The sequence below is a fragment of the Bradyrhizobium sp. SZCCHNRI1029 genome (assembly GCF_032487555.1).
Taxonomy (GTDB): Bacteria; Pseudomonadota; Alphaproteobacteria; order Rhizobiales; family Xanthobacteraceae; genus Bradyrhizobium.
In genome coordinates this window covers 1-56,322 of the sequence record NZ_JAUEUK010000017.1, presented here as the reverse complement: position 1 = coordinate 56,322, position 56,322 = coordinate 1, and the positions used below count along the sequence as shown (strand labels likewise).

52 protein-coding genes, 1 tRNA gene and 1 pseudogene (1 of these 54 only partly in view) are annotated in these 56,322 nt (G+C 63.9%); 23 read left to right on the top strand and 31 right to left on the bottom strand.

Annotation, left to right across the window (positions count from 1 at the left end):
• The 5 genes from QW861_RS32220 to QW861_RS32200 all read left to right on the top strand — a co-directional run.
• On the top strand, nucleotides 1-1,185 hold the 3' portion of the coding sequence (locus tag QW861_RS32220) for an FAD-dependent oxidoreductase (protein WP_316173079.1). It extends 213 nt beyond the left edge of the window; only the last 1,185 of its 1,398 coding nucleotides appear in the window; its start codon lies beyond the left edge, outside the window; it ends in the stop codon at nucleotides 1,183-1,185.
• 76 nt (nucleotides 1,186-1,261) lie between these two features.
• Entirely contained in the window at nucleotides 1,262-2,200 is a 939-nt protein-coding gene (locus QW861_RS32215; RefSeq protein ID WP_315754288.1) for an ABC transporter permease, read from the top strand.
• A complete protein-coding gene (locus QW861_RS32210) occupies nucleotides 2,197-3,066 on the top strand; it encodes an ABC transporter permease (protein ID WP_316173080.1) in 870 nt (289 codons plus the stop codon). Before QW861_RS32215 ends, QW861_RS32210 begins: the two co-directional genes overlap by 4 nt.
• Nucleotides 3,067-3,071: 5 nt before the next feature.
• Nucleotides 3,072-4,067: an ABC transporter ATP-binding protein gene (locus QW861_RS32205; protein ID WP_315716419.1), complete on the top strand. Its 996-nt coding sequence runs from the start codon at nucleotides 3,072-3,074 to the stop codon at nucleotides 4,065-4,067.
• Nucleotides 4,067-5,080, top strand: a complete 1,014-nt coding sequence (locus tag QW861_RS32200) for an oligopeptide/dipeptide ABC transporter ATP-binding protein (protein ID WP_315828478.1) — start codon at nucleotides 4,067-4,069, stop codon at nucleotides 5,078-5,080. The genes QW861_RS32205 and QW861_RS32200 overlap by 1 nt, the downstream gene beginning before the upstream one ends.
• 127 nt (nucleotides 5,081-5,207) lie before the next feature.
• Here QW861_RS32200 and QW861_RS32195 read toward each other — a convergent pair whose 3' ends face one another.
• On the bottom strand, nucleotides 5,208-6,203 hold the full coding sequence (locus tag QW861_RS32195) for a response regulator transcription factor (protein ID WP_316193969.1): 996 nt from the start codon (nucleotides 6,201-6,203) through the stop codon (nucleotides 5,208-5,210).
• 313 nt (nucleotides 6,204-6,516) lie between these two features.
• Between QW861_RS32195 and QW861_RS32190 the strand changes: the two genes are divergently transcribed.
• The 6 genes from QW861_RS32190 (at nucleotide 6,517) to QW861_RS32165 (ending at nucleotide 13,509) form a co-directional block, all read left to right on the top strand.
• Entirely contained in the window at nucleotides 6,517-7,440 is a 924-nt protein-coding gene (locus QW861_RS32190; RefSeq protein WP_316193968.1) for a sugar phosphate isomerase/epimerase, read from the top strand.
• 364 nt (nucleotides 7,441-7,804) lie between these two features.
• Nucleotides 7,805-8,908: an NAD/NADP-dependent octopine/nopaline dehydrogenase family protein gene (locus QW861_RS32185; RefSeq protein WP_316193967.1), complete on the top strand. Its 1,104-nt coding sequence runs from the start codon at nucleotides 7,805-7,807 to the stop codon at nucleotides 8,906-8,908.
• 31 nt (nucleotides 8,909-8,939) lie between these two features.
• Nucleotides 8,940-9,902: a DMT family transporter gene (locus QW861_RS32180; protein WP_315754299.1), complete on the top strand. Its 963-nt coding sequence runs from the start codon at nucleotides 8,940-8,942 to the stop codon at nucleotides 9,900-9,902.
• Between the two features lie 215 nt (nucleotides 9,903-10,117).
• A complete protein-coding gene (locus QW861_RS32175) occupies nucleotides 10,118-11,497 on the top strand; it encodes an MmgE/PrpD family protein (RefSeq protein ID WP_316159740.1) in 1,380 nt (459 codons plus the stop codon).
• A 1,237-nt stretch (nucleotides 11,498-12,734) separates the two neighbouring features.
• Entirely contained in the window at nucleotides 12,735-12,929 is a 195-nt protein-coding gene (locus QW861_RS32170) for a transcriptional regulator domain-containing protein (protein WP_315754303.1), read from the top strand.
• Nucleotides 12,930-12,933: 4 nt separating this feature from the next.
• On the top strand, nucleotides 12,934-13,509 hold the full coding sequence (locus tag QW861_RS32165) for a DUF2285 domain-containing protein (protein WP_315754305.1): 576 nt from the start codon (nucleotides 12,934-12,936) through the stop codon (nucleotides 13,507-13,509).
• A 230-nt stretch (nucleotides 13,510-13,739) separates the two neighbouring features.
• Here QW861_RS32165 and QW861_RS32160 read toward each other — a convergent pair whose 3' ends face one another.
• Complete coding sequence (locus QW861_RS32160) at nucleotides 13,740-13,922, bottom strand: helix-turn-helix transcriptional regulator (RefSeq protein WP_315754307.1); 183 nt, start codon at nucleotides 13,920-13,922, stop codon at nucleotides 13,740-13,742.
• 1,318 nt (nucleotides 13,923-15,240) lie between these two features.
• On the opposite strand from QW861_RS32160, the gene QW861_RS32155 reads away from it, so the two are divergent.
• Complete coding sequence (locus tag QW861_RS32155; RefSeq protein WP_315826501.1) at nucleotides 15,241-15,690, top strand: hypothetical protein; 450 nt, start codon at nucleotides 15,241-15,243, stop codon at nucleotides 15,688-15,690.
• A gap of 124 nt (nucleotides 15,691-15,814) precedes the next feature.
• On the opposite strand, the gene QW861_RS32150 is transcribed toward QW861_RS32155, so the two are convergent.
• From QW861_RS32150 to QW861_RS32130, 5 genes are all read right to left on the bottom strand, one after another.
• Entirely contained in the window at nucleotides 15,815-16,600 is a 786-nt protein-coding gene (locus tag QW861_RS32150) for a class I SAM-dependent methyltransferase (RefSeq protein WP_316171848.1), read from the bottom strand.
• A 170-nt stretch (nucleotides 16,601-16,770) separates the two neighbouring features.
• Nucleotides 16,771-17,616 carry a GntR family transcriptional regulator gene (locus QW861_RS32145; protein ID WP_315754314.1) on the bottom strand — a complete coding sequence of 282 codons (846 nt, stop codon included), beginning with the start codon at nucleotides 17,614-17,616 and terminating at the stop codon, nucleotides 16,771-16,773.
• A gap of 57 nt (nucleotides 17,617-17,673) precedes the next feature.
• Nucleotides 17,674-18,606, bottom strand: coding sequence for an ABC transporter substrate-binding protein (locus QW861_RS32140; protein WP_316193966.1), 933 nt, complete (start codon nucleotides 18,604-18,606; stop codon nucleotides 17,674-17,676).
• Between the two features lie 676 nt (nucleotides 18,607-19,282).
• Nucleotides 19,283-20,020 (bottom strand): class I SAM-dependent methyltransferase, encoded by a 738-nt coding sequence (locus QW861_RS32135; protein WP_315754318.1) that lies wholly within the window; start codon nucleotides 20,018-20,020, stop codon nucleotides 19,283-19,285.
• Nucleotides 20,021-20,446: 426 nt separating this feature from the next.
• A complete protein-coding gene (locus QW861_RS32130; protein ID WP_315754320.1) occupies nucleotides 20,447-21,820 on the bottom strand; it encodes an MFS transporter in 1,374 nt (457 codons plus the stop codon).
• Between QW861_RS32130 and QW861_RS32125 the strand changes: the two genes are divergently transcribed.
• Nucleotides 21,717-23,186, top strand: coding sequence for a LysR substrate-binding domain-containing protein (locus QW861_RS32125; RefSeq protein ID WP_316193965.1), 1,470 nt, complete (start codon nucleotides 21,717-21,719; stop codon nucleotides 23,184-23,186). The genes QW861_RS32130 and QW861_RS32125 overlap by 104 nt on opposite strands.
• Here QW861_RS32125 and QW861_RS32120 read toward each other — a convergent pair.
• The 4 genes and pseudogenes from QW861_RS32120 to QW861_RS32105 all read right to left on the bottom strand — a co-directional run.
• Nucleotides 23,174-23,374 (bottom strand): annotated as a pseudogene (locus QW861_RS32120) (IS3 family transposase); the annotation flags it as partial. The gene QW861_RS32125 and the pseudogene QW861_RS32120 sit on opposite strands and share 13 nt — an antisense overlap.
• A gap of 382 nt (nucleotides 23,375-23,756) precedes the next feature.
• On the bottom strand, nucleotides 23,757-24,224 hold the full coding sequence (locus QW861_RS32115) for a hypothetical protein (RefSeq protein ID WP_315754322.1): 468 nt from the start codon (nucleotides 24,222-24,224) through the stop codon (nucleotides 23,757-23,759).
• A gap of 143 nt (nucleotides 24,225-24,367) precedes the next feature.
• Nucleotides 24,368-25,738 carry a tyrosine-type recombinase/integrase gene (locus QW861_RS32110; protein ID WP_315754324.1) on the bottom strand — a complete coding sequence of 457 codons (1,371 nt, stop codon included), beginning with the start codon at nucleotides 25,736-25,738 and terminating at the stop codon, nucleotides 24,368-24,370.
• Between the two features lie 222 nt (nucleotides 25,739-25,960).
• Nucleotides 25,961-26,045 (bottom strand) — tRNA-Leu (locus tag QW861_RS32105).
• A gap of 173 nt (nucleotides 26,046-26,218) precedes the next feature.
• Here QW861_RS32105 and QW861_RS32100 point away from each other — a divergent pair.
• Nucleotides 26,219-26,752 carry a disulfide bond formation protein B gene (locus tag QW861_RS32100; RefSeq protein ID WP_315754326.1) on the top strand — a complete coding sequence of 178 codons (534 nt, stop codon included), beginning with the start codon at nucleotides 26,219-26,221 and terminating at the stop codon, nucleotides 26,750-26,752.
• On the opposite strand, the gene QW861_RS32095 is transcribed toward QW861_RS32100, so the two are convergent.
• On the bottom strand, nucleotides 26,749-27,834 hold the full coding sequence (locus tag QW861_RS32095; protein WP_315716226.1) for an AbrB family transcriptional regulator: 1,086 nt from the start codon (nucleotides 27,832-27,834) through the stop codon (nucleotides 26,749-26,751). The genes QW861_RS32100 and QW861_RS32095 overlap by 4 nt on opposite strands.
• Before the next feature lie 83 nt (nucleotides 27,835-27,917).
• The gene (locus QW861_RS32090) at nucleotides 27,918-28,226 is read right to left on the bottom strand and encodes a PsiF family protein (protein WP_315716225.1); all 309 of its coding nucleotides are present in this window, start codon (nucleotides 28,224-28,226) and stop codon (nucleotides 27,918-27,920) included.
• Nucleotides 28,227-28,417: 191 nt separating this feature from the next.
• Here QW861_RS32090 and QW861_RS32085 point away from each other — a divergent pair, with 191 nt between their 5' ends.
• Genes QW861_RS32085 through QW861_RS32070 form a run of 4 tightly spaced genes read left to right on the top strand, consistent with a single transcriptional unit; the run spans nucleotide 28,418 to nucleotide 30,567 of the window.
• Complete coding sequence (locus tag QW861_RS32085; protein WP_315716224.1) at nucleotides 28,418-28,912, top strand: hypothetical protein; 495 nt, start codon at nucleotides 28,418-28,420, stop codon at nucleotides 28,910-28,912.
• A 38-nt stretch (nucleotides 28,913-28,950) separates the two neighbouring features.
• Entirely contained in the window at nucleotides 28,951-29,100 is a 150-nt protein-coding gene (locus QW861_RS32080) for a hypothetical protein (RefSeq protein ID WP_315754328.1), read from the top strand.
• A gap of 13 nt (nucleotides 29,101-29,113) precedes the next feature.
• Nucleotides 29,114-29,899, top strand: a complete 786-nt coding sequence (locus tag QW861_RS32075) for a sulfite exporter TauE/SafE family protein (protein ID WP_315716223.1) — start codon at nucleotides 29,114-29,116, stop codon at nucleotides 29,897-29,899.
• Between the two features lie 5 nt (nucleotides 29,900-29,904).
• Complete coding sequence (locus QW861_RS32070; protein ID WP_315716222.1) at nucleotides 29,905-30,567, top strand: DsbA family protein; 663 nt, start codon at nucleotides 29,905-29,907, stop codon at nucleotides 30,565-30,567.
• A 64-nt stretch (nucleotides 30,568-30,631) separates the two neighbouring features.
• On the opposite strand, the gene QW861_RS32065 is transcribed toward QW861_RS32070, so the two are convergent.
• The 4 genes from QW861_RS32065 to QW861_RS32050 form a co-directional block, all read right to left on the bottom strand.
• Nucleotides 30,632-30,838 (bottom strand): hypothetical protein, encoded by a 207-nt coding sequence (locus QW861_RS32065; RefSeq protein ID WP_172111383.1) that lies wholly within the window; start codon nucleotides 30,836-30,838, stop codon nucleotides 30,632-30,634.
• 91 nt (nucleotides 30,839-30,929) lie between these two features.
• Nucleotides 30,930-31,751 (bottom strand): hypothetical protein, encoded by an 822-nt coding sequence (locus QW861_RS32060; RefSeq protein ID WP_315754330.1) that lies wholly within the window; start codon nucleotides 31,749-31,751, stop codon nucleotides 30,930-30,932.
• 4 nt (nucleotides 31,752-31,755) lie between these two features.
• Entirely contained in the window at nucleotides 31,756-33,120 is a 1,365-nt protein-coding gene (locus tag QW861_RS32055) for a hypothetical protein (protein ID WP_409998693.1), read from the bottom strand.
• A 140-nt stretch (nucleotides 33,121-33,260) separates the two neighbouring features.
• A complete protein-coding gene (locus QW861_RS32050; protein ID WP_316193964.1) occupies nucleotides 33,261-34,328 on the bottom strand; it encodes a phospholipase in 1,068 nt (355 codons plus the stop codon).
• Nucleotides 34,329-34,671: 343 nt separating this feature from the next.
• On the opposite strand from QW861_RS32050, the gene QW861_RS32045 reads away from it, so the two are divergent.
• Nucleotides 34,672-36,603, top strand: coding sequence for a calcium-binding protein (locus QW861_RS32045; RefSeq protein WP_315754334.1), 1,932 nt, complete (start codon nucleotides 34,672-34,674; stop codon nucleotides 36,601-36,603).
• A gap of 19 nt (nucleotides 36,604-36,622) precedes the next feature.
• Here the strand turns inward: QW861_RS32045 and QW861_RS32040 are convergent, their stop codons facing one another.
• The 6 genes from QW861_RS32040 to QW861_RS32015 all read right to left on the bottom strand — a co-directional run bounded on the left by QW861_RS32040 (nucleotide 36,623) and on the right by QW861_RS32015 (nucleotide 42,613).
• Nucleotides 36,623-37,594 (bottom strand): S1C family serine protease, encoded by a 972-nt coding sequence (locus QW861_RS32040; protein ID WP_315716217.1) that lies wholly within the window; start codon nucleotides 37,592-37,594, stop codon nucleotides 36,623-36,625.
• Between the two features lie 157 nt (nucleotides 37,595-37,751).
• Complete coding sequence (locus tag QW861_RS32035) at nucleotides 37,752-38,057, bottom strand: hypothetical protein (RefSeq protein ID WP_315754336.1); 306 nt, start codon at nucleotides 38,055-38,057, stop codon at nucleotides 37,752-37,754.
• Entirely contained in the window at nucleotides 38,041-39,144 is a 1,104-nt protein-coding gene (locus QW861_RS32030) for a hypothetical protein (protein WP_315754338.1), read from the bottom strand. The genes QW861_RS32035 and QW861_RS32030 overlap by 17 nt, the downstream gene beginning before the upstream one ends.
• Nucleotides 39,141-39,584 (bottom strand): DUF4383 domain-containing protein, encoded by a 444-nt coding sequence (locus tag QW861_RS32025; protein ID WP_315716214.1) that lies wholly within the window; start codon nucleotides 39,582-39,584, stop codon nucleotides 39,141-39,143. The genes QW861_RS32030 and QW861_RS32025 overlap by 4 nt, the downstream gene beginning before the upstream one ends.
• Nucleotides 39,581-41,026, bottom strand: a complete 1,446-nt coding sequence (locus QW861_RS32020) for an FAD-binding oxidoreductase (RefSeq protein ID WP_315754340.1) — start codon at nucleotides 41,024-41,026, stop codon at nucleotides 39,581-39,583. Before QW861_RS32020 ends, QW861_RS32025 begins: the two co-directional genes overlap by 4 nt.
• A 69-nt stretch (nucleotides 41,027-41,095) precedes the next feature.
• Entirely contained in the window at nucleotides 41,096-42,613 is a 1,518-nt protein-coding gene (locus tag QW861_RS32015) for an AMP-binding protein (RefSeq protein ID WP_315754342.1), read from the bottom strand.
• Nucleotides 42,614-42,963: 350 nt separating this feature from the next.
• Between QW861_RS32015 and QW861_RS32010 the strand changes: the two genes are divergently transcribed.
• Nucleotides 42,964-43,368: a four-helix bundle copper-binding protein gene (locus QW861_RS32010; RefSeq protein ID WP_315754344.1), complete on the top strand. Its 405-nt coding sequence runs from the start codon at nucleotides 42,964-42,966 to the stop codon at nucleotides 43,366-43,368.
• Nucleotides 43,369-43,504: 136 nt separating this feature from the next.
• Here QW861_RS32010 and QW861_RS32005 read toward each other — a convergent pair whose 3' ends face one another.
• Both QW861_RS32005 and QW861_RS32000 read right to left on the bottom strand, forming a co-directional pair.
• Nucleotides 43,505-43,675 carry a Flp family type IVb pilin gene (locus tag QW861_RS32005; protein ID WP_284418181.1) on the bottom strand — a complete coding sequence of 57 codons (171 nt, stop codon included), beginning with the start codon at nucleotides 43,673-43,675 and terminating at the stop codon, nucleotides 43,505-43,507.
• Nucleotides 43,676-43,835: 160 nt separating this feature from the next.
• Complete coding sequence (locus QW861_RS32000) at nucleotides 43,836-45,383, bottom strand: winged helix-turn-helix domain-containing protein (RefSeq protein ID WP_315754373.1); 1,548 nt, start codon at nucleotides 45,381-45,383, stop codon at nucleotides 43,836-43,838.
• 146 nt (nucleotides 45,384-45,529) lie between these two features.
• Here QW861_RS32000 and QW861_RS31995 point away from each other — a divergent pair, with 146 nt between their 5' ends.
• Entirely contained in the window at nucleotides 45,530-46,579 is a 1,050-nt protein-coding gene (locus tag QW861_RS31995; RefSeq protein ID WP_315754347.1) for an alpha/beta hydrolase, read from the top strand.
• An 11-nt stretch (nucleotides 46,580-46,590) separates the two neighbouring features.
• On the opposite strand, the gene QW861_RS31990 is transcribed toward QW861_RS31995, so the two are convergent.
• The gene (locus tag QW861_RS31990) at nucleotides 46,591-47,163 is read right to left on the bottom strand and encodes a GNAT family N-acetyltransferase (RefSeq protein WP_315754349.1); all 573 of its coding nucleotides are present in this window, start codon (nucleotides 47,161-47,163) and stop codon (nucleotides 46,591-46,593) included.
• A gap of 324 nt (nucleotides 47,164-47,487) precedes the next feature.
• Between QW861_RS31990 and QW861_RS31985 the strand changes: the two genes are divergently transcribed.
• The gene (locus tag QW861_RS31985) at nucleotides 47,488-48,999 is read left to right on the top strand and encodes a hypothetical protein (protein WP_315754352.1); all 1,512 of its coding nucleotides are present in this window, start codon (nucleotides 47,488-47,490) and stop codon (nucleotides 48,997-48,999) included.
• Complete coding sequence (locus QW861_RS31980; RefSeq protein WP_315754354.1) at nucleotides 48,996-50,492, top strand: hypothetical protein; 1,497 nt, start codon at nucleotides 48,996-48,998, stop codon at nucleotides 50,490-50,492. Before QW861_RS31985 ends, QW861_RS31980 begins: the two co-directional genes overlap by 4 nt.
• Nucleotides 50,493-50,498: 6 nt before the next feature.
• On the opposite strand, the gene QW861_RS31975 is transcribed toward QW861_RS31980, so the two are convergent.
• From QW861_RS31975 to QW861_RS31955, 5 genes are all read right to left on the bottom strand, one after another.
• Nucleotides 50,499-51,758 (bottom strand): Hsp70 family protein, encoded by a 1,260-nt coding sequence (locus QW861_RS31975; RefSeq protein WP_315754355.1) that lies wholly within the window; start codon nucleotides 51,756-51,758, stop codon nucleotides 50,499-50,501.
• Between the two features lie 170 nt (nucleotides 51,759-51,928).
• On the bottom strand, nucleotides 51,929-52,552 hold the full coding sequence (gene prfH / locus QW861_RS31970; RefSeq protein WP_315754357.1) for a peptide chain release factor H: 624 nt from the start codon (nucleotides 52,550-52,552) through the stop codon (nucleotides 51,929-51,931).
• A complete protein-coding gene (locus QW861_RS31965; protein ID WP_315754358.1) occupies nucleotides 52,549-53,688 on the bottom strand; it encodes an RNA ligase RtcB family protein in 1,140 nt (379 codons plus the stop codon). Before QW861_RS31965 ends, prfH begins: the two co-directional genes overlap by 4 nt.
• A gap of 448 nt (nucleotides 53,689-54,136) precedes the next feature.
• Complete coding sequence (locus tag QW861_RS31960; protein ID WP_315754360.1) at nucleotides 54,137-54,538, bottom strand: hypothetical protein; 402 nt, start codon at nucleotides 54,536-54,538, stop codon at nucleotides 54,137-54,139.
• Between the two features lie 220 nt (nucleotides 54,539-54,758).
• A complete protein-coding gene (locus tag QW861_RS31955; protein WP_315754362.1) occupies nucleotides 54,759-55,742 on the bottom strand; it encodes a phosphotransferase enzyme family protein in 984 nt (327 codons plus the stop codon).
• Nucleotides 55,743-56,322: the final 580 nt, after the last annotated feature.

Sequence of the window (56,322 nt, the reverse complement as noted above, 5' to 3'; positions counted from 1 at the left end):
TTCCGCGCCAGTGGCGCGCGGTACGAGCCTCGTACACAGCTTTGGCAGGTCGAACCTGGTTTTCGTGCCTTCGTGACCCATGATGGCAAGGCCAGGACGATCGAGGCGCGCGCCATCATCCTCGCAACCGGCGCCCAGGAGCGGCCTGCTCCCTTCCCAGGCTGGACACTGCCGGGAGTCCTCACGGTGGGTGCCGCTCAGGTCCTGTTGAAGACCGCCGGGCAGATCCCCTCCAAGCCGGTCTGGGTCGCTGGTTGTGGCCCGTTGCCGCTTCTCTACCTCGTTCAGTTGCTCAACGCCGGAGGTCAGATCGCCGGCTATCTGGACACGACACCGGCCGGGAGTCATTGGGCGGCGCTCCGGCATCTGCCGAAGGCCCTGCGTGCCAGTGGGGCGCTCCTCAAAGGGCTCGCGTGGACGGCCGTCCTTCGACACCGGCGTGTGCCCGTCGTCCGTCATGTCATCGACCTCGTGGCGCACGGATCGGACCGGATCGAATCCATCAGCTATCGAACGGCCGATGCACAAGAGAAGACCGTTTCCGCGGATAATCTGTTTGTGCATGAAGGTGTCGTGCCGAACGTCCATGCACCGCTGGGGCTGGGCTGCGCGGTTGAATGGTGTGACGAGCAGGATTGCTACGTTCCGGTTCTCGATCAATGGGGTGAAACGACCAAAGCCGGTATCTTCATTGCCGGGGACGGCGCGGGCATTGCTGGTGCGAAGGCCGCGCAATTTCGTGGGGCGCTCGCAGCACACAGGCTGGCAGTCAAGCTCGGCTATGCGGACGAGCAGATCGTGCTCAAGCAAGCGCTGCGCGTTCAAAAGAGTTTGGCTCGCGAACTTGCCTTGCGGCCTTTTCTTGACACCATGTTCAGACCCCACGGCAGGATTTTTAGTCCGTCCGATGAGACCGTCGTATGCCGCTGCGAGGAGGTCACGGCAGGAGAGATCCGGGCGATGGCGCAGATCGGCGGCTCCGGCCCGAACCAGATCAAGGCCTTCACGCGTGCAGGGATGGGCCCCTGCCAGGGGCGGCAATGCGGTTATAGCGTCACCCGCATCCTCGCGGAAATCCAAGATTGTCCCGCAAGGGAGGTCGGCTTCTATCGCGTCAGGCCCCCGCTCAAGCCCGTGACGCTTGGAGAGCTGGCCACACTCGATCAAAAGGAGGAGGTGTTGTGAGGCACTTTCCTTGTCTGGAGAGAAGAGTTCAGTCCGAACATTCTGGTTTCTGTTCGCGAATGTGCTGGGTGATCCAATGATCAGCTTTGCCTTCAAGCGGCTGCTGCTGGCCATCCCCACCTTGCTGGTGATGCTGACAGCAATCTTCGTGCTGGTGCGTCTCGTTCCGGGTGATGCGGCATCCGTCATCCTTGGCGATCAGGCAACCGAAGCCTCGCTTCGCGCGATGCGCGCCCGGCTCGGGCTCGATCAGCCGATCCAGGTCCAATATCTTCACTTTCTCGGTGAGGTGCTCACCGGAAATCTCGGGCAATCGCTGAGCAGCGGCCGGACTGTCGTGCAGGAGGTCCTGCTGGTGTTGCCCTCCACGATCCAACTCACCTTGGCGGCCATCGTGATCGGAATCGTCCTGGGTCTGCCGCTCGGAATCCTCGCCGCGCTCGGCCGCAACAGCTGGATCGACTACGTCTCGCGGCTGGTCTCGTTGGTCGGGCTATCGTTCCCAGCGTTTGTGTCAGGCATTCTTTTGCTCATCGTATTCGCGATCCAGCTGGGATGGTTCCCCGTTCTCGCGTCCGATAGCACTGATCCGATCGAACGGTTACGAAGCCTTGCCTTGCCTGCGCTGAATCTCGGCTTGATCCTGATGGCCTATGTGGTGCGTGTCACGCGGTCATCCATGCTGGGAGTCCTTGGCGAGGATTACATCCGCACAGCGCGCGCGAAGGGAGTGACTCCCACGCGCCTCGTCATGCGACACGCTCTGCGCAATGGCCTCATTCCGGTGGTTACCGTTGTTGGCCTCTACTTCGGTACGTTGATCGGAAATTCGGTGCTCACGGAGATCATCTTCAACCGGCCCGGCCTCGGCAAGCTGATCTTCGGGGCACTCAACGCTCGCGACTATACGCTGCTCGAGGGGCTGATGATCATCTTTGCCATCTGCGTCATCGTCGTGAATACGCTGACGGACATTACCTATGGGCTTATCGATCCGCGGGTGAAATACAAATGACGGTCGGGGTTGCATCGGTTGCAGTATCGCAGCCCAGTCGATTGTGGCTGGCCTTCTCCAGAAATCCTCTCTTCTGGCTGGGTGCGCTGCTCATCGCGCTCATCATCGTCGTGGCGGTGCTCGCGCCGGTGATCGCGCCTCATGACCCGCTGGAGCAGAATATCGTGGCCAGGCTCGAGCCGCCGTCAGCGGAGTTTCTGTTCGGAACGGACAATTACGGCCGAGATGTCCTGTCCCGTCTGATCTATGGAGCCCGCATCTCACTGATGGTCGGTTTCGTCGCCATCCTGATTGCGATGACAATCGGCTGCACGATCGGAATCGTTGCGGGTTATGTCGGAGGAGCGCTGGATCAGCTCGTGATGGGAGTGCTCGATGTCATGCTCTCGTTTCCAGCTCTCCTGCTCGGCCTCATGATTGCGGCGATGCTCGGCGCCAGCCTTCAGAACCTGATCATTGCAATCGCAATCACGGAGATCGCGCCGTTTGCGCGAGTTGCCCGGGCGCCAACGATTGCCTTGAAGCAGCAGGACTTCGTGATCGCCGGCCGAGCGCTTGGGTTCGGACCCGTCCGGATCATGGGGGTTCATATTCTCCCCAATCTCATCTCGGATGTCGTGGTGATGAGTTCACTATGGATGGCCTCCGCGATTCGCACGGAAGCATCGCTGAGCTTCATCGGGCTAGGCGTTCCGCCACCGACACCGACCTGGGGCAGCATGATCCGCGAAGGGTTCGACAACATCCTCGACGCCTGGTGGCTCGCGGTCTTCCCGAGCCTTGCGATCCTGTTGACCGTGCTCGCCCTCAATCTCCTGGGAGACGCTCTGCGAGACGCCATCGATCCAAAGCTGCGGGGGGAATAGCAGGCATGACATCGTTTCCTAGGCCAGCTCTCGACCTGCGCAATCTGCGGACCGAATTCCGAATCGGCGGCCATTGGTACCCGGCAGTACGAAACGTCTCGGTATCACTGATGCCAAACGAGACGCTCGCGGTCGTGGGCGAGTCGGGCAGTGGCAAGAGCGTCACGGCCCTGTCCATCCTACGGCTGCTTCCGCATGCCGGTGCTCGCATCCAAGGCGGAGAGGTGTTGTTCGAGGGTCAAGATCTGGTGACCTTGTCCGAGCGGGACATGAGCACGATCCGGGGCAATTCGATTGCGATGATCTTCCAGGAGCCGATGACCAGTCTCAATCCGACCATGACCGTGGGAGACCAGATCGCGGAGGCGATCCTCATTCATCGCGGAGGGTCGCGCATGGAGGCCAAGGCTGAGGCGCTTCGGCTCTTGGCGGAGGTCAAGATTCCATCGCCGAAGAGCCGACTAGATGAGTATCCGCATCAATTTTCGGGGGGGATGCGCCAACGCGTCATGATTGCCATGGCACTTGCCTGCCATCCGAGGGTTCTTCTGGCCGACGAGCCGACGACGGCACTCGATGTGACGATCCAGGCGCAGGTGCTGACTCAACTCGAAGAGCTCAAACAGGCCTACGGAATGTCGATGCTGTTCATCACGCACAATCTTGGCGTGGTTGCGCAGATCGCCGACCGCGTTGCCGTGATGTATGCGGGCGAGATTGTCGAGCTTGCGACTGTCGACGCGCTGTTCGCAAAGCCCATGCACCCCTATACGGCGGCGTTGCTGCGCGCCATGCCGCGAGCTGACCGGGCCAGCGAGAGTCTGGAGCCGATCCCCGGCAGCGTTCCCGCCCTGTCTGCTGTTCCAGCAGGCTGCGCCTATGCGCCCCGCTGCCCGTTCAAGGACCGCAGCTGTACCGAACTGCACCCAGAACTCGTATCATCAGGTGATCCCGGACATTTGGTGCGCTGTCCCGTCAGACCGGTCGGAGGAGTGCATTGATGACGACATCCGTGGGAAGCGGCGACTTTGTTGTACGTCATCTTTCGAAGACCTTCGTGAGACACGGAGGTTCAGGCGCCAGATGCGTCCGGGCGGTCGATGATGTGTCCTTCCGCATTCCAAAGGGGGCTTCCCTTGGCCTCGTGGGCGAGTCCGGTTGTGGCAAGTCAACGGTCGCGCGTACCATCCTTCGGCTCATTGAGCCCGATAGCGGATCAATCTTATTCGACGGCATCGATGTCCGCGCCGCCAAGGGGGCCACCTTGCGCGCGTTGCGGCGCCGGATGCAGATCGTGTTTCAGGATCCGTATTCTTCGCTGAACCCGCGCCGAACAATCCGGCAGACTCTGGAAGAACCCCTTCGTGTTCATCTGCGACTCTCGTCCAAGGACATCCGCGAGAAGGCGGAAGCCGCCATGCTCGAGGTCGGGTTGCCGCGAGAAGCACTGGAACGCTACCCGCACGAGTTCTCAGGCGGGCAGCGGCAACGGATTGGCATTGCACGGGCGCTGGTCTTGGATCCCGAACTCGTCGTCGCAGACGAGGCCGTTTCTGCTCTCGATGTGTCGGTCCAGGCGCAAATTCTTCGACTGCTGGAGGGGCTGCGCGAACGCCGCGGCCTGTCGTTCTTGTTCGTTTCGCATGATCTCGGCGTGGTCCGCCATTTCTGCGACCGAGTCTCCGTCATGTATCTTGGGCGCATCATCGAAGAGGGGCCGACGGCAGATGTTCTTGACCGTCCGTTGCATCCTTACACCAGGCTTCTGCGCGACAGTTATCCAGTGCCGGATCCGAGGGCCCGCCGGCCTCTGATCCAGATCGTGGGAGAGGTTCCTTCTGCAGCCAATCCGCCTCCGGGCTGTGGCTTTCATCCGCGTTGCGCGCGAGCGGAAGGTCTATGTTCCGTCGAAAAGCCGCAGTTGGAGACGTCGGGAGACGGCCGATTCCGGGCATGCTACTTCCCGGAAACTAGCGAGATCGCGTGGGGGAGCCTGCGCATCGGAGCGCGATGACTTGAAGCCCCGCCAAAGAAGTTCATTGGCGAGTGTGCCGTGATCGTAATCCAGTCGCTCAATTCCTTGGATTGAAGTCGACCGAGCGGAAGCTTCGCTGGAGGCTAGCGCGAGAGCCGCTCTCTGATCAGCGGCGAGCGGTGTTTACCCGATCCGATCGGTGCAGCATTCGCGCGTTGCTGACCGGCTCAGGTCGGGGAAGGTAGGTGGCAGGTCCGTCCGGGGCGAAGTCGAGCGAATAGCCCAATCCTCGCACCGTACGGATATAGTTCGGCTCGCCACGTTCACAAAGAGCCTTGCGAATGCGGCTGATATGAACATCGATCGAGCGAACGGCGTTCTCCTGAGTATGTGCTCGAATGCTGGATAGGATCTGCTCCCGAGAAAAGACCTTTCGGGGGCATTCGAGGAGCTGTTGCAAGATCCGATATTCGACGGGGCAGAGGCGAATGCAGCGCGCTCCTCGGGAGACGCGATGCGCGTCGGACTCCATGACAATGTCGGCAAATCGAAGCACTTTGGGACTGGAACAAGTCGATTCGCGCAGAAGACCACGCAGCCGGTCGATGAAGATGTCCGGAAGAAACGGCTTCAATATATAGCTTGTCCGATCCGCATGGACGCACGCCTCCTCGAGGTGAGGCGATACGCTTGCCATGATCAGCGTCGGGACATTCTGCGTTGCAGGGTCCCGGTGCAACTGTTCGAGCGCGAAGGCTACGCGATCCCCGCACGATACATCGTCCAGGGCGATCAAGCCGGGGCGCGCGGCGGTGGCGGAGGCGATCGCATCTGTCAGGGTATCAGTCAGCATGCAGTCGAAGCCGTTGCTCTCGAGAATGTATTTGAGCAGGCTCGTGAATCCCTTGTCGCCGACCAGCAGGACGCGTGGTCTCGAAGGCACGGAGATGGAGCGGCCTTCGTCGCGGGCTGTAGAAGCCGGCGCAGACATCTGGTCGCATCCCGCCGCGGATTGGTCGACCCTCGAATCCGGTTTCCAGCCGGTCGCGAATGCAAGGCCCTTGTCCTGATTTTTAGCTGAGTTTGCGACACTGCAGAACTCCTCGGCAGGCTCGTCACTGCCAGCTAGGACTGCCTTGTGCACCATTCCCATCTCCATCATGTGTCTGCATCATCAGATGCAGTAGAGCAGCTTCCGGCGCGCGCGGAAGCTACCAAGCCGGATAGGGGGCTGGACGTGTACGGCTGCCGTCGGCAACCTTGGGACGGGTACGGATCCGTGAATGGTGATGCAATTCCGCAGATGGCGGTCGTCGCTGCGGAACGAGAAGTTTGCGCTCCGGACCGCGGACCTCTACCAGGGTTGGTAGTGGCAGTGTGTGGTCGGTCGCCCTATCTTTGCGGTGCAGGCTCTCCGTGCCGCAGCCGGTCGCAAGTCATCAAGCTTTGGCGCGTCCAGTCGAAGGATCCATGATATGATTTTCGGAGAGGCGCAGATGGTCAGCCGCATCGGATTTGTGCAGGGTGACCTCATGGAGCCGGCTGACAAGAGAGGACGAGGCTTTCTCACGGATTGCTGGCGCGAGGAATTCTCGGTTGCCCAAAAAGTCGGCTTCGAATTGATCGAGTGGAGGATCGGTGACGAGCCGATCCTGATGAATCCTGTGATGTCGACCACCGGACGAGATCAGATGCGGCGGCTTAGTCGCGAGTGCGACATCTGCATTCCATCGCTGTCCGCCGACTTCATGATGCAATCCCCCTTCTACAAGGTCACCGGCCGTGAGCATTGGGCGAGGCTCGATCTGCTCGGTGCCGTGATCGAGGCGTGTGCTGAGATCGGCATCAAGCTCCTTGTGGTGCCACTCGCGAACGGCGGGCAACAGCTTTCCCCCCGCGAGGCGGCGGCACTTCGATCCGGACTGGATCGGCTTGCGCCGCTCCTCGAGGCTTGCGGCGTCGTCCTCTCCCTTGAGTCTGATCTCGATCCGCCGCTCTTGGCATCGCTGATCGAACCATACCCGGCAGACCGGTTCGGCATCACATACACGGTTGGATGTCGAGCTTCGACGAGCGCTGATGCGCATGAGGCCCTTGCCGCTTGCGGCAGCCGGATCGTGAACGTCCACCTGAAGGACTGGAATTTGCACGTCGACCGCGCTTCGCCGTCTCGTCAGCGAACCAACCTCGCCGGCGCGCTCAATCAGCTGAGACTCGCAGGTTATCGGGGCGATCTTATTCTTCAATCGACCCCTGGTAACTGTCGAGCAGCATTGCTCGCCCAGTATGGTGCCATGGCTGCGACCTGGTGGAGCTTCGGGGGGCCAGATCATCTCAGTCTTGCTCCAGGGATGGTCGAGGCGAACGAGAACCTGCAACAGCTGTCGCATACGCGGTGAGCCTGGAGCTCGACGCCACGCCGAGACGAATTCCCTGCAGGCTGTGACTTCGCACCTCTCTGCATGAATTGGTGCGTCCCAGAGCTCGCTTTGGACGAAGCATGATCCTGGCGGTTGCCCTTGACCGAGCGAGGACGGCGCCTTCGCGCGCGTGAGCCAGTCGTGCAAAGATAATGGCGATCTATTGACCGCAAAGGCAAGTCAATGCGCGCATCTTTGCGTTTCCTCGCCAGCCCATTATTAGTGTCCGAGGCGCGTACGTTAGCGAGATGCTTCCGTATGTTTACAGGATTATTATGTTGACCGGATCGCGCTGCTCCAAGAATACTTAAATCTACGTTAGGTTGCGTCATGGAGCAGCAACATGCAGACGTCGGTTTCGATCATTGGTGCCGGGAATTGCGGATGTGCGTTCGCGGCCGATCTTGCCAGTCGAGGAGCGAACGTACTGTTGTACGCGCATCCCGAGCATCGCCGGCACGCGGAGACAATCGACCGCAACGGCTATCTGGAAGCAGGCCTCAAGATCGAAGGCCGCTTCCATCCGGATGTCAGCTCGGACATGGCCGACGTCGTCCGGTTCTCCAAGTTCATCATCATCACGGTCCCGTCATATGGCCATGAGGCCGTCCTGAGCGAACTCGCAAAGTTCGACCTCAGCAAGCATGTCGTCATTTCGATCACGGGCAACTTCTTCGCTCTCATGGCGCGCAGACAAATCAATGCGCGGTACATCCTCGAAACCGCCACGGCGCCCTACGCCTCGAGAATGCAGGATGGCAAGGTGACGGTGATGGGCATCAAGAGCATCATGCCGATCGCAGCGATGCCGGTCGATGTCAGTGAAGCGTTGCGCGATGAGATTGGCGCGATCTTCCCGATGCCGCTGCAGTGGCGCAGCAATGTTCTCGAGATCGGCATGTCCTGCATTACCGGAGTGATTCATCCGACGCCGGCGCTGATGAACGCCGGATGGATCGAGACGCGAAAGGGCGACTTCTATTTCTATCGTGAAGGCATGTCGACGTCGGTCGCCCGCGTCATCGACGAAGTCGACAAGGAGAGAATGGCGATCGCCAGGGAATTTGGCTTCAAGCCGCAGCCTGTCGTGGCGATCATGAACAGCTACTACGACAGGGCCTTCGCCAGTTTCGGCGAGTTCGCCAGAGAGACGGTCGAACACAACACGACCAAGATGGCGCCGACGCACATGCGTGACAGGTTTATTGTGCAGGACGTTCCATACGTTCTGGTTCCCTGGTTCGAGCTCGGCGTCAAGGTCGGCCTCCATTCCACCGCGATCAAGTCGATCATCGATCTGGCCTCCATCGTCAACGAGACGGACTATCTGGAGACCGGCCGAAACCTGCGCAGGCTGGGACTGGATGCGGCTTCCAAGGGACAGGTGATCGAGACATTCAGCGCACCGCTCGCGCCCTGGGACGATGAGCTTCGCCGTATCGCGTAGATCTTGGCCGCTTCTCGACCATGAGGCTTGTATGACGATCATCAGCAGCCGGCAGGGCGTGCCAGACAGCTCGGTGTCATCTCACCTGCCGGCAATCGGCTATAAGGTGCTCTCGGCAGCGGTGCTCGCCGTCATGTTCGCCTTGATCAAGAAGCTGGGCGGCGAGTACCCCGTGGGACAGATCGTCTTCGTTCGGAGTTTCTTCGCTCTACTGCCGATTCTCTGGCTTGTCCGGCGTCTCGGAGGTTATCGCCTGCTTCGCACCGAGCGGCCGGGCGCTCATCTGCGCCGCTCCGTTGCCGGTCTTTGCTCCCTCTTCTTCAGCTTCACGGCGGTCGGGATGCTGCCGCTCGCGACCGCGACGGCGCTGGGCTACGCAGCACCGTTGTTCATTACGCTGTTTGCCATTCCCTTGCTCGGGGAGAGCATTCGCCTCCATCGTCTCGTTGCCGTCGTTTTCGGATTTGGCGGCGTGCTGCTGATGGCCCATCCCGATGGCCGGGGGCTCTCCTCGGGAGTCCTGTTCGCGCTGGCCGGTGCGGTGGCTACGGCCCTTGCATTGATCTCCATCCGCAAGATGCGGGACACCGAGACGAGCATGGCCATTGTTTTCTACTTTTCGCTCTCGGGCACATTGGTGAGCGCAGCGACACTGCCGTTCTCTGCAGTCTGGCCGAGCGTGACTGACTTGCCGATCCTCGTCGCGATTGGTGTTCTGGGCGGCGCTGCCCAGATTCTGCTCACCAAGGCCTACCAGATGGCGCCGGCGAGCGTCGTTGCACCCTTCGAATACGCCACCTTCGTCTTTGCCTTTCTGCTCGGTCTCCTCGTCTGGCGTGAGATGCCGGTCCCCATCGAGCTGGCCGGAATTGCCGTCGTGATCGCCTCAAATCTCTTCATTGCGATGTACGAGCAGCTGGCCGGAGTTTCGTCAAAGCTTCGCCTGCCCGGCAAGTGGCACCACACCGCGACGGTCCGCGCCAAAACCGACTGAAAGGATCGGCGCGGATCCGGCTCAATCCCATAACTCCGACGAATAGGTGCTCGCAAAATTCGACTTTGACTTCCTGCTGCCATTCGCGCGGAAGATGCTCAAAGGCCAGCTTCGTGCCATTTCGATAGAGTTCGGTTTGCCAATCATGAGTCGGACGGCTGCGCTACCTCACCTCGTCCGATCAGCACACATGTTGAAGATCCCTGGAGGCCCGCATGACATACACCGCTGCCGAGCTGTTGGCCGAATGGGTCAGCGCGAGCAAAGTTCCAGAAGAAGCCCGGATCAGCGCGGCGAAATGCGTGCTCGATTTGATGACCGCCGCGATAGCCGGCCATGAGACGCCAAATGCGGTGGCCGTGCGCCGAATAGCGAGCGCGACCTGGGGCCATGGACCGGCGGCGATGTGGTTTTCAGGAGAGCGGTCGACCGCTGCGGGGGCAACCTTCGTCAATGCGGCCTGCGCGTGCTCGCTCGACCTGGATGATGGCCACCGCGCCGCTTCGGGGCACCCCGGCGCAGCGATCATTCCGGGGGTATTGTCACTACTCGGCGGTCCGTCCTTGGATGGGCAACGGGCGCTTGCCGCCATTGCCATCGGATATGAGATAGGCATTCGTATTTCTGCTGCCCGGGATCTGCGAAGCGTCCCGACGGTGAACAGCGGCCTCTGGAGCGGTCAAGCCGTTGCGGCAGCGGTGGGTTGGCTGAGAGGGCTGTCGCGGAGCCAGATCGCACACGCGATCTCAATCGCTGGGACAACGGCACCGAGCCAGTCGGCCACTCCATACACCCGGTTCAGAGGCAACAGCGTCAAGGAGGGCATCCCATGGGGAGCTGCCAATGGCATCCTGGCGGCCGATCTGGCCAAGCAGGGCTTCACCGGACCGATCGACATTCTGGACAGTTCAGAACGGTACGATCGCGCGCGGCTTCTCGACGGGCTCGGAACGAGTTGGCTCATCAACAGCACCTATTTCAAGCCCTATAGTTGCTGCCGTTGGATTCACGCGCCGATTGACGCGCTGATCACATTGCTGAGCGATCATGACATTCATCCGGAAGCCATCATCAGCATCGATGTGGAGACCTTTGGGAGGTCGTTGACCCTGAGCAACGAGGTGGAGCCGCGTACGCTGGAAGGAGCGCAATACAGCCTTCCGTTCTGCCTCGGTGTCGCCGCGACCAGCGGCGCACCAGCGTTGCTCCCCTTGAGCAACGAGTCGCTGACAGACCAAAGGGCCATCGAGATCGCTGGACGCGTCCACATGACCGTCAATCCCGAATTTGAGCTGATGTTCCCGGCTGCGGTTCCCGGGCGAGTTCGCATCACCACGGCTTCGGGCACCTTTGAGCGGACCGTGTTGGCGCCGAAGGGAGAACCTACGAACCCCATGAGCTGGGACGACATCGGGTTCAAGTTCCAGGCCATTGCAGCTGGTCGCGCCGATGCTCGTGTCGCGGCTGGGATTCCAAATGCGATCGGCGCGTTGCGAAGGGGAGATGTTGCGCCGTTGCAATCGATGCTGGAAGCAAGGCTGTTCGCCAGCTCGAATGACGCGTCGTCCGTCGAGCGGCTTGAGGTCGCCCAGTAGGCCCAGCGAGCGATGAGACGGCGGCAAAAAGTCTTCCTGGCAACAGGTCTATGCAGATCGCTTTGTCCCATCCCCTGGACAGGAGCGTGCGTGCGAAGCCGGCGAGGAGGGACCGGCCACTCAGTTTCTGCAGCGGTTTGACATCTCCCCTAACCATGCTGTCTCATTTGGCTTCCTGATATGAAAATGACGAGAAAGCAGCACTGCCTTTAGGGGTAGTGGTACTGAATGCAGTTGTATGCCTGTCACAATATCGGGAAATCCCTCAGTGCGGTGAAGACGACGCCACGGTCGCCGTCGACGTGAAAGCGCCATACGTCAATCGGATCGACCTTTAGTCTCTGTTTGAAATCTTGTTTTGAGCAGCGAGAAGGCCGGCATGGTCAAGACACCAGTTTTCATCGGACCTAGCGTCGCAACGGATGCTCCCTCCCTTGCACGAGCGGATACTGCCCGTCTGCTCTGTCCCCATCGGGCAGATTGCGGGACGAACTGGCGGGGGTCTAAGGCGAACCTTGTGTTCGCAGCAAAGCTGCTCGGCTGCTTGCGCACAGGAACGTCACCGCCACCATCTGCGCTCGAATGGTCCGGATTTGTTGAGCACTGGACTGTCATCGTTCGCGACGACATATGTGTGCTTGAGGGAACGGTATGGCGTCTCCCATTGTGCCAGGGCAGCTTGGCTGCACCTCTTTTGGCCATTGATCCTGCCGCAGGGTGGGCGCGCGCGCTCGGGGAATGGCTTACAATAGGGGCGCCGCACAAGAGCACCGGCGCAGCCGGACTTCGTCCGGAGCTGATCTCCGATCGTGCTGCACGATGGCTGGAACATCAGCTCGCCCCCACAGATTGAGCTGTGGCCCAGATCGCTTGACCGACATTGCCAAGGGCGGACGAAGCGCTTCTCAAACGGGTGTGAGCGCCTTTTGAGAGCGCGCGTGAGCTTCGAGCGTAAGCAAACTTGATAGGGTCGCGCGACCGCCGTCGATCTGCTGAAATCCTTGGCAAAGTGGACCTGAGGCGAGGCTGGTATGCCGCAGACAGCAGCGGGGCCTCATCATCGCTGCCCGGAATCACGCGATTTGAGTGAAACCGAAAGTCCCTGGAATACGCAAAATCCACTGTGTTGCGCTCGATCGGTGTCAACGCCGCAGATTGATAGCCACGTGCAGGAGCCCTCGTTGCTAGCCTCTGCAAACCTTGGTGAGAGAGTGGAAATGGCAGGGACGAGTGTGTAATGAGCGAGTTCAACTGGAGGTCGTCCGAGTCTTACAAGAAGCTCGAAACAGCCGATGCGGCCGACTTTGCCTGGGAATGTCTACGTCGTAATCCAGACTATCGGCGAGACTACAGCGATCTGCTTGCACAAGACAAAGACGGCCCGACCGATCCTGAATTCCGGCAGCGATGGGGGCTTTCTTTTCGCGGCTGACCCAATGCGCCGGTTTGATGCTCAGGCCATATTCTGGGCGCCGGAAGTGCTGCCGACTGTGCTTCGGGTTGCTCCGACCTCGCAAGGCTCGCTTGCGCCATTCTCTCATCTCGACCTTCGCGGATCGCCCGGCGCCGAGCTGAGACGGGCGTCCGACGGCTGGTACGCGGTGCTGCAGTTGGGCGGCGCCACGCACCGGCTGATGCTCGCCCGGCTTCCGGCGAAGGGGACGGCCGTGGCTGTCGAACTGCCGCTCGACCGTGATTTCGATTTGCAGACGCGCGCGGCCTATCGGCTTTGGACGGCGCTGAGACGAGGTCCGATACGGCTGCCGGCTCACACCGGGCCCATTCAGCAGCGCCGGCGCCTCGTTCTTGCGCTGCGCGCCTTGGATGGCCGCCTCGAGGGCCAGAATTATCGGGCGATCGCCACGGTTCTGTTCGGGTCCGAGCGAGTTGAAGATCGGGGATGGAAAACGCACGACCTGCGCAGCCGGACGATCCGGCTGGTTCAAACAGGTCAGACCCTGATCCGAGGCGGCTATCGAAATCTGCTGCGTAGCCAACGGCGATCAGCATGATCGGCGCGCTGGTCCGTCTCGCAGCCGCCGCGGAAAGTCGACCCTCCGGACAAGGACTGGCTGGGCATGAGGGATGCGAAAACTCAGTCATTCGGCTTGGCCGATGTCCTGAGCGCATTACTCGTCGTCGCGCGAGCGGAGAAGTTCAGCCATCTGCAGCACCTTTCGGCAAAGCCGCTCGTCGGATATGCCGAAATAGAGCTCGAGCAGTTGGCGAGATTCGCGTTTGGTCACAAGCAAAGAACCACGTGATCGGAACAGCGAGCTGATTTGCGATTTCGTACAGCGCAAGATGCGCTGATCTGGGTCTCGCCCGCTTCATACTTCTGAATGAGTTGAGCTGTCACGCCGAGGCGTCTTGCCAGGTCATCCTGGCTGAGATCGAGCAGGTTCCGTCGCAGGCGCGTTCCCACATGCTGATCGACATGATTGGGCTTCTTGGATGACCTCCTGAGCCGCTTGCCTTGGCTTGAAAGCTTCGGCAGAACCTGGCAACAGCGATTGCCGCTCGAGGAGCAGCCGGACTATCCTTACGGCCAATGGGTGCGTAGCGTTTACGACCATGTGCTTCGTACAGGCAGGCCGCTCTTCGACGACGTTGATGCCGTCATCCGGCGCCCACACCGAAATGACAGGTTGCGGGTGCACTACAGGCGCCTCATCCTTCCCTGCGGTTCGACTGGCTCCAGACCAGCTCGCCTTGTCGGTGCGTCGCTCGTCGAGAACGTTGCATCAACCCCTTGATAGCTGCGCGATGCAGTACGAGGATGATTAATGCACCCCTGATGGCGAGTGGTTGAGTGCGGTCTTGCGAGCTTTCCGGCTGTTGAGCGGCCCGCTTGCAATGCGTCAATTGCCTTGAAACCTGGCAGTTCGTGCTTGGGTCCGCAGCAGCGCGGCGCGGCATGCCTTTGGCTCAATTCCGGCGCGACATGTCGCAGCCGTCTGCTCAACCGGAGCCGTTGATTGCGCCGTCCCATGGTATGACGCGGATGGGACGGTTCGGACGGCCACAGCGACTGCGAATGACCAAGCTGGCACCGGCAAGAATGGAAGATTGGTCCGTTCGCGCCACAGCATGCATTCTGATCGCGCGGGTGTTGAGGCCGGCCGTGAGGCGGGCCCGCGGAACATCTCAGGGCATGATCCGGGAGATCGAGGTTCATTCTGGATGGCGCAACGATCGGACCCCGCATCGGCTTCCAAACCTGCGTCCGCGCCATGGCGGAGGCCGTTCAGCGCCGTGCCGAGTGAGGCGAACAGGCATTGGCTACTCGCGTAAGACGAGTGGCGATGATAGTGGCACGCAGCAATAGGCCGCACTGCGGACGCCGGACGAGCTTTCTGGCCAGTGACTCCGCCGCTGGCGTAGGACCACCAATTTCGGTAGCTCGCCAAGCGCAGGCTTGCGTGGCATGAGTGGGCCAAGCTGGCCGAGCGCAACCTCTTTCGTCTCGGCACGTCGCGTGAAATGAGCCGGCGTCAAAGACAACGCCGTTTCCTGCGTCGCGATGCGAGCTCTCCGCATTGCCTCGTGACGGGGCTCTGGCAGTCTGGGACCTATTGATGACGGCCTGAAACAGATATTGTATTGATGTTGATACGACTGGGCGATATCGTCTCACGTCGAGAAGGAGAGGCGGACTTCGTCCGCTGGGTGCGCGTCGATCCCTTGCAACCGATCGGCTGTCGGCGACCTTCCACCGACCGTTTTCGGCCTGGAGTTCGGTGATGTCTCTTGATGAAACCCTGCGGATTTTGGCAACCGTCGAGCCAGGTGGTCTGAGGCTCGATGAGCAAGCCATCGAAAGCAATCCCGACGCCGTGCTCGTTGCCCTCGGACGCAGCTTTGAAGCGCTCTCCGCAGAACTCGCAACTCTCCAGCAGCAAGATGCGCAATCAGCTGCGGCCACCTGGGATGCAAACTCGCAGATCTCCGCCGTGGTGGTGCCCGGTGTAGAGCGCATCGAAGCGGTCTTGAGCTCGCTTGACCCGATTGAACGCGCCATCATGGCGATTCCGGCCAGAACGGTCGTCGGCCTGGGGGTGAAGGCGCGACATGCTGCACATGTGCTCTCAAATTACTGGGCGGACATCCCCGAGAGGCTCGACTGGGATGCCCGGACCGTGCGGCATCTGATCGAATCCGCTTGTTCAGTCGCCGGTGTAGAGCTGAGCTAAGGTCTTTGCTGCGGGCCGTCTTCGTCATGGAGCGGTGCGATGGCCCGTGGCGACCGGCGTTTGCCGGCGCTTTCGCCCTATGGGGCGGCCAAGTAGGTCGATTGGGCAGCGAAGCTTGTGAGCCTCAGCGGCGCTGCGCAATGAGGACCTGCGATTCAATGACTTCTACGACGCCGCCGGCGGTTGCGAATGGCGATATCTCCATCGTCAATTCCTGCGCGAGCTGACCTTCGAGGACGCCCAGCTGTTCAGGGGAGGAGGTCGACATCGATAGTGCGCGGTCGATCAGGCGAGCGACAGGCACGAGACGCTGCTCAATGACACCAATTCTGGTGAGCTGACCGAAGCGCGACTCCAGCAGGATCGATTCGTGACGTAAGCGCTCGGGTGCGAAACCGACACTCTTGTTGGTGAAGCGATCGACGACGTCCGAGTAACGCTTGTACCAGGCGTTCTGTGGGACATCGGGACGTACGTCATTGAACAGCATGACTGCGCCGTCCTCCTCGATCAATGGGTCTAGCTTTCGCAGCGTATCGGCGCGATCCATCCAATGAAAGGCGCGTCCAATCGCCACGGCGCGAAAGCGGCCGAGCTGCGGGCTGAGGTCGAACGAGCTGCCTTCGATCAGTTCGATCTCAACGGCCGCCGCGTTGGCGATCGCCTGAGCAGCCTCTAGCATGGCAGGCTCCGGATCTATTCCGATGACCTTGCCGACCAGGGGTGCAAATGCGATGCCGAGCCACCCTGGTCCACAGCCGAGATCCATCAATCGGTGGTCCTTGGTCAGACGAAGGTGATCCGCCACAACTTGGATGAGCGCGGGTGCGTAATTCGGTCGCCCGGCCACGTAGTGAGGGACCGTCGATTGAAAGCGAGGGAATGAAGGGGAAACTGGTTCGGACGTCATCTGTATCGTTCGGCCGCCGTGCAGAGGCTCATGTCTTGTGACGCCTCCCGGTGTGGGCCGGTCCGCCCACGGCGCGGCCCCATGAGATTGTGAGCGCTTCTCCTTCGCACGCGTACCGAAATGTCAGTTTGGACGGAACGTGCTCGGGACTTGGCGCGCTTGCAGGCAGGCTAGAAGTCTTTCAATGGCATGCGAAGCTCGTAGGTTGCAGGTGGAGCCAGCAGCTCGAAGTGCTGAATCGGACGTCCGGCGCTGTCGAAATGAATGCGCACCACCTTCAAGAGCGGTGCGCCTATCGCGACATTGAGGCGTGCTGCGACAACGGGGTCGGCTGCAGCTGCCGTCACAATCTGCTCGCCAGATGTGAATGTGATGCCGAAGCGCTGCAGAATCGCATAGAGCGACCCTCCTTCCATGTCCTCAGGACCAAATTGCCGTCCGATCGCTTCCGGAATGTAGGTCGTGACCTGCATGATTGGCCAGTCATTCATGTAGCGGATGCGAACTGTGCGCTGGAAAAGGTCGCCTGGCTGGGCTTGGAAGTGCTCGCGAACGTGACGAGGGGCCACCTTGAACTCGAACTCGACCACGTGAGCTCGCGTTGTGCGCACGATCTCCCTGTTTCGAGCAGCGAGGTCCATCATCGGCACCGTGAGAGGCTCCGGCTTCGAGAGCTCCCGTACGAACGTGCCGACACCCTGGCGGCGTTCGATCAGTCCGAGCTCATCGAGAGTGTCCAAAGCTGCCCGGATCGTCACGCGCGAGACGCCGAAGAGCACAGCCAGATCCGCCTCCGCCGGCAAGACTTCTCCTGGTGCATAGCGGCGTTCTGCAATTTCGTCCTGCAGGACCAAGAACACCTGATGATGAAGCGGTATGTCGCGCCGCCGTCTTGCAAGGATCGCGGGCCGTCCTTTTGGGCGCTTGGGCTTATCTGTCGGACGCGTCTTCCGCGCCGTTTTCTTGGCGGCCGAAGCAGAAGCGTTCGAATGCTGCGGAGCTCGCGGCGCCACCACCTAGCCTCGATCCCACAGTGCCGCGGGCATGTTCATCGGCTCGAACTCTCCACGATGCTATTTCGATGCTAGCGTCTGGAGAGCCTTTTCGACGAACCTGTTCGTAAATGTCTCCGCGAGATCGACCTTCACGCCACGCAATTGTGGGTCGACGGTCGACAACACCTGAAATGCGATCCCCGCGCCCTCGGCGCTGAATCGGCCATCGGGCGAAAACATGTCTCGGGTGCCCCGGATGGAGGCGAGAAAGATGTTTCGATCAGGTTTGGCCCATTCCGCCGGAAGCGCATCGGCGATCTCGTCGACGGACGCGCGATCAATCCACTGCAGGGCGCGCACCATCGCGAGAACAAAGGCCTGGAGCGTATCGGGATTGCGTTCGATGAAGTCTGACCGCACGTAGATCGTCCCTGACGGATAGAGACCGCCAAAAATGCCGATGGTCCCCTCGTTGGTGCGAGTGTCCGCGACAAGTTTGACGTCACCTGCGGCGGTCAGCGCCGTAAGCGCCGGCTCACCCGTGACGACCCCATCCACAGCGCCGTTGCGGATCGCTGCTACGGCACCTGTGCCACCTCCGACACTGACGAAGGAAATGTCGGCCGGAGAGACACCAGCTCGCAAAGCGATGTACTCCACCATGAACTGAGTTTGGGATCCCAATGCCGTGACCCCGATCTTCATGCCTCTCAGGCTGCTCGGGTCGCGATAGTCCGCAGCCTTCTCTTTTCGCAGGGCCAATGCGAACGTCGGATGCCTGCCAAACAGCACAACCCCGACGATTTTCTGTCCCTTGGCATGCATCTGAATCGTATGGTCGAAAGCGCCAGCGGTGAGTTCAGCACTTCCTGCCATCAGAGCCTGGAGCGCCTTGGATCCGCCGCTCACGTCAAGAAGCTCCGGGTCGAGGCCCGCGTCCCTGAAAAAGCCAAGGCGCTCGGCAAGTGTGACCGGTGCGTATTGTAGGAATGCCTTTCCGCCGATCGTCACTCTGACTCTGGACGTCTCGACGGAATTGCCCGCCCAGGCCGAATTCGCCGAGCCACACAACGCCAATAGCGGAAGCCCGAGAAAACTACGTCGCTGTAACACTGGCCGGGTCTCGCGAGTGTTGGGAGGGAATGTGTGCCGGTAGTGAACTTTTCTCACGATCCGATCACATTCGAATCATACGAACGATCATCCGCACGAGCAAGGCAAAAGCTCGCCGAGGTTGCACGAGTTAAATGCACGTGAGGCGATAGTCATCATAAACTGCGACCGAAAATTGTCGAAAGTAGTTGTTGGACGTCGATTGAGGCCGGGCAGCCGGCTGCGCGATGAGACCGAACTACTCCACGCGCTCAAGATGGACCGGCGACGCTCGCGTTCTGCGAAGCACACGCATCAGATATGCAAATCGCTCAACGAGTGCAGCTACGATCAGTCTCCGGCTTCGCAATCTGGCCTTGGGGAATTCGGCCGAGAGCGCCGCTTCCGGCTAGCTGCACCGGCACGGAAGCTGCACGCCGTTGCTGTCCGGCGCAGTTCGCCGCCCAACGGCCATGAGGCGAGAGCGGCCAGCTCAGCAAAGTGACCATAGTCCCAACTTCGTCAGGCCATTCGACCGGAAGTAGCGAGCACGTCAAGCTCGCCCGATATGATCGAGTTCAGCCGGCAATTGACATCAGGCTGCGACGTCCGTCTTGCGGGTTACCCAGACAATACCGGCGCGCTTGCGGCAGACGAACGATAGGACCTCCGCAGCCGCCGGCAGGCGAGCGAGCAACGACAGCCCGCGCCGTCCTGCGGACTGAATGCGGAACCGCATGAAGTCCGCCTCGGCGGGGACTGGAGGAGACCCAAAGGCCGATTGCCACCATCTTCGCAACTCACCAGGCGAGTAATAGAAAACGTCAGTTTTGAGCTGCCACAGCATAAAGTCGGCCCACTCTTTGCTGCTCTTGCCTTCCCGATAATAGCCGAAGCCGAGCCGATGCGCGGCTCGCATGTAGAGATGGGCGAATAACTCGGGCATGTGATGCACGAAGTAGAGCCCCACGTGTCCCTCGAACCACGACGTGCGGTCAGGAAACAAGGCCAGGAATGCCCCTCCGGGCTTTAGTACGCGCGCGATCTCGGAGACCGCGAGCTCCGGGTCTCGCACATGCTCGAAGACCTGGTTGGATATGACAACGTCGAAGAACCCTTCGTCGAAATCGAGGCGTCCATTGCGGAGCGCGCGGAAGTGCTCAGGACGTTCCGAGGCCGGAGCATCGAGGTCCGCTCCGAAGAACTCGTAGCCCGCCTTTCGTCCATAGACCACCACCTCGCCGCGCCCGCAGCCGTAATCCAAGACGCGGGGGCGTTCAACGCCAGATAGCGAAAGTGCTCGTCGGAACACAAACTCGTAATTCGGGCTCATGGATGGAGACATCGCAAAAACAGCGCGCCTCTGCAACACAATGTTTCTGCATGTGACGGCAGGTTTCGAATATTGCCGCTTCGAACGAACCAGCCAAATTCGTGCTCCAGCAGCGTTATGACGTCGGTCAGCCGCCTGGGATCGCTGCTAGCACAAGCGCCAGAAGTCAGCGCCGGACTAGATGCGTTGGTCATCCAGGCGTGGTCAGTAACTCACGCCGAGTAACGTTCCTCGCGTGATGCTGACAATGATAAGACTGTTAGAATACGCGATTGTGAACGAGATGTCACTTATCCTGGAGGTTGTGCTTACCATCAATGGGCATTCGTACTAGTTAGTCGTGGACTGCCACCATTTCTGGCGCTCGCGGCGCAGTTACGCGCTCTCTTTCACTCTTATTCCGACCGGGCCCTACGCTCGCTATCGTCATCCATGACGTTGACTGCGGCTGGAGGACGGCAACTCTCGATCCGAAGAATGCCTTCCAATCAGGGCAAAAACGGCCGCCGAGCCGACCACGGCAGCGATCGCGGCAATTGCAAAAATCGTGGCAAATACGTTGATGCCGGACAAAATTGAATTGGGCTGTTCCAACGATGTCCTCATCACGGCGCCGAACATCGCAATCCCGATAGCGAATCCACCTTGACGGAGAATTACGCTGATCGCAGAAGCCGCTCCCGCCTGTTCGCGACGTACAGCTCCGACAATCCTCGCCGTTAGTTGCGGATTGAGTGCACCATTTGCGCACCCCGCGATGGCCATGCCAATAAGGCCCATGACGAGATGCTGCATCTGTGCCGCCGCGGCCATCACAAAAGCTCCGATCGAGACGATCAGAAGCCCGGCGCCAAAGAAGACTCTTGCTTCCATTGCCAGTGCAATGCGAGCGGAGAACATAGGTAATGCAACCATCGGCATGGTTGCGGCTAGCATCAGAACCCAAGCGTCACTAAAAGAGCGGCCCAACCGTTCTTGCAGGAAAAGGGGCAGATAGATCAGCACGGCCCAGTAAGCGACCGACAAAGCAACTGGCACGAGACAGAATCCAACAAATGTTCGGCTGGAAAACATATCGAGTTCTATAAGTGGTTGAGTACCAAAGCGTTGAGTTGACCAGAAGGCGATAAAGAGCCCCAGTACCCATAGAATTGCAAGCCAACTGGGAATTTCGAACGTCGAGATGCGTGCGCCATGAAGCAGGAGCCAGACGACCGAAAGAAGCAGCGCACTCAACGTCGCGATGCCGCGCAGATCAATTTTTCGCTCAGCTGGATCGCGAGATTCGTCGACTACTATGATCGCGGCAATTGCAATGAATAGGCATATGGGGATGTTGATTAAAAACACCCAATGCCACCCCAATAGGTCCGCGATCAGGCCGCCTCCGGCCGGACCGAGGGCTGTTGCGACTCCTGCCATTGTTCCTGTCCAGGCGAACGCCCGAGCGCGGCTTGCTGTATTTGTGTAGCGATTACCAATTATTGCGAGCCCAGAGGACATCATAAAGGCCGCGCCGATACCTTGGCCTACGCGGCCGATGATCAGAGAAATCTGGGCCCCAGCAAAGGCACATTGGAGAGACGCGAGAAGGAAGATGGCATTGCCACCAAGCAACATCATGCGTCTGCCGAAACGGTCGGCGAGAATTCCGGCGGACAACAAGAAGGCCGTTAGCGCAATGCTGTAAGAATCCATGAGCCAAGCGAATCCGCCGACATCGAGTGCCAGATCCTGCTTTACGAGGGGCATCACCATAACGATTGCTGTGATATCGAAATTCACGACGAATAATACCATGCCTACAATCGTAGGAACCAACGTGTTCAGCAGTGATGTTGATTCGTCTAAGCGGGTCGAACTTTCCGCGGTCAATGTCGTCCCCTATCTGAAGGTGTTGCCACATTTCGTGTGGGTTATCGGAGCTCTAGCGGATGAACGGATCCGATGGAGAACGCGCACGTCGGGAGAACTTCCGGGATTGGAAGACGACGCATTCCAGGTGATTAAAGCCGGTTCGGAACGCAAGACGATGAGGTCCCAGCTGCGGGCTGCCTGGTCCGGATTGTCTTCTGCAGTCGCACAAAATGCATGCTTTGCGACCAATGTTCGCTTCTCGAAGGCGCAATGGGCATACCGCTTTAAATGCCGAACAACTCCGGAGGACGCGAATGATCGCTTCTCAAAACGGCATGAATCTGTATCATGTTACGCGAGGTCCCAAATGATCCGTCGCTTGCCGCCCTTCGGCCCGCTTGTCGCGTTCGACGCAGTCGCCCGCAATCGCTCGTTTACGCGGGCGGCCGACGAACTGGGGGTTACCCAGAGTGCAATCAGTCATCAGGTGCGCCGGCTTGAAGAATTCTTCGGTATGCAACTTTTGATACGCCGCAATCCTGGAGTCGAATTGAGCGATGACGGGGCCAGGTTAGAAGGCGAGCTCGGCCCACTCCTCGACGAGATAGCGGGTCTTGGGCCTAGCTTAAGATATAGATCGACCCGACAGATGCTGCGCTTGGGAGCTGGCTCGTCGTTAGCCGGATGGTGGTTGATTCGCCGGTTGAGAGCCTTTCGCCATTCCAACTCAGAAATTGAGATTGATTTTCGGCTTGTCGAGTCTGAGGCTGTTGGTGAACCGCCGCTGGATGTCCGGATATTGTGGACTACTCTCGCAGAGTCCCGCGCCACGCCATTGCAAGAGCCGCTCCTACGCGAACGTATCTTTCCGGTCTGCGCCCCGTCTCTTCTTCCTCAGGGCATGCCTTTGTCGGATCCAACGGCACTGCTCGATCTTCCATTGATACAGAAAGGTCATCCCCCTGAGGGTGAATGGAGTTGGGCCTACTGGTTCGGGAAACTTGGGCTTAAGCGCAGCGAACCGCACGGTCTTTTATTAGGGGACATGGGCCTTTGCTTGACCGCCGCTGTGGAGGGCGCTGGCGTCGCCATCGGCCGCTCCCTCCTCGTCGCCGATGCAATCAGCGACGGGCGCCTCGTGCCCGCACTAGCGAACGCTCCTCACGTCCTATCAAACAAGGTTCACATTGCGCGTTGGAGCCAGGATCGCATTGGAAATCCACACACCAAAGTGCTGGTTAACTGGCTCGCGCAAGCCGCCGAGGACACGGATCGCGCTATGTCAAACGACTGGCACAGCATGGCGTAGTAGCGTTGTTCGGCTTCGGCCGGCGGGAGGTTGCCAATGGGCTCAAGGAACCTGCCGTTGTTGAACCAGCCCACCCATTCCAGGGTCGCGAACTCGACGGCTTCGAATTTTCGCCATGGCCCGCGCCGATAGATCACTTCAGCCTTCTAGAGGCCTTTGAAGGTTTCGGCGAGAGCGTTTTCATGGTTGCCATATCATGCGCCTGCCGTGGTTTTCGAGCCAAGATCATACAATAAGTTCCGCGCGACAGGGATCAACAGCGCGGAGCCTCGCCTGAGACGCCGTGGGCTAAGGCAAAGCACGCCCGGAATGCCCAGCTCCGGTTCGCCGAAAGGCCTCGCTGAGCCGTTCGGTCCCGAACGGCTGACGGATAGAATTTTGAGCAGCCGCTTCGAAATCGACAGGGTACACTGGCGGGTACACCCAAGAAGACGCAACAAAAAGCTCTGTGTATATCAAACGTATAGCGCAAAGTTCGATCCCGCCCCTGGGGCCATACCTACACCACTCGCACCGACGGTCTATTGGGATCGGGCACATTGGGCCGTCAGCGGTTGCGGACCGATGAGGCTATTCATCTGGTTGCGTATCCGAGAAATACAAACTCACGAGCTTGCCCGAGCCATATCGCGGCTTGTTGAATCGCGCCTCAACATACTGCAGCCGCCCACTTCTCAGATCGGTCTGCAGCGCCCAAAATACGTCGGCTGGAAGATAGGCAGAGAAAAGCCGGAGGTCTGGCTTGAGTCTCATGTACAGCAACGAGGGTTGTGCCTGAGCACCATTCGCATCGCTGCGATGATAAACGCGCGAGCACATCAGAGAGCAGCGGATTTCCCTGCCGAGGTGCTTGGGCAACTCGGGTCTGGTCATGACGATTTCAGCAAGCAAATGAGCAATAGCTTCATCTGTGCTGGCGTCACGCTCGCTACCGTGCGTTGAGATGTAGTAGCTCGCAGTGACCGATTTCACGTGAGCAACCAAAGAATATTCCTCTTCCGGTTGCTTGCGGTTTGGCAGTCGTTCTCTAGCCGGCATTCGAGGTCTTTCCTTTGGCCAGGTGGAGAGCTCGGCTATGAGGAAAGCAGGCCAGTGTTGACCCAGCAGTCTGCTGAAAACTGTCACATGATCTTTGCCAGGGATCGAACAGGCAGCATCAACCGCGCACGAAGCTACGTGACTCAGCCCTGCGACCCGCGCTTGATCGGCATCACCTTCTTGGGATCGAGCCAGTGGTCGATACGATCAGCCCAATGCTGCATCAGCTTCGTGCGCGAGCCGATCAGCGCGAGCGGTCCGTGTTTCTTGTAGAGCCCTTCCACGGTCGAACTATCGAGATGCGCGAGCTGCAGTTCGACGACATCGCCATCCCATGCCTTGGCCTCCTTGATCTCTTCGTGGTGGGACAGGGTCGAGAAGGTGGTCCGGAACCCGTGGGCGCAATGATCAGTCTTGGTGTCAATGCCAAGCAGCCGCAAGCGCTTGTTGAGCGTGTTGTTCGATAGCGGGGCATCCTTTGAGCAGGAAAAAACATACTGGCGATGGCCGGTCAGCTTTTGGACGCTGCGCAGGATAGCGAGTGCCTGTCGTGACAAGGGCACGACATGGTCCCACCCGGTCTTCATCTTGGTGGCTGGAATAGTCCAGCGCTCAGTGTCCCAATCGACCTCGCTCCACTCCATTTCATTGACCATGCCGGGGCGAGGTATGGTCAGCGCATCGAAGCGCAAGGCAAGGCCAACAATGTCGCCAAACCTCCCTCTCGCCCACGGTGCGCTGATGAGCTTGAAGACGCGCGTCACATCGCGTGGCTCAGTTACGCCGGGACGCGGCGTCGAAATGTTGGCAATCAGCTTCCCATTCAGATTGCGGAATGGATTGTAGCCGTCGCCTTCGACGTCGGCATAGTCACAGATTTGCGCACCGATGCTGCGCACGCGGTCGCGGGTTTCCAGCTTTCCCTTGGCTTCGTATGAACGCAGGAAAGCGAGCACGTCCGGACGCTTGATGTCCTGCCTGCACAGCTTGCCAAAGCGGGCCTTGACGTAGCGGACGCGCAGCTCAAGGACCTCGATTGTCTTTGGGTCGCGCACCGCAACGATTCTGCCGCGCTTGACTTTCTCCATCTTTTTCTTCGCGAGCCACTCGTCAGCCCATTGCCCGAAAGGTCGAGCGGCCGCTTGCCTGTGCTTATCGAGCTGTTTCTCGGTGCTCGGGTCTTTGCCGTCCTTGAGCAGGTGCTTGGCCTTGTCGCGCTCGTGACGTGCGTCGGCGAGCGAGAACGTGCCGTTCTTTCCGTTGCCGTAAGGCCCGATGGAGTAGGTTTTCTGGCGACCGGAGAAGCGGTAGGCCATCCGCCAGAGCTTGGAGGCAGCATGGCCGGGTTTATTGTCGTCGGGTGTGACGAAGAGGTAGAGACCGCCGCCGGTTACATCGGAAATCTTGGCGGCACCCCACGCGCCATTGTCGAATCTCGGTTGGGCAGCGCGGCAGTCGACGTCGGTTCTGATCTGCTTGGGATTGACGCACGCGACATCGTTCTTGCGGGTCATCTGCTCCATTCCTTCGTTCGGAATAGCGAAAGTCGCCGTGAACGTTTGTTCTCCCGATACCAACACGATACCAACAAAAATACCAACAAATCGGGCGGCTGGGATCGGGCGAGAACAAACGGTGATGAACGCCAATGTGCGCGGAAAGGCCCACTTTTCAAGGGGTTCCGAGCGGAGCGCGAACTGTTGCGGACGATTTAGAACGGGCTTGAACAGCCTAGTTGGTGCCCCTGGCCGGAATCGAACCAGCACTCCTTGCGGAACTCGATTTTGAGTCGAGCGCGTCTACCAGTTCCGCCACAGGGGCATTCGCCGGGCCTGTGCAGGAACCATAGCGAAGCGGGCGGACTATAGCGGGCGGCCGGGCCGGGTCAACCCGCACGGACGTGATGGGCGCGCATCTCGACAGCTTTCGCGGGCCGGAGTAGGAGCCGGAACGGCCCGGCATGGGACCGGATGCAGCCCCGTTCGGGAGGACCGATGACCAATACTTCTGTGATGGCGCGCCCTGCGGCGGGAGCCATGAGCCCGGCGGTGGCGGCGGCGCTGCTCGCGGCCGGCATCGCGGCGGCGGCTTTGGCCGGCGCCTGGTACATGCAGCTGGTCTGGGGCCTGCAGCCCTGCGAGCTCTGCCTGAAGCAGCGCTGGGCCTACTATGCGATCGTGCCGCTCGGGCTGCTGATCGCGCTCGCCGCCAAAGGCGGCGCGCCGCGCGCGCTGGTGCTCGCGGGGCTCGGCGTGGTCGCGCTGGCCGCGCTCGGCAATGCCGGGCTCGGCGTCTATCACTCCGGCGTCGAATGGGGCTTCTGGCCGGGGCCGACCGAATGCACTGGGCCGATCGGCAATCTCGGCAGCGCCGGCAGCCTCTTGGAGCGGCTCGACAGCGTCAAGGTCGTACGCTGCGACGAGGTGCAATTCCGCTTCCTCGGCCTGTCGCTCGCCGGCTACAGCGTGCTGATCTCGCTCGCCATCGCCGCCATCGCCGGCTGGGGCATCACCCGGAAGCGCGCCTAGTCGTCGACATCCTCCTGCGGCCGTCCGAACAGATGGACGATGCCGGGGGTGGCGATCGTGACGAACACGAAGCGCGACAGGTGATGCGCGCCGACGAAGATCGGGTCGATGTGCAGCGTCAGTGCCAGGGCCATCATCGCGTCCATGGCGCCGGGCGCGAACGCGACAATGGTGTCGGAAAAGCGCACATGCGTCACCAGCACGATCACGGTGACGAACAGCGCCGAGATCGCCACCGCGATCGCGAACGAGCCGAGCGCGGCCCTGATATGGCCGACCAGGGTCTTCACCCGCATCCGGGCGAAGCGGCTGCCGATCAGGGCGCCGATGCCGACCAGCGCCACGCCACGCATCCATTCCGGCAGGCCGCCCTCGACGAGGCCGGTGCCGTGCAGGACACCGCTGGCGACCATCGCGCCGAACAGCCAGCTCGCCGGAAACCTGATCAGCTGCATCAGCATCGCCGCGACCAGCGAGGCCACCAGCAGTGCGAGCAGGCCGAGCGGCGAGGCGACGCTCTGGCCGAGCGAGATCGGCGCCGCCGGTGCGACGCCGGCCACTGCCAGCACCAGCGGCAGCGCCGCCGTCAGGATGATCACCCGCAGCGTCTGCACCACGGCGATCGCCGGCAGGTCGGCGCCGCGCTCGACCGCGAGCATCGTGATCTGCGACAGCGCGCCGGGACTGCCGGCGAGCAGCGCCGAGGTGCGGTCCCAGCCATGGACGCGCTGCAGATAGAGGCTGGAGCCGAAGGTCGAGCAGAACGTCGCGAGCGCCAGGAGGCCGATGGTCACCGGATAGGCGCTGACATGGTTGATCAGCTCGCGCGAGACGACGGCGCCGATCGAAATGCCGAGCAGCAGCAGCACGGTCTGGGTTAGGATCGGCGGCATCGCCAGCGGGCGGCCGGCGATCGCGGCGATCGCGGTCGCGATCATCGCGCCGGAGATCAGCCCGCCCGGCAGATGGGCGACGAGGAAGATCAGGCCGCCGGCCGTGCCGAGCACGAGGGTCTCGATCGCGCTCAGGGTCTTGGCGCGGCTCGGCAGGTCAAAGGGGAGGGAGGAGATGATCTGGCGCACGGCGCCTTATGCCAAAACCTGCCTGCGCGAACAATTCCCGCCGCTGCGCAGGCGCCATGCGCGCATGCGCCCGCAGGGGCAGGTCATTTCGGCTTGTCGGGCGTCGGCAAGGGAGCGGGCACGGGTATGGTCGCGGCGGCCGCCGCCTTGTTGCGCTTGCAGGCCGAGCGGAATTTGCCGCGTGCCTTGCCCTTCAGCCCCTGCTCGTCGGCCTCCTTGGAGCAGGCGATGGAAATCGTCCGCCGCGCCGCCTTGTCGAGGGTGGCGAACTTGTCGGTGGCGGCATCGGGCCGCGACGGCAGCGTCAATCCGGGTTGCGAGCGGGCGGGGCCCGCGGCCGACAGGGTGGCCATTGCGATGGCCGCAATCGCCGCCCGGGCAGTGAATCTCATGCTGAAGTCCTCGAACGAAAGGCACGCTGCGATGTCCGGCGATGCTGAACCCGCAGTGAATGGAATGAGCCGGATCGCCGCGCGACGCAAATTATATTTTCGCGCGGCCATGCTCCCGCCTGCTTTGTCGGTCGCGGGGGTCTCGCTAGAATTACCGTCCCATTCCACCATGCTCCACAGGGAGATCGAGGATGAGTTTTCACGCAAAATCATTGGTTGCTTCGTCACTCGCTACGCTGGCCGTGATCGGGCTCGCGACGTTCGCCGCCGCGCCGGCGAAGGCGCTGACCGCGCAGGAATGCAGCGCCAAGTACAAGCAGGCGAAGGAGGCCGGCACGCTGGGCGGCCAGAAGTGGAACGACTTCCGCAAGGCCCAGTGCGGCAGCGATGCCACCGCTGCCGCGGCACCGGCGGCTCCGGCCGCGCCTGCGGCGGAGGCCAAGCCGGCCAAGGCGGCGAAATCCGACGCCAAGGAGGCCGCTCCCGCGCCGACCGGTCCCGCCGTGTTCCCCAACGCGGTGGACCCGAAATACGCCAAGGAGAAGCCCGGCAAGGCGCGGCTGCAGACCTGCGTCGATCAGTACAATGCCAACAAGGCGACCAACGCCAATGGCGGCCTGAAGTGGATCCAGAAGGGCGGCGGCTACTACAGCGAATGCACCAAGAAGCTGAAGGGCGCTGCCTGATCCGGGTTGACGAGACGATGCCGGCGGCCGGAGGCATCATGCGTTCGGCCGCCGCTCTCGACGCCGCGCATCGCCGCGAGACCGCCGGCCCGACTCGGCTCGGCGCCGGTCGCGCGGCGGTTCGCGCCGGTGGCGGCGGAATTGCTGCTCCGGTGATTTTGGGGCTTGCCTTCCTGTGCGGGAAATGACCCTGCTCTCGCCATGATCTCTGCTGTCCAAGGTGTGCTCAGCCTGTTTTGCGGCGCGATGGTCGGGTTCTCGCTCGGCCTCGTCGGCGGCGGCGGCTCGGTGCTGGCGGTGCCGCTGATGGTCTATGTCGTCGGCGTGCCCGAGCCGCACATCGCGATCGGCTCGAGCGCCATCGCGGTCGCCACCAACGCGGCCATCAATCTCGCCAATCATGCGCGCGGCGGCACCGTGATCTGGCCGATCGCGGCGCTGTTCGCAACGGCGGGCATCGTCGGCGCCTTCACCGGCTCGCTGCTCGGCAAGATGGTCGACGGCCAGAAGCTGCTGGCGCTGTTCGCGCTGGTGATGATGGTCATCGCCATGCTGATGCTGAAGACGCGCGCCCGCATCGGCACCCCCGATGTGAAGATGAGCATGGCCAACGTCCCGGCGATCGTCGGCTTCGGCCTCGCCACCGGCACGCTGTCCGGTTTCTTCGGCATCGGCGGCGGCTTCCTGATCGTGCCGGCGCTGATGGCTGCGACGGGCATGCCGATCATGAATGCGGTCAGCTCGTCGCTGGTCGCGGTGACGACCTTCGGGCTCACCACCGCGGCGAGCTATGCCTGGTCCGGGCTCGTCGCCTGGGATCTCGCCGGACTGTTCATCGCCGGCGGGATCGCGGGTGGCCTTGCCGGCACGCGCCTGGCGCGCCATCTCTCCGGACGGCGCGGCGCATTGAACGTGGTGTTTTCCGTCGTGATCGCGGTGGTGGCGCTGTATATGCTGACGCGCAGCCTGCTGCATATCTGGAGCTGACCTCAATGAAGCGCGTCCCCTCGACTGCGATCACCTCCGCCAGCAGCCGGCGTGACGTGTTGACGCTTTTTGGCGCAGGCGCGGCGCTTTCCTTGTGGCCCCGCGACAGTCGCGCCGAGGACGCCGACGAGCCCGACGAGGGCGCGGTGCTGCGCGACCCCGATGCGCCGGTGCTCGGCAATCCTTCGGGCGACATCGCGATCGTCGAATGGTTCGACTACAATTGTCCGTATTGCCGCAAGCTCGATCCCGAGCTGCAGCAGGTCATCCATGATGATGGCAAGGTGCGCTGGGTTCTCAAGGAGTGGCCGATTCTCGGGCCGACTTCGGTGGTTGCCGCGCGGATGGCGCTGGCCTGCAAATATCAGGACAAATATGCGAAGGCGCATGAGGCGTTGATCGGCGTCAGCTCGAAGCTCACCGAACCGCGCATCGACGAGCTGCTCGCGGGAGCAGGAGTCGACGTCGACCGCGCCAAGCGCGACCTCGCCGCAAACGCCAAGGCCATCGATGACATGCTGGCGCGCAACGACAAGCAGGCGCGGGGATTGCGTTTCCGCGGTACGCCGTCCTTCATCGTCGGCAAGTTCAGGGTACCCGGCGTGCTGACCATGGCGCAGTTCGAGCAGGTCATCGCCGACGCGCGCAAGGCCAGGGCGGCCAACTGATTGGCAAAGCAAAGGCGCCCCGACCAACGGCCGAGGCGCCCTGAAAACAGCAGCGTCGTGCGCGTTACTTCGACGAGATGCGAACCCAGTCGTCATGTGCGCGGGTCTTGAGTGAATTCCAGCTGTCCGCCGCGACGTCCCAGTTCACGATCGTCCGGCGCGTCTGCGCGGTCGGCCCGTTGGCGACCTCGGAGGTCTGCATCGAATCATGGATGTAGACGCCGAACCCCAGAATGAGAGCCCCCAGGATCATTCCCACGAATGTCCGCATGTCATGTTCTCCAGTGTGACGGCCAATAACGCCGCGGTCGAAACTTGGTTCCGCGCCCGCCGCGGTCCCGGTCCACCGCGATCAGAACATCCTAACTGCGCGATTTTTCAGGCCGCGATTCCGGCAGCGAGGTGACGAGATTGAGTGTTTTCATCTCGTCGGGCTTGAACGTGAACAGCTGGTCATGCGGCGTCTCCATCGCATGCACCCAGACCTTCAGATCGATGCCCATCTCGGCGAGATGGCGCTGGCATCGCGCCGAGATGTTCTGCGCAAGGCTCATGTCGTCGCCGGACCTCACGGCGGTCCCGGACGTGGGGACTGCGGCGATCTGATGCACGCCGATGATCGCCCGCTCGCCGGCCCGGCGCTCGAGACCGCCGGCGAACACCAGCGGGCACGACGAGGCGCAATATTTTCCCGCCTCCACTTCGGTTGCGAATTTCCGCGCGCGGATCAGTCGCCCCATCGCCAGCGCGTCGGCGACGGAGCCGCCGGGCGAGTTCAGCACGATCGTCCTAATATATTCGCCATGACGTTCGACTGCGTCCGCAAAGCTGCGCGCGCTGCCGGGCGTGATCGTGCCGGTCGCGAACAGCCGGCCGCCGCCGCGCAGCTCGAACTGAATCGGCCGCTGCAAGGCACGATCGCCCTGCGGCAGCGGCATCAGCCGCTTCATCAGGGGCGCCAGCACGGATGGTGATTCCTCCGGCAGGTCCGGCGCGTCGCGCCGAATGTCGAGCTGAGGCGGGGCCGCATCCGATGGCACTTGCGGAGCATTCAACTCGAGCAGGTCCGCCGCGAGAACTGCGACGGTGACGACGAGAATGCTGCGGAAGACCCAACGCAGAATGCTCTCATCGGGATTGTCCGCGAGCCAGGCATGGACGCGTCGGTTCAGCGCCGAAGCCACGGGACTACTTTCCGATTCGAGCCGATGACAGCGACGTCACGTTCTCATCCGCCGCGGCCGGCGCCGGCTCAACGGCCGGTGCAGAAGGCTCCTCCGTGGGCGTTTCGGCTGGCCGTCGCTCGGCCGCCCGCCTGGCGTCCTCCACCTCGCGCGCAATCTGCAATGCGGTGACGAGATCGGCGGCGGTCAGGCTGGAGGCGCTCACGGCGGGCAGGCCCTCGCGGCGGATGGCGGCATGGACGACGCAGAGGATCAGCACCAGCACCGCCGGCATCAGGTCGATCGAGATTGCGCCGGCCCAGCTCGGTATGAAGTCGCCAGCGTAGCGCAGCACGGCTTCAGCGGGCGACAGCGTCTGGAACCGGGTCGGCTCGATGCGCGGCAGCGCCAGGATCTTGTCGGCGGCGTCGGCGAGCGAGGCGGCCTGCGTGGCGATCGCGCTCTCCACCTTGCCGACGACGGCGGTCTGGCGCTCGGCCAGGTCGCCGCTGCGTCCGCCTGCGGCAGGCGCGATGAATCCGGCCGAAAGCGACGTCGCGGCGCGCCTCACCGCAGGTGCCACCGAGGTCTGCTGCAGATTGGCGATCACGCCCATCAGGTTCAACGACTCCGTGGCGAAGGCATCGCTACGCGTTGCGATCGGCCCGCGGTCGGAGATCAGCTCGCGCATCTTGGCGAGGCTCTTGCCGCCCTGCTCGTAGAGAGCAGAGACGCGCTTGCCGGACTCCTGGACCTGTTGTCCCAGTCCGTCGAGCTGCGTCGACATCTGCGCGAGGAGCTGGACCACGGTGCCCGATCCGGAGGTGCCGGTGAGCGAGCCCGCGCGTTCGGCGTCCGCCAGCTTGGCGAAGCGGGAGGAGGCGAGCTGGATATCGGGCAGCAGGCTTTGCGCAGCGATGGCCTGGCTGTTGGCCCTGTCGAGGTCGCGCGTGTAGTTCTGCACGGTGATGGCGAGATGCTGCTGGATCGCTGCGGCGCCGGCCAGGGCCGACGCATTCAGCCAGGACGACATCGCGACGATCATCAGCGAGCCCAGCAGCATGCAGCCGGCCATCATCAAGCGTCCGATCGCGCTGGTGACGTGCGGCATGAACTGCATCATGAACACCCAGAAGGCGTAGATGCCGACCGAGACCGCGACTGAGTAGATGACCGCCGCAAAGAACACCGTGGTCGGACTGCCGTTGAGCAGCTCGCGGACGCCAAGATAGGTGTAGACGCCGGCGGCCAGCGCCAGGATCGCGGTCGTGAGCTTCAGCGTCACCTCGAGACGGTTGACGCCATTGGCGAGCACGACGGAGGTGGAGGAGCGGGCGGACGAGACTTGCGCGACGGACGCGGCAGGCGAGGGCATCAGCGGCGAGGGCATGAACAAACCTTCGGCGGCGTCATGGCCGCCCGTGTGCAGCGCCCCCGCTGTATGACCGAGCAGAACCAATGCGGACAAAATCCGCCGACATTGTGTCGGCGGCATTGCCGATCAGCCATGTCGTAGCAAGGGAATCAAGCTCAGCGCATCAGCCAGCGCAGCAGCTCGACATTCACCTCGCGCGGATAGCTGTGGCTGAGATCGTCGATCTCGCGATAGGCGACGTTGGCGCCGGCCTTGGCCAGGGCGTCGGCCGTATGCCGCGCGATCTCGACCGGAAACATCCAGTCGAGCCGGCCGTGCACGATCTGGATCGGCAGGCCGCGCAGACGGTCCCGGTCGGCGATCTCGGCCATCAGCGGATGGAACGTCGCGGCCACCGGCGCAAGATGCGTGAACGGTGAGCCTGCGGCCAGTCCGCTGACGTAGCAGAACGTGCCGCCGTCGCTCATCCCGGTCAGGAGTATGCGGGCGGGATCGATCGCGACGCGACTGCGGATGAGGTCGAGAATGCGCAGGAGGTTCGGCGTATCGGCGTCGTCGCCCATCAGCGCCCAGGTCGGTCCTGCCGCGGTGGGAGCAACCAGGATGGCGCCGAGGCTGCGCGCGGCGCGCAGCCAGCTCCAGAGAAAGTCGCGGCCGTTGCCGCTGCCGCCATGCAGCGCCATGACCAGCGGCCAGTCTCGGTCCGCCGTGTAGTATTCCGGCACATACAGCGAAAAGCCGCCGCGATTGCCGATCTCGTTATGGTCGTGAAACACGGTGTCCTTGCCTGCAGAGGACGCGGCCAGCAGCTGGCGCAGCCCGTCGTCACCGTCGACGGTGGGATCGAGGAAGAACTCGCTCAGCGGCGGCAGCGTCGCGGCCAGTGGAAACAGCGCCTCGAGTGCGCGGGGCAATTGACGGAGGGCCCTGAACACGTCGACCAGGTCGCCCTCGCCGCGCTGAACGGCGCGCAGGCCGGCAAACGACATCAGCGCTGCGTCCGCTGCGGTGTCGAAGGCGATACGGATATGGGCGAAGTCCGCCGGCCACGACGTGAGATGAATCCGCGCCGTGTGCAGCACCTGCTCGGGATCGCCGACGTCAGCCATCACGCGATCGAAATCCGGCGGGTTCAGGTAGCGTGCAACGTGGGACAGGGCTTCGAGCGTCTGCAGCAGTGGCGGCAACACGATGAGAATGTCATCCACCACGGCATCCGTCATGCAGGTCTCCTTGATACGCGATACGCGGGGCTGGCCGTCTCGTCTGCTTGCCGGTCATGCAACGCAAAATCGGGCGTCCGGGCAATGACCATTTTCCGAACGCGTGTTCGCTCCGCGAAGCCGCAATCTCGCGATGCGGCTCCTGCAAGTCAACGCGGTGCGGACGCTGCCGTCGCGCGCGGCAGGTGAGTCGCGCGCGAATACACGCGCAGACGATAGTTGATTGACAAAATTCGGGCGCGATGTCGCACTTGGTGAGAGCCGGCGGCGCGGCGGAGGGTTCCTCGTGGATCACCGCCCTGGGTCAAAACTGCCGATCGGTTGCCGAGGGGGGATTCGCATCATGACCAAATCGCCGTCGGCCGCGTTGATCAACGCGGTGCTCGCCATGGACGTCTACAACAGGGGCGTCAACCCGACGCTCGTGGTCAATTTCAACCGTATCGGGAGCTATGAGCTGGTGGCGGCGAGCGTGACCTCGACCGCCGACAATTTCGAGGCCGCGACCTATCAGCTCGCGGGCGATCCATCGACACGGATCATTTCGTTTCGCGGCACCGACAGTCTCGCCGACGTGCCATCGTGGCTTGGCGGTGCCGGTCTGGCCGGCTGGCCGACGCAGTTCCCGGATGCGGAGTCCTACTACAAGACATGGGCGACATCGAACGTCTCGCTGACCGGACATTCGCTCGGCGGCGGACTTGCCGGCTACATCGCGGCGCTCAACGACAAGGTGGCCTATGCGTATGACGCGATGCCGTTCGAATTCGCGGCTGAGGTCCGCTACGACCAGTTGCACGGCTTCTGGGGCGCGCTGACGTCGCACCCGGTCGACCGCTATTCCGACATTCACATGGTCTCCCTGTCCGGCGAGATCCTGCAATATGTGCGGGCTGCGGCGCCGGTGCTGGAAGCGCCGCTGGCGCTGCTGCAGCTCGGACCGGTCGCCGGCGCGCTTGCCATCGCCCATGCTGCGATCGGCATCTCGTCAGAGCAGAAGACCGTGCTCGGCGCGGGCACGGATCTCGGTCAGGATCCGGTCAGCCTGCACTCGATCGCGCTGCTGACGATGATGCAGTGGGCGAGCGACAACGGTGCCCAGGATTGGAAGAAGGCGGCGGCTGTGCTGCTGGCGCCGCTGGAGGATGACGCCATTGCTTCGGCCGTCGGCATTCCCGCGGCCGGTGTGAGCGGCGAAGGCGCGCCGTCCGACAAGATGAAGGACATGATCGCCTATTCGACGGTGACCGACGCCAGTGGCTACGGCAACAGCGCCGTGCAGGCCCTGTTCAACGGCGGTGGCGTGCTCGGCAACAGCGTCAGCGCCGACACTGCGGCGACCTACCTGAAGAACGGCGGGGTCGAGAAGGCGCTGGCCGATATCGTGGTGGAATATTCGGCACTGCTGGCGCAGAACCACGACGAGGTCGCGGCGACGCCGGGCGTGATCGGCCATGAGCACGGCATCCTTTATCAGGACACGGCCAACAACCTGCTGGTCGCGGATCTGTCGTCCGACCTGTGGTCGCGCGCCGACACCGGATCGGCTGTCGACGTCCTGGGCAAGCTCGCGCTGATCGATGCTGTCGCGAGTTTCGACAGTGAGGACGCTGGCCTGATCGACCTGGCGATCGGCGTGCTCTGGGGCGGCAAGACCGACAATCTCGACTGGCTCAGCGCAGCCTTGAGCGACGCGGCGACCACGGTCGCGGTCGATCCGGTGCCGGGCGCGATCATTGCTGCGTCCGACGGTGCGCTGCTGATCGCGGGCGGCGGCAACGACACGCTGTTCGGCACCGCCAATGACGACCTGCTGATCGGCGGCGGCGGCAGCGACGTGCTCAAGGGCGGGGCCGGCGACAACATCCTGGTCGGCGGCGTCGGCGCCACCTACGTCTATGCGCAAGGCGACGGCAACGACGTCATCATCAACGGCGTAGCGTCGCTGTCGAAGCCGACAGGCACGCTCGATTTCGGAACGACCTACACGGCCGACAATTTCTGGTTCGTCAAATCGGGCAACGATCTGGAGATCGACATTCTCGGCACCCATCAGCAGGTCACCGTCGCCGACTGGTTCCTTGGCGGCTCCTATCAGCTGCAGGAGATCAAGGCCGGCGGTCTCGAGATCGATACCCAGGTTTCGCAACTCGTGCAGGCCATGGCGACCTACGCCCAGGCGCATCCGGGTTTCGATCCCACGGTGGCATCACAGTTGCCGACGGATGCGCAACTGCACGACCAGATCGCTGCGGCCTGGCACGTCAACGCGTGAACGCAGGCCCGCGGCCGCCTCAGTGCAGCCGCGGCGCCTTGAGCAGCTTGGCGCGGTCGGTCGAGGCGATGGTGACGTCGAAGGTGACGCCCTCATGGTGCACCGTCAGCGGCACGTCGACGCCGGCTGCGCCGAGCGCCCAGAGCTTGCGATAGAACTCGCTCTGGCTCGTCACCTTGTCGCCGTTGATGCCGAGGATCACGTCGCCCGCCTTGAGCTCGGCGCGGGCCGCCGGGCCGTTGTCGGAGACGCCGATCACGACGACGCGATCGTCGACCTCCGTCGCGTACATGCCGAGCCAGGGGCGTGCCGGCTTGTTGACACGGCCGAAGCGCCTGAGATCATCGATGATCGGCTTCAACAGGTCGATCGGCACGATCATGTTGACGTGCTCGTCCTTGCTGTCGCGCTCGCGCTCCAACTGCAGCGACCCGATGCCGATCAGTTCGCCCTTGGCCGAGAGCAGGCCGGTGCCGCCCCAATTCGGATGGGCGGGGTGGGTGAAGATCGCCTCGTCCAGCAGATATTCCCAATAGCCGGCGAATTCCTGCTTGGCGATGATCTGGCTCGCGACCGATCGCGTGCGTCCGCCGGCGCCGCCGAGCACGACATGATCGCCGACCTTGGTTGCCGCCGACGAGCCGAGCGGCAGCGCCGGCAGGTCGAGCGATCCGAGCGCCTGCACCAGGCCGAAGCCGGTCGTGAAGTCGAACCCGAGCACATGGCCCTCGACCACGCGTCCGTCATTGGGGTGCAGCCAGACGGATTCGGCCTCGGTGATCAGGTAGCCGATGGTCAGCACCAGCCCGTCGTCGATGACGACGGCATTGCCGGCACGTTCGGTCCCCAGCGTTTCCGCGCTGAAGGCGTCGGACGGAATGATGGCATGCAGGCCCACGATCGAGGACAGGGCTTGATCGAGATCATATTGATAGTCTTCGGCGCGAGGCTGGAAGGCGGACGGCACTTTCCATTCGGTCAAAGAAGGCATTTCGTTCTCCTGCTCTGTCGATACCCCCGGGTGCATCGACCAAGCTTCTGCTTCGTGTCGCGTGACGGCCACAGCGTGAACGCGAGCTTAACATCTTTGGCCGGCTGCGCCAGTTCCGCCGGCTCCGCATCGGCGTCGGGAGGAACTGGCTTCCCAACTACCCGCGGCCGCAGCCCCTGCCGATCACGGGCCAGACCAGCCACGCTCCGGCAGCATACAGGCTGCCGACAGTCGTGGCTCCGGTTTTGGCCGCGATGTGGAAACGTCCGGCATCGAGCAAGGCTCCGTCGGAGGCGACGATCGCCGAGATCATACGGTCGGACGGGCCGAACACGACCACCGCATCCGGCTTGATCACCAGGGCCATGGCAGCCATGCCCGCAAACCAGACGAGGGCAACGGCCAGCACGCCCTTCAAGGGAAGGGCGCGGGACGGGGGATGCCGGTCAATAGTCGTAGGCATGCTCGAACGTATATCCCGCGGCTTCGAAACGGCCGATGTCCTGAACCAAAGACCGGACCGGTACGTCGACGCCGATGCGACGGGCACCGGGGCGCGACTGGATCGGGACACTGAATATAGGCAGCCCATCGAAAGCTGCCAGCCGTCCGTCGCCCGGAGGGACCACGATCGTGACCAGGATACGATGATTGCCTGCGATTTCGCCGAACGCGGCGCCGTCATGACGGCCGAGCTCCTTGGCGAAGGAATCAAACTTGGCGTAGCGCTCGGTCTCCACCAGCACGCCCTTCATGCCTTTGGAGTCCGTGACCTCGCGGATCACCTTCACGCCCGGAATGGCTGCAAGCTCGGCGGCAGGCAGGCCGGTGACGACGCTCTGGATGGTCAGCACGGCCGGATCGTAGCCCGCCACATAGCCGATGACGGCCGCATAGGCGGCGCGCCCGGCATATTGCAGGCTGAGCGAGACGCGCCGCTCCACGGCGCGGAACGACGGCACGAAGGGCGTCTCGCGCCAGAACTGATCGAGCTTGGCGACGAAGGGATACCGATACCAGGGCGTCTGATACAGGAACGCCGCGTAGTCCTTCAGCAGGGCAAGGTTGAAGGCGTCCTCCGCTGTCTTGACGCCGTCGGTGGTCTCCCAGCTGATCGCCCCGATGCTCTTCTCGTAAGCGCCCTGGAGCGCCATCTCGGCGGTGAAGCTGAAGCCGATGATGTAGTTCGTCAGCTTCTGCTCCGAGGTAGCGGGACCGGAGCCTGCGGCCTGGCGCGTGGCCCGGCACAGGCTGCGCCAGAAGCCGGAGACGCTCGATAGATAGTGGAAGTCGGACTCCGAGGCCTGCCCGGTCACCGCAGCGAGGTCGGCATAGGCGTGGACGATGTACCATTCAGGAAAGGTCAGGAAGCTGTCACCCTGTGATCGCGCATATGCGGGATCGGTGATGCCGAAGTAGGAGGTCACCATCGGGGTCGGGACGTCGGCCACGCAGACCGTCTCGACGCTGATCACGGTGGCGGCAACGCCGATCGCCGCGGCTGCCAAAACGACGCCGAGAAGATACAGCGCTTTACGACGCAGGCTCATGCGAGGGCAGCCTGTCTACGCCACGGCGACCAGCCGACCGCGATGCCGATCGCGCCGAGTGCGAGATGCGGCAGGCTGGAGAGGACCTTCACCAGCCACGAGGTGTCGCGGATGCCGTCGATGACGATCGAGAGGTCGAGATAGCCCGAGCCGGTGAACACGCCCATCACGCCGTCGAGGAAATACAGCGAGCCGAACACGCGCAGGAAGAACACCGCGCTGCGGCGGGTCAGCATCGCCGCCAGCGCCCACAGGCCGGAGGCGACATGCAGCGCATCCTTGTAGATGTCGAGCTGGAACAGGCCGAACACGCGGCCTTGCGCATCGATAAAGGTCGGGATGTAGTCGGTCGCGGCGGCGAACAGGAGCGCCATGGCGAGCGCCAGCGCGGCGATGCGATAGCGGTCCAATGCGAAGCCATCTGCTGCTGATGTATTCATGCGAAATAGGCGTCCCACATCGCGTTGCGGAACAGGAGGTTCGGATCATACTGCCGCTTGGCGGCGACGAAACGCGCGGCCGCCGGATAGGCCTTCTCGACCTGGTCGCGGCGCGCGTGCAGACGATAGGGCAGATAGAACGCGCCGCCAATCGCCGTGATGCGGTCGATCAGCGCTTCCGTCGTCCGCAGCATGTCGATCTCGCCTTCGGGCGAGGTCGCCTGCGAGAACGACATGACGGCCGCGATCCGGCGCACCGGTGCGATCGTGAGCGCGGGTGTCTTGTCCTCGGCGACGTAGCGCAGGGTGACGTTGAGGAATTCGGCGCGCGCCTTGGGAATGATCTCGCGGCAGGCGGTGAGGAACTCGCCGAACCGCTCCGGCGCGACGAAATATTCGTGCAGGATGTCGGTGCGGTGCATGTCCTTCTGCGCCAGATTGGCGACCGGCTCGGCCATCAGCGAGTTGCGGGTGTAGCGGCTGTCGGAGATGGCGGGGCCGAGCCGGGTCTCCATGAACCAGCGCAGGCCCTTGGCGACCTCCCATCCGGTCTGGGCGCGATAGATCGTGTTGGCGACGCCGGTGAGCTTGCCGGAGCTGACTGCCGCGGGTAGGGTCGCCGGAGCATCGGGGGCGGGGCGGAAGGTGACGAGCAGGGCGTCGTCGAAGAACGCCTTGCGGGACACCGACATCCGGCCATAGGCCATCTTCACATTGGCGTCGCCGTCGATGTTGCGTGTGAACTGCTCGGCGAATTTCTCCGGCGCCATGCGCTCGAAGCGCGGCTCGAGCAGCAGGTTCGGCACCATCTCGACCTCGAGATCGACGACGATGCCGAACAGGCCGTAGCCACCCATCGCGAGCCCGAACAGCTCGGCATTCTCGTTGCGCGAGCACTGCACCAAGGTGCCGTCGGCGAGCAGCATGCGGATCGATTTCACCGTGGAGCCGAACGGGCCATACGGCACCGGCCAGCCATGGGCATTGACGCAGAACGTGCTGCCGACGCCGAAATCGCTGTTGGACTGCATCACGGCCGGCGAGAAGCCTTTGGGATCGAGCGCGGCGATCACGTCCCACCAGCGGTTGCCCGCCGCGGTGCGATAGGTCTTCGCCGCCGTGTCGAGCTCGATCGCGCCGCCGTCGAGCGTGATCGCCGTGCCGTCGCGCGGCAGGCTCTGGCCGCCCATCGAATGCCGGGCCACGGCCGCGGTCACCGGGCGTTTCGCCGCGGCCGCCTCCTTGAGCTCGGCGCGCAGCCGCGCGATCAGGTCGTCGGTCGTGGGCTTGCTGATCACCACATGCCTGGCGACCGGCGTCGGGTTGAGCCGGCTGGCGTCGTTGAGGATGGTGCGCAGCTCGGCCCGCGCCCGCGGCATCCGCGCCAAGGGCAGCGCCGCGGCCGTACCCGCGGCGCGCAGAAACCGTCGTCTCGACATCATGGCGCGGACTCTCCTTCCCTTCACGGCGTCTACGCCAGCATCGTAAACGTTCGAAAAATTTCCGTGCCGTCAGTCTGCCGCCGGGCGCGCCCGCGTGGGCACGAGACGGAAGTCGCGGCCATCCTTCACCCACTCCGCGCGCTCGTCGCGCAGCAAGGTGCGGCGGACCTTGCCGGAATCGTCGCGCAGCATGACGTCGACCAGCTCGTAGCTTTCGGGGTGCTTGTAGCGGCTGAGCCGGTCGGCAAGGAACGCGCTCATGCCGTCGACGATTCCCTGCGCATTCCTGGAGCGGTCGATCTCCACGATCGCATGCACGCGCTGGCCAAGCTCTGGATCGGGCAGGCCGACCACGACGCAGGAGCGGATGTCGGGATGCGCCATCAGCGCCGCCTCGACCTCGGCCGGATAGATGTTGGCGCCGCCGCGCAGGATCATGTCGGCGAGGCGATCGCCGAGATAGAGATAGCCGTCGGCATCGAGCCGGCCGATGTCACCGAGCGACTCCCAGCCGTCGGCGCGGCGCTTCGGCTCGGCGCCGAGATAGTGATAGGTGCTGCCGGGACCATCCGCAGGCAGGAAGTAGATCTCGCCACTTTCGCCCGGCGCGACGTCATTGCCTTGGGGATCGAGGATGCGCAGTTTGCAGGACTCGTCGATCTTGCCGACCGAGCCCTTGTGCTGCAGCCATTCGGTGCCGGAGATGATGGTGCGGCCCTGGCGCTCGGTGCCGCCATAGAGCTCGTAGACGCGCTCGGGCCCGAGCCACTCGATCCATCTTTCCTTGAGCCATGGCGGCATCGGCGCGGCCATGTGGAACACCATCTTCAGGCTCGACAGATCGTAGCTGTTGCGGACCGCCTCCGGCAGCGCCCAGATCCGGTGCATCATCGTCGGCACGAAGTTGACCCACTGAATGTGCTGCGTCTGGATCAGCCGCAGCGTCTCTTCGGCGTCGAACTTCACCATCCCGGTCAGGCTGCCGCCGGCGAACAGCGCGTAATGCGACACGATGAAGGGCGCGTTGTGATAGAGTGGGCCGGGATTGAGCAGCGATGCGCCCTTCGGAATGCCGAGCGGCGGCTCGGCGGCGGTGTCGGTTACCGCAGGCTGGTGATCGAGGATCACCTTCGGCCGTCCGGTCGAGCCGCCCGAGGTCATTGCTTTCCAATAGCGCGACACCGGCGCGGCGAGCGGCGCGTCGGAAAAGCCCTCGGGCGTGAAATCGGCCGGCAGCGCGTTCGGCGCATTCCAGTCGGCCTCGCCGCCGACCACCAGTGACGGCTTGAGGATCTCGAGCACCGCGGCGGCCTCGCCGCGCGGCAGCCGCCACGACAGCGACGTCGGCGTCGCGCCGCATTTCCACACCGCGAAGCTGGTCTCGAACAGCGCATTGCCGTTGGGCAGGCCGATCGCGACGAAGTCGCCGGGCTTGACGCCCTTGGCCGCGAAGGCGCGCGCACGCGCATTGGCGCGGCGCTCGAGCTGCTCCCAGGTCAGGACATCGGTGCCGTGCCGGAGCGCGACGCTGTCCCCGGGTTTGCGCTCCGCATACCAGCGCGGCACGTCGGCCATCGGAATCAGCATCCATTCCTCCGTATCGTCGGCTGCCTCGCACGGGCGCCCATTCTTGGTCCGCGGCTTTGGCCGCCGACGTCAGTGATGAGAGGTGTTGTGCCTCAACCGAACCGGGTCGTCCATACGCGCGCGCCGCCAGGTTTCGGATGGCAGTTCTGCGAAATGGCGCTGATGAGCCTGAGGCAGGACTGAAAGGCTGGAAGCCGTGACGCCAGGCGGACTGATAATTCCGTCACGCGGATCGTAAGACGATCGGGGTCGCGCCACGGGAACAGGTCAGGCACCGAACGGCGCGGCGATAAGAACCTTTGCAGCCGATCTTCATTGTCGCTCGCGGGGGCCAACGGACAGGAGCTCCCATGCACGCTCAACAGATGATCGAAACCCACCCGCACGTCCGCGGTCGAGTTGACGACGCACTCGTCCGCTGCATCGAGGAGTGCTACTCCTGCGCTCAGATCTGCACCTCCTGCGTCGATGCGTGTCTCGGAGAGAATAGCGTCGCCAGGCTGACGCAGTGCATCCGGCTCAATCTCGATTGCGCCGACGTCTGCAACGTCACCGGCCGTCTTGCCACGCGGCGCACGGGCTCCGACCAGGAGATGATCAGCCGCATGCTCGAGGCCTGCGCGGCGGCGTGCCGGCTATGTGCCGAGGAGTGCGATAAGCACGCCAAGATGCATGCCCATTGCCGGATCTGCGCCGAGTCCTGCCGGCGCTGCATGAACGCGTGCGAGGAGGCTGGACGCAGCACGACCCATTGATAGGTCGGTTGCGGCGCCGCTCCATCGAAGAATGGAGCTCATCAAGAGACAAAGGCCGGGCGCGAGGCCCGGCCAGTCCGACCATGGCGACCGGATTGCTCCGGTCCTGAGAACGCCATCGCAGACAATCGATCGATCAGCCGCCGTTCAGCTTCGTGGTCAGGGTCGTGAAGATGCCTTCCAGGGTGAGTCCGAGCTTGTTGAGTATGGTGATGATCGCAAGCGCGATGCCGGCCGCAATCAGGCCGTACTCGATCGCGGTTGCGCCCGATTCATCCTCGTAAAATTTGAGAAGCAATTTCTTCATCAATTCCCTCCGCCGCCCGGCAACATGACCGCCGAACGATGCCCGCGAAACTACGGAATGGAACCTAAGGTAGTATGAACGAGGTCTAGCCAAGTTTCGCAACTTTGCCGTTTATGTCGAAAATCTCAGTTGCAACACGGTCCACTGCACGCGAACGGGCTCATGGCGGCACACCGGCTGCGCGCAGTGCCTCCGCGTAGGTTGTGGCGAGCGTCCCGGCCGGAAACGGGATCCGTTCGAGGAACTCGGACACGGTGAGATGCGGTTCGAGGCTCAGAAGCTGACGCGCGACCTCGCCGGCGCGCGACATCTCTCCGGTCCTGACCAGGGCCACGATCAGGACGCGGAGCGCGACGGCGAAACGCCGGTTCTGCGCCAGCGCGATCTCCGCCCATTGAACGGCGCCAGCGAGATCGTCCTCCGCCACCGCACAGATCGCCAGCGCTCCGGCTGCGAACCAGCCCCGCGGATCGCGCGGGTTCAGCCGCCGCGCCCGTTCGATCATCGCGCGTCCCGCAGCCGTGTGTCCGGCCATGATCTCGATCCAGCCGCTCAAGGTCAGCGCCATCGCCGAGTTCGGGTTGATGGCAAGCGAGCGGCGGAACAGCTCCCGTGCTGGGGCGATGTCCTCGGCCATGTTCCAGATCGCGAAGGCCGCCATCCACAGCACCTGCGCGTCACCGGGCGCATGCTCGCACGCCTGCCACGCCCGCGCCACGGCGGCCGTGCGATAGGTCTCGTCCGGCGCGCTCCAGCCCTGGAAGTGGCGCAGCGCCTGGCAATAGGCCCAAGCCGCCATCGCGGGCGCGCAGGCGGGATCGATCGCCAGCGCCTGGTCCAGACACGCGGTCGCCGCCGCGAGGCTGTCGGACGTGAAGGCGTCGCGCAGGCTGGCGGCGCGCAGCAGCAGATCGTAGGCGTCCGGATGCAGCGGCGGCGTGGCGCGGCGCCGCTCGCCTTCCGCCAGTTCGAGCGTCGGCTCGATCGCCGCCACGATGCTCTCGGTGATGCGGTCCTGCAGCGCGAACACATCGTCCAGCTGGCCGTCGAAGCGCTCCGCCCACAGATGCGCACCGGACGCCGCATCGATCAGCTGCCCGTTGATGCGCAGGCGGGACCCAGCGCGGCGCACGCTGCCTTCGAGAACGTAGCCGACGCCGAGCTCGCGTCCGACCGTACGGATATCGACGGCCTTGCCCTTGTAGATGAAGGAGGAGTTGCGGGCGATCACGGCGAGGCCGCTGCAACGGGACAGCGCGGTGATGATGTCCTCGGCCATCCCATCGGCGAAATAGTCCTGCTCGGGATCGCCGCTCATGTTGGTGAAGGGCAGCACGGCGATGGCGGGGCCGTCGAAGGCGGGTGCGGCTGATACGGCCGGCGTCTGCACCGCGTCGGCCTGCTCACGGACCGCCCCGACGAAGCGGACGCCCTTGCGCGGAATGGTGCGGATCAGCCGCTGCGCCTCGCCGCTGTCGCCGATCGCGCTCCGCGCCGCGCTGATGCGGCTCGCCAGCGTCGCCTCGGAGACGATGCGGCCGCCCCACACCTCGGCGAGGATGTCGTCGCGGCTGACGACGCGCTCGCGCGTCCTGATCAGGAACGCGAGCAGGTCGAACACCTGCGGCTCCATCGCGACCAGGTCGTCGCCGCGGCGCAGCTCGCGGCGGCCGGGATCGAGCACGAAATCGTCGAAGCAATATACCACAGGCACCGTCCTGGCCGCCGGTTTCACCTTCGCGTCACGCGATCCGCAAAATCAAGCCGGCCTCAAGGAAAAATCAATGCCTCCTCCAAGCGCCGCGCGGGCGCAAGGCGCACAACGACCGCACCTCGGAACCAGGAGCCTCCGCCATGCCGACCATCCTTCACGCCAGCCGCCGCCGTTTCCTCACCCTTGCCGGAACCGCCGTTGCGGCCTTTCAATTCGGCTCCAGCGCCGGGCAGGCGCAGAGCTTCAAGTCGGCGTCGAAGCTGCCGGCGATCCGGCCGGGGGCTGCGACGTCGCTCGGACCGATCAAGCAGGTCAAGGCCGGCGAGATCAGCATCGGCTATGCCGAGACAGGTCCGGCCGACGGCCCCGTCGTCATCCTGCTGCACGGCTGGCCGTACGACATCCACAGCTTCGCCGACGTCGCGCCGGCGCTGGCCGCGTCCGGCCATCGCGTCATCATTCCGCATCTGCGCGGCTACGGCACGACGCGGCTGCTGTCGCCGACCGCGTTGCGCAGCGGCCAGCCGGTCGCCGTCGCCGCCGACATCGTCGCGCTGATGGACGCGCTCGCGATCAGGACCGCGACCCTCGCCGGCTATGACTGGGGCGCGCGCACCGCCAACATCATCGCGGCGCTGTGGCCGGAGCGGTGCAAGGCGATGGTCTCGGTCAGCGGCTATTTGATCGGCAGCCAGCAGGCCGGCCGCATGCCGCTGCCGCCGGCCGCCGAGCTGCAATGGTGGTACCAGTTCTACTTCGCGACCGAGCGCGGTCGCGAGGGCTACGACAAGAACCGGCGCGACTTCGCCAGGCTGATCTGGCAGACGGCCTCGCCGAAATGGGCGTTCGACGACGCCACGTTCGCGCGCAGCGCCGCCGCCTTCGACAATCCCGATCACGTCGACATCGTCGTGCACAACTATCGCTGGCGGCTCGGCCTCGCGCAGGGTGAGGCGAAATACGATGCGCTGGAGGCGAGGCTCGCGACCTTTCCCGACATCACCGTGCCCACCATCACGATGGAGGGCGATGCCAACGGCGCGCCGCATCCAGCGCCCGAGGCCTACGCTAGGAAGTTCACCGGCCGCTACGAGCACCGGCTGATCACTGGCGGCATCGGCCACAACCTGCCGCAGGAAGCGCCGCAGGCGTTTGCGCAGGCGGTGCTCGACGTGACGACGAGCGCGTAGCGCCGACGATCTCAGGCGGGAGCGCGTTGCTTTTCTCGGCGTTGCAGCCACGTCTCCCGCCGCACGATCCATTGCTCGGAGCGGGTCTCGCCATTGTGGTGCGCGACCTCGATGAAGCCGACGAACTCGGCGCCCGTCTTCTGCTTGACCCGCCGTGATGCGATGTTGCTCGCGACGTTGCAGACGGTGAACTGATCGAGCCCGAGCGGACCGAAGGCGAAGTCGTTCACGGCGGCGATCGCCTCGCTCATCAGCCCTCGATTCCAATAGGGCTCAGCGAGCCAGAAGCCGCGATGGCCCTTCATCGACTCCATGCGCGGCCGGAAGTGAATATTGCCGATGGCCTCGCCGTCACCGTCGCGCAGCGCCAGCACCCATTGATACAGCTCCTCGCCGGCCGCGATCCTGTCGAGCTGCAGCCTGACGAAGGTCTCGGCGCCGTCGGGAGGATAGGGCCACGGCACGACGGCCGCGAGGTTGCGGATCACGTTCCAGTTGTCGAACTGACGCTGGATCGCCGGCGCATCGGCGAGGGCCAGCGGCCGCAGGATCAGACGGGCGGTATGCAACGTGGGCGTGAGCATGACGCCATGCTGTCGTTTACCAAGCTCGTTTGCAAGCCGGGGTTGCTACGCCGTCTAACTCGCATGTCATTGATACTTCGCATCGCGCTCCGCCATTAAGGTTGCCAGGAACTTTCACGCCCGGACTGGAGCCCGATACTTCCACAACGTTGCATTGCAGTGCATGAATCGAGCACACGCAGCCTGCACGAATGCAGCGCGCGTACAACCGTCGCAGGAAACTGCGCCGGCTCGGGCTCAGGGTTGCGCCCGAACGTCAACCATTCGTCTGCCGCGAGATCATCACGCAGATCTTGGGCGGGCGCGATTCGGGGTGTCGTGGATATGAAGCGCAAAACGGCGGATCGTCAGTTACGTCGTCTGCAGGCAGAGCAGAGCTTCGATCCGCGCACATGGCGCGATCGGCAGCTCGGCCGGGCCGCGCCGTTCTACGGCTCGGAGCTGTTCCAGCTCGGCTGCCCGCCGCTGGCGTCGTTCATCGCCGCGTTCCTCGGCTGTCTGATGACCCTGCATCTGAGTGCAACCGGGCTGTCGCCGCTGATTGCCTCGGCCGCGGCGGCTTTGCTGCTGTGCGCCTCGCTGATCCTGACACGGACCGCGGATCTGGTGCCGAGCACGTTCTTCTCGTCGGCCTATGGCGGCAGCTTCGTCGGCATGACACCCGTGGCGCTGTTGAACGCAAGCGTCATTCGCGCCGGCCTGCCGCTCGACGCCGCCTTCGTTCTGCTCTCGCTGTTCTGTGGACTGGTGTTCTGTCTGGGCTGTGCGCTCGACATGTGGCTGCGCGGGGGGCTCGCGCGTGGCTATGGTGGACGACTGGGCGCGCTGGCGGCGGTCGCTTCGTTCCTGTTCGTCGGTCTCGCGCCGCTGCTTGGCGCCGAGGGCGAGCTGTTTCCGATCGCGCGCCGCGGCGCGCTGGAGCAGGGGCTCGGTGGAACTGCGCTCACCTTCGCGTTGTGCACGGTCGGCATGCTGGCGACGATGGCCGCCTTGCGCTGGGCGCCCGTGGCCGGGTCGCGCCGCGCGGTACGCATCTTCGTTGCGGCGACGGTGGCCTTTGCCGGCCTCGTGGTGCTGCAGCTTCTGCCCAGCAAGGCCCCTGATCTCGACGCCTATTCCGCCGGTTGCTTCGTCGGCATGTCGTCGTTGCGGCGGCTCCGCAGCCTGCCGCAGGCGATGGCCGCGGTGGTGCTGCTGACGTGCCTGCTGATCCTCACCGGTCCCATCCTGCCGAGCGTCGGCGGCAGCCTCGGATACATCGCCTTCGTCTCGGTCATCTTCGTGGATGCTGCGGTTCGTCTGTTCGTCGAGGCAGGGGAATCGCCGTGGCAGACCGTCCTCGCCTGGACGCGGGGACTCGTCGCCACACTCGCTATCTTCGCGGTGCTGCTCACCAGCGAGCTGATGTTTCAGCCGCCGGTGGCGGAGCCCAATGGTCCGTTGGTGAACGCGGACAAAGCCGCTGCGCCGGCGCGGACCACGATGCCCTCACACGACGAGGATCGGCGCGACGGCACGGCGCCCGGCGAGCCGGCCTTCGCCGCTGACACAGCGCCCGATCTGCCGCTTCAGATCCTGAATCCGGAGGGCGCCAATCCGCTCGCCCCGCGGCCCTCGAGTGAGCCGGTCCAGCAGTCCGCGTCGCCCGCGTCCGCAGAGCCGTCCCGGCGGATCGGTCGCGATGGTCGGCCAGCGGGCGTGCTGGCTGCCCGGCTGAAGCGCCAACAGGCACGGGTGGTGCCGCACGCGACGGCGCGACCGCGCATCGTGGCCCGCCATGAGGTGCAGCCCGCGCCGGAGTGGCGGCCGGACCCATCGACGTTGGCGGGGCCGTGACAGCGGACCGCGATGGCGCGCTCGACCGGCCGTCCGAGCCCGGCTCTCACCGCTGGCCGCGCCGGTCGCTGAATGTCGTGCCGCTGGCCTCGTTCGCCGGCGCTTTTCTCGGTTGTCTGGCGACGCTGCACCTGTGCACGTCGGGCCTGTCCCCGGCGCTCGCGTCGGTCACCGCCACCCTGCTGCTCTGCGCTGGCCTGATCACGGCAAGAACCAGAGATCTGCTGCCGACGACCTTCTCCTCCTCGGTCTATGGCGGCAGCTTCAGCGGGATGACGCCGATCGTTGCGTTGAGCGAGAGCGTGGCGCGGTCGGGGCTTCCGGTCGATAGGTCCTTCCTGCTGCTGTCGCTGTTTTGCGGCCTCGTGTTCTGCAGCGTCTGCGCGATCGAAATGCGGCTGCGCGTCGTGCTGTTGCGCGGCTATGGCGGCCGCTTCGGCGCGCTCGCGGCGATCGGCTCGTTTCTGTTCCTCAGCTTCGCGCCGCTGCTCGGCGCCGACGGCGCACCGGTGCGCGTCGCCAGCCTTCAGGGCTTCGACAGGGGTCTCAATCATTCGGTGCTCATGCTGGCGCTGTGCGGCGTCGGAATGGTCGCAACGATGGTGGCGCTGAGGCTGCCGCGGGTTGCGGCCGCAGGGCGGCCGGCGCGCATCTTCGTCTCGGCAGCACTGGCCTGTGCCGGTCTCGTCATCCTGCAGCAGCTCGCGCCGGACGATGCCCGCCTGTCCGACGCGTATTTTGCCGGTTGTTTCGTCGGCATGTCGTCGCCGCAGCGTTTGCGGGGTGTCGTCCAGACGCTGGTCGCCGCGGTGGCGCTGACCGCGTTGCTGGTCCAGGCGGCGGCGGTTCTGCCAAGCGTCGGCGGCAGCCTCGGCTTCGCGGCCTTCGTCGCGGTGGTCGGCGTCGATGCCGGCCGCCGGATCATCAGCCGCGCCGCGCTGCCGCCCGAGCGTCCTGCGCGGATCTCGCTCGGCAGAAGCCTTGCCGCCGCACTCGCGATTGCGGGCGTGCTGCTGCCGAATGACATGTTCCAGTCGGGGCCGGTCGAGGAGACCACGGGATCGATCGTGCAGGTCGAGAGGCCGCCTCAACCTGAGCCCGCCGTTCCAGCGGAGCCTGTTGCGGCCGAGCCGGCCGTGGCGGCAGTCCCGATCGAAATGCCCGCCGATGCGCCGCCGGCCGCCGAGACGACATCCGACGTAGTCCGTCCGGTCGCGCGGCCGGCGCCAAGCGAGCCGCCGCGGCGGCGCCGCGCCAGCCGGCCCGCAGTCGTTGCTCCGCAATCGCGTCCGATCGATCCCGAACCCTGGCGCATCATCCGCGACGGACAGCAGGCGGGTGCAGGAACGGCGGCGACCGGCTCGCCGCCGGCTCGGGCCAAGCGCAGCCAAGCCCGCGTTCCCGGATCAGCACCGGCCCCGCCGCGCGCCGCGCCACGGCCGCGGACGCCCCGGGTGCAGGATCCGCAGCCCTCGGCGTCGGAACCGCGCTGAGCAGGCTCAGCCGAACTTGCGCCGCGCGTCGAGCGCGAGCCCGATGCCGACGCTGCCGAGCAGGTCGGTCTCGGCGATGCGCGCCGCCGGAAACAGCGCCAGGATTGCCTGACGCAGTGCCGGCACCATGCTCGAGCCGCCGGTGAGGAAGATGGTGTTGATGGCAGCGGCCCCGACGCCGGCATCGTCGAGCAGCTTGGTCACCGTGCCGACGACGCGCTCGACGGAATCGCCGATGGCGCGGTCGAAATCCTTGCGCGTGAAGCGGATGCGCGCCCAGTCGTCCTTCTCCGACAGCACCGAGGTCAGCGACTTGGCCGCGGTCAGCGCGATCTTTGCCTGCTCGACGCCGATCGCGAGCGTATGGCCGCGATGCTCCTCCACCACCTTGATGAAGCGGTCGACCAGATCGCGCCGCTCGGCCTCGTAGCGGATCTGGCGCAGCTCGCCGATCACGCCCCTCTTGTAGAGCTGGTTGATGCGGTGCCAGGTGGCGAGCTCGTGATAGTACAGCGTCGGCAGGTTGCGCTTGCCGTCGGCGGTCAGGCTGCCGTAGCCGAGATGCGGCATCACGCTTTTCAGGCTGAGAAGCCGGTCGAAATCGGTGCCGCCGATGTGGATGCCGCCATTGGCGAGGATGTCGTCCTCGCGCTGCGTCTTGCTGCGCCGCTCGGGCGAGACGCGCACGATCGAGAAGTCCGAGGTGCCGCCGCCGATGTCGACGATCAGCACCAGCTCCTCGCGGGCGACCTGCTGCTCGTAGTCGAGCGCGGCGGCGATCGGCTCGTATTGGAACGCGATGTGCTTGAAACCCTGGTCCCGCGCGATGCCCTCCAGCGCGCTCTGCGCCTCCGCGTCGGCCGCATCATCCTTGTCGACGAAGCGGACGGGACGGCCGAGCACGACCTGATTGATCTCCCTGCCGAGCCGCGTCTCGATCCGCGTCTTCAGATGCGCGAAGAAGAAGCCGAGGATACCGGCAAACGGCACCGCCTTCTGCCGGATATAGGTCTTCTCGTGAATCAGCGCGGTGCCGAGGATGCTCTTCAGCGCGCGCATGAAGCGGCCGTCGTGGCCGGTCAGATAGCGCTCGATCGCGCTGCGCCCGAACTGGGTGCCGTGATCCTCGAAATCGAAGAACATCGCACTCGGCAAGGTCCGCTGCTCGCCCTCCAGGGGGATGAGCTCTGCGGAGGCGGAATTGCTGAGGCCGACCGTGGTGTTCGAAGTGCCGAAGTCGATGCCACAATGGGCCGCTGCCGCCATGCTCGTCTCGTTTCCGTCCGGGGGGGCGGTCCGCTTAGCCGTTCGGCGGTGCGATGTCATCCGCCAATGTGCGGAGCGGCGCGCATGGCAGTCGTCTGGCGGAGAGATGACTGTGCATCCTGCCTGTCGAAGGTGCAGCCGGGGGCGCTGACGCCCCCGCTGTCCGGTGATCATCCCGCCGGCCTGAATGCCGGTCCCTCGAAGCGCAGCCCGGCTGCGCCACGTTCGACGCGGTCATGCGCCGCGTGGATGAGGCGCGCCTCGCCGGCGTCCGCCAGGCGCCCGCGGCCGTCCAGCAATGCGGCGAGACGCGCGAGCGCCAGCGCCTTGTTGCGATGCTGGGAGCGGCCGTCGCGCGCGATCGCGACCAGCCCCGTCGGCACGTGAACCGCGCGCACCGCGCTCTCGGTCTTGTTCTGGTGCTGGCCGCCGGGCCCGCCGGCACGGAAGCTCTCGAACCGGACGTCGGTGGCCGCCAACGCCGCCATCCGCTCCGACAGGGGCAGATCGACGATGCCGACGAACCAGTTCTTGCGGCCGTGATGCGGCCGCAGCGGACTGCGGCACACCCAGAGCAGCGAGCCCTGCGTCCAGCGCCGCGCGAGGTCGGCCGCCGTCGGCCCGTCCAGCACGACGATCGCGCTGGCCGGCCCATGCCCGTCGATCTGCTCTCGCGCGATCGCGCATTCGCAGTCCGCCGCCTCGGCCTCGTCGGCGAGCCGCCGCAGCGCATGCGCGACCGCGATCCGGCATTCGGCCGGACCGCGTCCCGCCGTGAGGAGCAGCCGTCTCATCGCCGGTCCTCCCTGCGCGGCCGCTGGACGGCGATCTTCTTCACCGTCACCAGCGGGCGGAAGCTGGCGACGACGCGCGCCAGCCCGAATGCTTCGAGATCGGCGATCACGCCGGCGATCGGCTTGTAGGCCTCCGGCGCCTCCTCGGCGAGCAGCGCGCGGTCCTCGCAGATCACGCGGCCGCCGAACGGATTGCGCGCGAGACGCTCGCGATCCGATCGCGTGGCGCCGACACGGCCGATCATCGAGCTCCGGTCGAACTTGCGACCGGCGCCATGCGCGATCGACCACAACGCCTCCTTTGGCGCTGACGCGAGCGGCGCGACCAGATAGGACAGCGCGCCGCGCGAGCCCGGCACGACGACGAGACCCTGGTCGGACGGCGCAGCCCCCTTTCGGTGCAACACGCCGTCTGCACGATGCTCGATGCAATTGTGCGAGCACGCGCAGACCGGATCGGCCTCACAGCGCAGGGCCGTCGCGGCCCGCTGCGCGATGACCTGCCGGTTCAGCGACGCCCAGCGCAGCGCGTGATCATGTGCTGCGAGATAGGCGTGGCCAGCCCCACTGTCCGGCGCGAGCGGCTTGAGGCCGTCGGCGATCTGCCGTTCGAGCAGCGCATGGCCGAGGCCGCGCGAGCCCGAATGCACCAGCAGATGGGCGCGGTCGCGATCGATGCCGCAGGACGGATCGAACACCTCCTCGACCGCCTGCAGCTCACAGAAGTGATTGCCTCCGCCGATCGTGCCGAGCGACGCATCGAAGTCGGACGGCGCAAGCTGATGAGCTGCGAGCTCGCTCACGATGTCGCCGTCATAGGGTGTGGCGACGTCGCGCAGCCGGTCGGCCGCCTTGTCGACGCGAATCCGGCGCGAAGCGAGGTCGAGCTGATACAGCGCCATGCCGCAGCCCGCATCGGAGCCGACGAAGGCCGGGTGGATATGGTCGGCGAGGATGGCGCAGCCGACGGGACCGAACTTGCCGGGATGCAGATCCGGCATGCCGGCGACAGCACGCACGCCACAGATGTCAGCCACGGTTTCGAGCTGGCGCGCAGCGGCGCCCTCGATCCAGGAGCTGAACGAGTAGAAGCCGTGGACCGGCGCACGGCCGTCCACGCGATGGGAATTGCCCATGTAAATACCTTGGAGAAAGATAGGGAGAACTGGTCAGGGACTATCAGCGCGCGCGGACGCACGCATGCCAGACCAAACCTCGCCTCACGCGAGGATCAGTCCCGGCGGCTCCTGGCGGAGCAACGGATGATCGCAGTCATCGTCTCTCTCCTGTGCGGCGGAGCCGAATGCTCAACGCCGGAGCGCGTAGTAATCACATCCCGATCATATTGGCAATGTGCGTCATTCAACCGATGTCCCGCTGTGACGTACAGGACACGGATGCCCCGTCGTTTTCGAGCAGCTCGCTTTCTCTCCGTCATTGCGAGGAGCGCAGCGACGAAGCAATCCAGGGCCCCGCGCACCACACTGGATTCATCGCCGCGCTCGCACAGAATGGGTGGCATCGAAGATGGACGACGGCGCATCTGCCCGCAGCCGGCAGATCCAGGCACGTGCATCCTCGCGATCAGAACAGCGCGAGGAAATCGCCGAGGAAATAGATGATGGCCACCACGATCAGCGCGCCCATCAGCAAGAAGGAAAGCTGCACGGCGATCGCGCAGCCGCCCAGGGTCGTCGCCATCGCCGCGACGTGCCGCTCCTCGCGACGCAACTGACCCACGACGCCGAGAATGATCGCAAGCAAACCGAGCGAGACCGCGGCCACCGGCAATTGCTGGTGCAGGCGGTCGGTCCAGGACGTCTCGCGCGCCGGCGCCTGGTCGTCGACGCCCTTGATGCGCGCCATCAGGCGCTCCTTCACGCGATGTCCGACATCGACGATGACCTGGTCGATCGGCGGCGGCGGATCGATCACCGGCAGCACCCAATGCGGCAGAACCGCCGCGACCAGAGCCCGATCACGCAACCGATGATGCCCAGCCGGCGTGACTGAACGATCGTGTCTGTCATGGCTCAAATCTCCGATGCGGGCGTGCTGCGTCTGCTTCGGTCGCGGCGGAAGGATTGCGAAACGTTAATTTCGTCATCGTCACCGCGGAAAGGACCCAACCCCCGCAAGCCTGAACGCCTGGATCATGCGTCGGCCGCCGGAGCTCTCCGGTTCAATCCCTCCGATCCGCCCAAGCTCATAGCAAGCGCGTCGCAAGGTGCTGCGCCTCCCAGCCTTCGAGAAATTCCCGCTGCTGCGTGACCCAGCGGACATTCTCGCTACCCCATTCGCGCGAACGGCTGGCCTGCTCGCCCATCAGCCAGGAGTGCCTGACGATCACGAAGGCATGCGCGGCCTCGAAATCAGCGGCCGAGATCGGGCGGACCGAGCGGTAGCCGTCGACGAAGGCGTGCCACGCCGCATGAAAGCGCCGGCCGAACGACAGCTTGGCCCACAGGAACACGGCCAGGTCATAGGCCAGATAGCCGGGACCGCCGTCGTCGAAGTCGAAGAACACGGCCTCGCCGCCGGCGCCGATGCGCGCATTGAAGCCGTGGCAGTCGCCGTGACAATGCGTCCATGTCAGGCCCTCCATCGCCTCGATCCGTGCGGCGGTTCGCTCCGCGATGTCCTGGAGAAAGCCGCCATCATCGGCATCGATCAGACTGCAGAGCTGTTGAACGCGCGCGAGCGGCCGGTGCAGCAGATGGTCGAGGTCCAGAAGATAGAGCGGCGCTTCGGGCCGATAGGACATCGCCGCCGCGTGCACTCGGGCAAGCGTCACGCCGTTGGCGCGCGCGTCGCTCTGCGATGCGACCTCCGGGGGCCGTCCCTCGATGGCGTGAAACAGCACGCCTTCGCGGCCGCCTTCCGCCGCCTCGCCGCGTACGAACAGCGCGCTGTCGCGCGCCGGAACCGCCGCGGCCACCGGCACGCCGCAGCGCGCGAGATGTGCGAGGAAGTCGGTCTCGGTGCGGACATCGGCCGGGCCGCGGGCGCGGTGATGCGACAGACGGAAGACGTAGCGTGCGCCCGTTGCGGATGTAATCAGATAGACGTCGTTGAAGCCGCGGTTCATCAGGCGGCACGCGAGCGGCTCTGATAGTGCGTAGTGTGTTGCCACGAAGCGGCCCACGCTCTCGGCGCCGGTCGTGGTGTAGATCGGCTCGAAGTCGGGCACGTCGCGTGTTCCGGATTGTGGAGACGATGGCATCCTAAGCTGCTGCCGTCCGCGGTGAAAGGCGGGACGGGCACGAGCAATCCATCGCATTGGCGTAGGCAGGTTGTACCGGGCTGCCCGTCGGGCAAATCGATCGAGGTGGCGAGCGCAATCTGCCGCTCGTGTCCAGCCCGCCTGCGAAAAATATTCTTGTTTCGCTTTTCCGGAAATCATGCTTATCTCCCGCGCATCCCGCCTCATGCAGAGAGGGGCGTACGCGTCGTCACGATACGCGGGGGCGGGGAGTGGTGGCCGTCGCGAGGTCGGGCGCGTTCGCGCGCAAGACGGCTGATGTCGTGGCGGACGGTCAAGCCGTGTGGTCCTGGCGCCCCGAAGCTGGCGCCAAGCTCGCGATCACGTTCGTGCGTGGTTGCGAGCGACGGGGGCAAACAAGCCGGTCCCCGGGGAGAGCGCGGAGCAGCCGTGAAAACCATCGCGCAGGGAAGGCCGGTGGCGGGCTCAATCGGTGGTCGCAACACCAAGTGTTTTCATTCGTGACAGCAGCTCGTCAAGCGCTTCTGCTGGAGTTTTCCATCCTAGC

What these genes read in the sequence shown, in the direction of transcription:
- QW861_RS32165 (WP_315754305.1), top strand. Translation starts at nt 12,934, where the DNA reads ATGCGCCGGTTTGATGCTCAGGCCATATTCTGGGCGCCGGAAGTGCTG.
- QW861_RS32205 (WP_315716419.1), top strand. Translation starts at nt 3,072, where the DNA reads ATGACATCGTTTCCTAGGCCAGCTCTCGACCTGCGCAATCTGCGGACC.
- QW861_RS32090 (WP_315716225.1), bottom strand. Translation starts at nt 28,226, where the DNA reads ATGAGATTCACTGCCCGGGCGGCGATTGCGGCCATCGCAATGGCCACC.
- QW861_RS31965 (WP_315754358.1), bottom strand. Translation starts at nt 53,688, where the DNA reads ATGGGCAATTCCCATCGCGTGGACGGCCGTGCGCCGGTCCACGGCTTC.
- QW861_RS32020 (WP_315754340.1), bottom strand. Translation starts at nt 41,026, where the DNA reads ATGATGTCGAGACGACGGTTTCTGCGCGCCGCGGGTACGGCCGCGGCG.
- QW861_RS32150 (WP_316171848.1), bottom strand. Translation starts at nt 16,600, where the DNA reads ATGACGTCCGAACCAGTTTCCCCTTCATTCCCTCGCTTTCAATCGACG.
- QW861_RS32130 (WP_315754320.1), bottom strand. Translation starts at nt 21,820, where the DNA reads ATGGTATTATTCGTCGTGAATTTCGATATCACAGCAATCGTTATGGTG.
- QW861_RS32055 (WP_409998693.1), bottom strand. Translation starts at nt 33,120, where the DNA reads ATGCCCTCGCCGCTGATGCCCTCGCCTGCCGCGTCCGTCGCGCAAGTC.
- QW861_RS32050 (WP_316193964.1), bottom strand. Translation starts at nt 34,328, where the DNA reads ATGACGGATGCCGTGGTGGATGACATTCTCATCGTGTTGCCGCCACTG.
- QW861_RS32010 (WP_315754344.1), top strand. Translation starts at nt 42,964, where the DNA reads ATGCACGCTCAACAGATGATCGAAACCCACCCGCACGTCCGCGGTCGA.
- QW861_RS31990 (WP_315754349.1), bottom strand. Translation starts at nt 47,163, where the DNA reads ATGCTCACGCCCACGTTGCATACCGCCCGTCTGATCCTGCGGCCGCTG.
- prfH (WP_315754357.1), bottom strand. Translation starts at nt 52,552, where the DNA reads ATGAGACGGCTGCTCCTCACGGCGGGACGCGGTCCGGCCGAATGCCGG.
- QW861_RS32170 (WP_315754303.1), top strand. Translation starts at nt 12,735, where the DNA reads ATGAGCGAGTTCAACTGGAGGTCGTCCGAGTCTTACAAGAAGCTCGAA.
- QW861_RS32110 (WP_315754324.1), bottom strand. Translation starts at nt 25,738, where the DNA reads ATGACCCGCAAGAACGATGTCGCGTGCGTCAATCCCAAGCAGATCAGA.
- QW861_RS32100 (WP_315754326.1), top strand. Translation starts at nt 26,219, where the DNA reads ATGACCAATACTTCTGTGATGGCGCGCCCTGCGGCGGGAGCCATGAGC.
- QW861_RS32030 (WP_315754338.1), bottom strand. Translation starts at nt 39,144, where the DNA reads ATGAGCCTGCGTCGTAAAGCGCTGTATCTTCTCGGCGTCGTTTTGGCA.
- QW861_RS31985 (WP_315754352.1), top strand. Translation starts at nt 47,488, where the DNA reads ATGAAGCGCAAAACGGCGGATCGTCAGTTACGTCGTCTGCAGGCAGAG.
- QW861_RS32075 (WP_315716223.1), top strand. Translation starts at nt 29,114, where the DNA reads ATGATCTCTGCTGTCCAAGGTGTGCTCAGCCTGTTTTGCGGCGCGATG.
- QW861_RS32045 (WP_315754334.1), top strand. Translation starts at nt 34,672, where the DNA reads ATGACCAAATCGCCGTCGGCCGCGTTGATCAACGCGGTGCTCGCCATG.
- QW861_RS32080 (WP_315754328.1), top strand. Translation starts at nt 28,951, where the DNA reads ATGCGTTCGGCCGCCGCTCTCGACGCCGCGCATCGCCGCGAGACCGCC.
- QW861_RS32015 (WP_315754342.1), bottom strand. Translation starts at nt 42,613, where the DNA reads ATGCTGATTCCGATGGCCGACGTGCCGCGCTGGTATGCGGAGCGCAAA.
- QW861_RS32135 (WP_315754318.1), bottom strand. Translation starts at nt 20,020, where the DNA reads ATGAGCCCGAATTACGAGTTTGTGTTCCGACGAGCACTTTCGCTATCT.
- QW861_RS32040 (WP_315716217.1), bottom strand. Translation starts at nt 37,594, where the DNA reads ATGCCTTCTTTGACCGAATGGAAAGTGCCGTCCGCCTTCCAGCCTCGC.
- QW861_RS32035 (WP_315754336.1), bottom strand. Translation starts at nt 38,057, where the DNA reads ATGCCTACGACTATTGACCGGCATCCCCCGTCCCGCGCCCTTCCCTTG.
- QW861_RS32195 (WP_316193969.1), bottom strand. Translation starts at nt 6,203, where the DNA reads ATGATGGAGATGGGAATGGTGCACAAGGCAGTCCTAGCTGGCAGTGAC.
- QW861_RS32005 (WP_284418181.1), bottom strand. Translation starts at nt 43,675, where the DNA reads ATGAAGAAATTGCTTCTCAAATTTTACGAGGATGAATCGGGCGCAACC.
- QW861_RS32155 (WP_315826501.1), top strand. Translation starts at nt 15,241, where the DNA reads ATGTCTCTTGATGAAACCCTGCGGATTTTGGCAACCGTCGAGCCAGGT.
- QW861_RS32125 (WP_316193965.1), top strand. Translation starts at nt 21,717, where the DNA reads ATGAGCCAAGCGAATCCGCCGACATCGAGTGCCAGATCCTGCTTTACG.
- QW861_RS32025 (WP_315716214.1), bottom strand. Translation starts at nt 39,584, where the DNA reads ATGAATACATCAGCAGCAGATGGCTTCGCATTGGACCGCTATCGCATC.
- QW861_RS32085 (WP_315716224.1), top strand. Translation starts at nt 28,418, where the DNA reads ATGAGTTTTCACGCAAAATCATTGGTTGCTTCGTCACTCGCTACGCTG.
- QW861_RS32180 (WP_315754299.1), top strand. Translation starts at nt 8,940, where the DNA reads ATGACGATCATCAGCAGCCGGCAGGGCGTGCCAGACAGCTCGGTGTCA.
- QW861_RS32190 (WP_316193968.1), top strand. Translation starts at nt 6,517, where the DNA reads ATGATTTTCGGAGAGGCGCAGATGGTCAGCCGCATCGGATTTGTGCAG.
- QW861_RS31975 (WP_315754355.1), bottom strand. Translation starts at nt 51,758, where the DNA reads ATGGCGGCAGCGGCCCATTGTGGCATCGACTTCGGCACTTCGAACACC.
- QW861_RS32215 (WP_315754288.1), top strand. Translation starts at nt 1,262, where the DNA reads ATGATCAGCTTTGCCTTCAAGCGGCTGCTGCTGGCCATCCCCACCTTG.
- QW861_RS32070 (WP_315716222.1), top strand. Translation starts at nt 29,905, where the DNA reads ATGAAGCGCGTCCCCTCGACTGCGATCACCTCCGCCAGCAGCCGGCGT.
- QW861_RS32065 (WP_172111383.1), bottom strand. Translation starts at nt 30,838, where the DNA reads ATGCGGACATTCGTGGGAATGATCCTGGGGGCTCTCATTCTGGGGTTC.
- QW861_RS31995 (WP_315754347.1), top strand. Translation starts at nt 45,530, where the DNA reads ATGCCGACCATCCTTCACGCCAGCCGCCGCCGTTTCCTCACCCTTGCC.
- QW861_RS32175 (WP_316159740.1), top strand. Translation starts at nt 10,118, where the DNA reads ATGACATACACCGCTGCCGAGCTGTTGGCCGAATGGGTCAGCGCGAGC.
- QW861_RS32115 (WP_315754322.1), bottom strand. Translation starts at nt 24,224, where the DNA reads ATGCCGGCTAGAGAACGACTGCCAAACCGCAAGCAACCGGAAGAGGAA.
- QW861_RS32185 (WP_316193967.1), top strand. Translation starts at nt 7,805, where the DNA reads ATGCAGACGTCGGTTTCGATCATTGGTGCCGGGAATTGCGGATGTGCG.
- QW861_RS32210 (WP_316173080.1), top strand. Translation starts at nt 2,197, where the DNA reads ATGACGGTCGGGGTTGCATCGGTTGCAGTATCGCAGCCCAGTCGATTG.
- QW861_RS32200 (WP_315828478.1), top strand. Translation starts at nt 4,067, where the DNA reads ATGACGACATCCGTGGGAAGCGGCGACTTTGTTGTACGTCATCTTTCG.